Origin of the sequence: Limosilactobacillus rudii, from assembly GCF_014145455.1 — a bacterium.
Taxonomy (GTDB): domain Bacteria; phylum Bacillota; class Bacilli; order Lactobacillales; family Lactobacillaceae; genus Limosilactobacillus; species Limosilactobacillus rudii.
The window spans coordinates 1-57,671 of sequence record NZ_JACIVB010000054.1 but is presented as its reverse complement, the minus strand read 5'-3'; the positions used below and the strand labels follow the sequence as shown (position 1 = coordinate 57,671).

Annotated in this window: 59 protein-coding genes and 1 other annotated feature (1 of these 60 running past the window's edge); of the genes, 30 read left to right on the top strand and 29 right to left on the bottom strand. The window is 39.0% G+C overall.

Annotated elements, in window-relative coordinates; translation table 11 throughout:
• Positions 1-596 carry the 3' portion of a sugar MFS transporter gene (locus H5S39_RS05810; RefSeq protein ID WP_182596154.1) on the top strand. 1,348 nt of this gene lie to the left of the window's left edge, so only the last 596 of its 1,944 coding nucleotides appear in the window; its start codon lies off the left edge, out of view; it ends in the stop codon at positions 594-596.
• 133 nt (positions 597-729) lie between these two features.
• On the opposite strand, the gene H5S39_RS05805 is transcribed toward H5S39_RS05810, so the two are convergent.
• Positions 730-1,194, bottom strand: a complete 465-nt coding sequence (locus H5S39_RS05805) for a universal stress protein (protein WP_182596153.1) — start codon at positions 1,192-1,194, stop codon at positions 730-732.
• A gap of 216 nt (positions 1,195-1,410) precedes the next feature.
• On the opposite strand from H5S39_RS05805, the gene H5S39_RS05800 reads away from it, so the two are divergent.
• The gene (locus H5S39_RS05800; protein ID WP_182596152.1) at positions 1,411-1,887 is read left to right on the top strand and encodes an Lrp/AsnC family transcriptional regulator; all 477 of its coding nucleotides are present in this window, start codon (positions 1,411-1,413) and stop codon (positions 1,885-1,887) included.
• A 68-nt stretch (positions 1,888-1,955) separates the two neighbouring features.
• Here H5S39_RS05800 and H5S39_RS05795 read toward each other — a convergent pair whose 3' ends face one another.
• Positions 1,956-3,278 (bottom strand): cation:dicarboxylate symporter family transporter, encoded by a 1,323-nt coding sequence (locus H5S39_RS05795; RefSeq protein WP_182596151.1) that lies wholly within the window; start codon positions 3,276-3,278, stop codon positions 1,956-1,958.
• A 229-nt stretch (positions 3,279-3,507) separates the two neighbouring features.
• Between H5S39_RS05795 and H5S39_RS05790 the strand changes: the two genes are divergently transcribed.
• On the top strand, positions 3,508-4,119 hold the full coding sequence (locus H5S39_RS05790; protein WP_182596150.1) for a DedA family protein: 612 nt from the start codon (positions 3,508-3,510) through the stop codon (positions 4,117-4,119).
• 52 nt (positions 4,120-4,171) lie between these two features.
• Here the strand turns inward: H5S39_RS05790 and H5S39_RS05785 are convergent, their stop codons facing one another.
• Genes H5S39_RS05785 through H5S39_RS05775 form a run of 3 tightly spaced genes read right to left on the bottom strand, consistent with a single transcriptional unit; the run spans position 4,172 to position 7,879 of the window.
• Positions 4,172-5,164, bottom strand: coding sequence for a LacI family DNA-binding transcriptional regulator (locus H5S39_RS05785; RefSeq protein ID WP_182596149.1), 993 nt, complete (start codon positions 5,162-5,164; stop codon positions 4,172-4,174).
• 39 nt (positions 5,165-5,203) lie between these two features.
• Positions 5,204-6,655, bottom strand: coding sequence for a UDP-glucose--hexose-1-phosphate uridylyltransferase (locus tag H5S39_RS05780; protein ID WP_182596148.1), 1,452 nt, complete (start codon positions 6,653-6,655; stop codon positions 5,204-5,206).
• A 45-nt stretch (positions 6,656-6,700) separates the two neighbouring features.
• Positions 6,701-7,879 (bottom strand): galactokinase, encoded by a 1,179-nt coding sequence (locus tag H5S39_RS05775; protein ID WP_182596147.1) that lies wholly within the window; start codon positions 7,877-7,879, stop codon positions 6,701-6,703.
• A 184-nt stretch (positions 7,880-8,063) separates the two neighbouring features.
• Here H5S39_RS05775 and H5S39_RS05770 point away from each other — a divergent pair, with 184 nt between their 5' ends.
• The 4 genes from H5S39_RS05770 to H5S39_RS05755 are packed head-to-tail and all read left to right on the top strand — an operon-like array spanning position 8,064 to position 10,625.
• Positions 8,064-9,032, top strand: coding sequence for an SGNH/GDSL hydrolase family protein (locus tag H5S39_RS05770; RefSeq protein ID WP_182596146.1), 969 nt, complete (start codon positions 8,064-8,066; stop codon positions 9,030-9,032).
• Positions 9,033-9,061: 29 nt separating this feature from the next.
• On the top strand, positions 9,062-9,844 hold the full coding sequence (locus H5S39_RS05765; protein ID WP_182596145.1) for a tyrosine-protein phosphatase: 783 nt from the start codon (positions 9,062-9,064) through the stop codon (positions 9,842-9,844).
• Between the two features lie 35 nt (positions 9,845-9,879).
• Positions 9,880-10,386, top strand: a complete 507-nt coding sequence (locus H5S39_RS05760) for a YbhB/YbcL family Raf kinase inhibitor-like protein (RefSeq protein ID WP_182596144.1) — start codon at positions 9,880-9,882, stop codon at positions 10,384-10,386.
• A gap of 14 nt (positions 10,387-10,400) precedes the next feature.
• Positions 10,401-10,625, top strand: coding sequence for a hypothetical protein (locus H5S39_RS05755; RefSeq protein WP_182596143.1), 225 nt, complete (start codon positions 10,401-10,403; stop codon positions 10,623-10,625).
• Between the two features lie 46 nt (positions 10,626-10,671).
• Here H5S39_RS05755 and H5S39_RS05750 read toward each other — a convergent pair whose 3' ends face one another.
• Both H5S39_RS05750 and H5S39_RS05745 read right to left on the bottom strand, forming a co-directional pair.
• Positions 10,672-10,998, bottom strand: a complete 327-nt coding sequence (locus tag H5S39_RS05750; RefSeq protein ID WP_182596142.1) for a hypothetical protein — start codon at positions 10,996-10,998, stop codon at positions 10,672-10,674.
• A gap of 24 nt (positions 10,999-11,022) precedes the next feature.
• Positions 11,023-12,144, bottom strand: coding sequence for a hypothetical protein (locus H5S39_RS05745; RefSeq protein ID WP_182596141.1), 1,122 nt, complete (start codon positions 12,142-12,144; stop codon positions 11,023-11,025).
• A 112-nt stretch (positions 12,145-12,256) separates the two neighbouring features.
• Between H5S39_RS05745 and greA the strand changes: the two genes are divergently transcribed.
• From greA to H5S39_RS05700, 9 genes are all read left to right on the top strand, one after another.
• Positions 12,257-12,754 carry a transcription elongation factor GreA gene (gene greA / locus H5S39_RS05740; protein WP_182596140.1) on the top strand — a complete coding sequence of 166 codons (498 nt, stop codon included), beginning with the start codon at positions 12,257-12,259 and terminating at the stop codon, positions 12,752-12,754.
• A gap of 244 nt (positions 12,755-12,998) precedes the next feature.
• Positions 12,999-13,751 carry a nicotinamide riboside transporter PnuC gene (pnuC, locus tag H5S39_RS05735; protein ID WP_182596139.1) on the top strand — a complete coding sequence of 251 codons (753 nt, stop codon included), beginning with the start codon at positions 12,999-13,001 and terminating at the stop codon, positions 13,749-13,751.
• Positions 13,752-13,904: 153 nt separating this feature from the next.
• Positions 13,905-14,585 (top strand): response regulator transcription factor, encoded by a 681-nt coding sequence (locus tag H5S39_RS05730; protein WP_182596138.1) that lies wholly within the window; start codon positions 13,905-13,907, stop codon positions 14,583-14,585.
• Positions 14,578-15,549 carry a sensor histidine kinase gene (locus H5S39_RS05725; protein WP_182596137.1) on the top strand — a complete coding sequence of 324 codons (972 nt, stop codon included), beginning with the start codon at positions 14,578-14,580 and terminating at the stop codon, positions 15,547-15,549. The genes H5S39_RS05730 and H5S39_RS05725 overlap by 8 nt, the downstream gene beginning before the upstream one ends.
• 112 nt (positions 15,550-15,661) lie before the next feature.
• Positions 15,662-16,417 (top strand): ABC transporter ATP-binding protein, encoded by a 756-nt coding sequence (locus tag H5S39_RS05720; protein WP_182596136.1) that lies wholly within the window; start codon positions 15,662-15,664, stop codon positions 16,415-16,417.
• Positions 16,418-16,420: 3 nt separating this feature from the next.
• Positions 16,421-18,346 (top strand): ABC transporter permease, encoded by a 1,926-nt coding sequence (locus H5S39_RS05715; RefSeq protein ID WP_182596135.1) that lies wholly within the window; start codon positions 16,421-16,423, stop codon positions 18,344-18,346.
• 246 nt (positions 18,347-18,592) lie between these two features.
• A complete protein-coding gene (locus tag H5S39_RS05710; RefSeq protein WP_182596134.1) occupies positions 18,593-19,420 on the top strand; it encodes a homoserine O-acetyltransferase/O-succinyltransferase family protein in 828 nt (275 codons plus the stop codon).
• Between the two features lie 5 nt (positions 19,421-19,425).
• Positions 19,426-20,349 (top strand): cysteine synthase A, encoded by a 924-nt coding sequence (cysK, locus tag H5S39_RS05705; protein ID WP_182596133.1) that lies wholly within the window; start codon positions 19,426-19,428, stop codon positions 20,347-20,349.
• 102 nt (positions 20,350-20,451) lie between these two features.
• Complete coding sequence (locus H5S39_RS05700) at positions 20,452-21,156, top strand: MerR family transcriptional regulator (protein WP_182596132.1); 705 nt, start codon at positions 20,452-20,454, stop codon at positions 21,154-21,156.
• A gap of 45 nt (positions 21,157-21,201) precedes the next feature.
• Here the strand turns inward: H5S39_RS05700 and cls are convergent, their stop codons facing one another.
• From cls to H5S39_RS05655, 9 genes are all read right to left on the bottom strand, one after another.
• The gene (gene cls, locus H5S39_RS05695) at positions 21,202-22,695 is read right to left on the bottom strand and encodes a cardiolipin synthase (protein WP_182596131.1); all 1,494 of its coding nucleotides are present in this window, start codon (positions 22,693-22,695) and stop codon (positions 21,202-21,204) included.
• 65 nt (positions 22,696-22,760) lie between these two features.
• Complete coding sequence (locus H5S39_RS05690; RefSeq protein ID WP_182596130.1) at positions 22,761-23,921, bottom strand: MFS transporter; 1,161 nt, start codon at positions 23,919-23,921, stop codon at positions 22,761-22,763.
• A 106-nt stretch (positions 23,922-24,027) separates the two neighbouring features.
• Positions 24,028-24,531 carry an O-acetyl-ADP-ribose deacetylase gene (locus H5S39_RS05685; protein ID WP_182596129.1) on the bottom strand — a complete coding sequence of 168 codons (504 nt, stop codon included), beginning with the start codon at positions 24,529-24,531 and terminating at the stop codon, positions 24,028-24,030.
• A 6-nt stretch (positions 24,532-24,537) separates the two neighbouring features.
• Entirely contained in the window at positions 24,538-25,176 is a 639-nt protein-coding gene (locus tag H5S39_RS05680) for a helix-turn-helix transcriptional regulator (RefSeq protein WP_182596128.1), read from the bottom strand.
• 271 nt (positions 25,177-25,447) lie between these two features.
• A complete protein-coding gene (locus tag H5S39_RS05675) occupies positions 25,448-27,352 on the bottom strand; it encodes a M13 family metallopeptidase (RefSeq protein ID WP_182596127.1) in 1,905 nt (634 codons plus the stop codon).
• Between the two features lie 69 nt (positions 27,353-27,421).
• Entirely contained in the window at positions 27,422-27,715 is a 294-nt protein-coding gene (locus tag H5S39_RS05670; RefSeq protein WP_182596364.1) for a hypothetical protein, read from the bottom strand.
• Between the two features lie 4 nt (positions 27,716-27,719).
• Positions 27,720-29,003 (bottom strand): vWA domain-containing protein, encoded by a 1,284-nt coding sequence (locus tag H5S39_RS05665; protein ID WP_182596126.1) that lies wholly within the window; start codon positions 29,001-29,003, stop codon positions 27,720-27,722.
• Entirely contained in the window at positions 29,003-30,145 is a 1,143-nt protein-coding gene (locus H5S39_RS05660; RefSeq protein ID WP_182596125.1) for an ATP-binding protein, read from the bottom strand. The genes H5S39_RS05665 and H5S39_RS05660 overlap by 1 nt, the downstream gene beginning before the upstream one ends.
• A 3-nt stretch (positions 30,146-30,148) precedes the next feature.
• Complete coding sequence (locus tag H5S39_RS05655; protein WP_182596124.1) at positions 30,149-30,781, bottom strand: DNA-3-methyladenine glycosylase; 633 nt, start codon at positions 30,779-30,781, stop codon at positions 30,149-30,151.
• Positions 30,782-30,848: 67 nt separating this feature from the next.
• On the opposite strand from H5S39_RS05655, the gene H5S39_RS05650 reads away from it, so the two are divergent.
• A complete protein-coding gene (locus H5S39_RS05650; RefSeq protein WP_182596123.1) occupies positions 30,849-31,226 on the top strand; it encodes a DUF488 domain-containing protein in 378 nt (125 codons plus the stop codon).
• Positions 31,227-31,532: 306 nt separating this feature from the next.
• Here H5S39_RS05650 and H5S39_RS05645 read toward each other — a convergent pair whose 3' ends face one another.
• From H5S39_RS05645 to H5S39_RS05630, 4 genes are all read right to left on the bottom strand, one after another.
• The gene (locus H5S39_RS05645; protein WP_182596122.1) at positions 31,533-31,712 is read right to left on the bottom strand and encodes a hypothetical protein; all 180 of its coding nucleotides are present in this window, start codon (positions 31,710-31,712) and stop codon (positions 31,533-31,535) included.
• On the bottom strand, positions 31,713-32,396 hold the full coding sequence (locus tag H5S39_RS05640; protein ID WP_182596121.1) for an NAD(P)H-dependent oxidoreductase: 684 nt from the start codon (positions 32,394-32,396) through the stop codon (positions 31,713-31,715).
• On the bottom strand, positions 32,393-32,722 hold the full coding sequence (locus tag H5S39_RS05635) for a DUF7671 family protein (RefSeq protein WP_182596120.1): 330 nt from the start codon (positions 32,720-32,722) through the stop codon (positions 32,393-32,395). Before H5S39_RS05635 ends, H5S39_RS05640 begins: the two co-directional genes overlap by 4 nt.
• Positions 32,723-32,835: 113 nt before the next feature.
• Positions 32,836-33,915, bottom strand: a complete 1,080-nt coding sequence (locus H5S39_RS05630; RefSeq protein ID WP_182596119.1) for a DHHA1 domain-containing protein — start codon at positions 33,913-33,915, stop codon at positions 32,836-32,838.
• 136 nt (positions 33,916-34,051) lie between these two features.
• Here H5S39_RS05630 and H5S39_RS05625 point away from each other — a divergent pair, with 136 nt between their 5' ends.
• A complete protein-coding gene (locus H5S39_RS05625; protein WP_182596118.1) occupies positions 34,052-35,293 on the top strand; it encodes a DUF2325 domain-containing protein in 1,242 nt (413 codons plus the stop codon).
• Between the two features lie 64 nt (positions 35,294-35,357).
• Positions 35,358-35,598: a binding site (T-box leader), on the top strand.
• Positions 35,599-35,649: 51 nt separating this feature from the next.
• Complete coding sequence (gene brnQ, locus H5S39_RS05620; protein ID WP_182596117.1) at positions 35,650-37,035, top strand: branched-chain amino acid transport system II carrier protein; 1,386 nt, start codon at positions 35,650-35,652, stop codon at positions 37,033-37,035.
• A 71-nt stretch (positions 37,036-37,106) separates the two neighbouring features.
• On the opposite strand, the gene H5S39_RS05615 is transcribed toward brnQ, so the two are convergent.
• From H5S39_RS05615 to H5S39_RS05600, 4 genes are all read right to left on the bottom strand, one after another.
• Positions 37,107-38,255 (bottom strand): glycerate kinase family protein, encoded by a 1,149-nt coding sequence (locus H5S39_RS05615; RefSeq protein ID WP_182596116.1) that lies wholly within the window; start codon positions 38,253-38,255, stop codon positions 37,107-37,109.
• A 9-nt stretch (positions 38,256-38,264) separates the two neighbouring features.
• Positions 38,265-38,858: a glycoside hydrolase family 73 protein gene (locus H5S39_RS05610; RefSeq protein WP_182596115.1), complete on the bottom strand. Its 594-nt coding sequence runs from the start codon at positions 38,856-38,858 to the stop codon at positions 38,265-38,267.
• Positions 38,859-38,935: 77 nt separating this feature from the next.
• Positions 38,936-39,715 carry a putative ABC transporter permease gene (locus H5S39_RS05605; protein ID WP_182596114.1) on the bottom strand — a complete coding sequence of 260 codons (780 nt, stop codon included), beginning with the start codon at positions 39,713-39,715 and terminating at the stop codon, positions 38,936-38,938.
• Between the two features lie 50 nt (positions 39,716-39,765).
• Positions 39,766-41,307: an ABC-F family ATP-binding cassette domain-containing protein gene (locus tag H5S39_RS05600; RefSeq protein ID WP_182596113.1), complete on the bottom strand. Its 1,542-nt coding sequence runs from the start codon at positions 41,305-41,307 to the stop codon at positions 39,766-39,768.
• Positions 41,308-41,517: 210 nt separating this feature from the next.
• Between H5S39_RS05600 and H5S39_RS05595 the strand changes: the two genes are divergently transcribed.
• The 11 genes from H5S39_RS05595 (at position 41,518) to H5S39_RS05545 (ending at position 49,852) form a co-directional block, all read left to right on the top strand.
• Positions 41,518-42,138, top strand: a complete 621-nt coding sequence (locus H5S39_RS05595; RefSeq protein WP_182596112.1) for a helix-turn-helix domain-containing protein — start codon at positions 41,518-41,520, stop codon at positions 42,136-42,138.
• Between the two features lie 133 nt (positions 42,139-42,271).
• Positions 42,272-42,481, top strand: coding sequence for a helix-turn-helix transcriptional regulator (locus H5S39_RS05590; protein ID WP_182596111.1), 210 nt, complete (start codon positions 42,272-42,274; stop codon positions 42,479-42,481).
• Complete coding sequence (locus tag H5S39_RS05585; protein ID WP_182596110.1) at positions 42,465-42,620, top strand: DUF3278 domain-containing protein; 156 nt, start codon at positions 42,465-42,467, stop codon at positions 42,618-42,620. The genes H5S39_RS05590 and H5S39_RS05585 overlap by 17 nt, the downstream gene beginning before the upstream one ends.
• Before the next feature lie 72 nt (positions 42,621-42,692).
• On the top strand, positions 42,693-43,187 hold the full coding sequence (locus tag H5S39_RS05580; RefSeq protein WP_182596363.1) for a cysteine hydrolase family protein: 495 nt from the start codon (positions 42,693-42,695) through the stop codon (positions 43,185-43,187).
• 170 nt (positions 43,188-43,357) lie between these two features.
• A complete protein-coding gene (locus H5S39_RS05575) occupies positions 43,358-44,389 on the top strand; it encodes a C40 family peptidase (protein WP_182596109.1) in 1,032 nt (343 codons plus the stop codon).
• Between the two features lie 368 nt (positions 44,390-44,757).
• Positions 44,758-45,753, top strand: a complete 996-nt coding sequence (gene trpX, locus H5S39_RS05570; RefSeq protein WP_182596108.1) for a tryptophan ABC transporter substrate-binding protein — start codon at positions 44,758-44,760, stop codon at positions 45,751-45,753.
• Positions 45,750-46,649, top strand: a complete 900-nt coding sequence (locus H5S39_RS05565) for an ABC transporter permease (protein ID WP_182596107.1) — start codon at positions 45,750-45,752, stop codon at positions 46,647-46,649. The genes trpX and H5S39_RS05565 overlap by 4 nt, the downstream gene beginning before the upstream one ends.
• Positions 46,642-47,406 (top strand): ABC transporter ATP-binding protein, encoded by a 765-nt coding sequence (locus H5S39_RS05560; protein ID WP_182596106.1) that lies wholly within the window; start codon positions 46,642-46,644, stop codon positions 47,404-47,406. The genes H5S39_RS05565 and H5S39_RS05560 overlap by 8 nt, the downstream gene beginning before the upstream one ends.
• Positions 47,407-47,472: 66 nt before the next feature.
• The gene (locus H5S39_RS05555; RefSeq protein WP_182596362.1) at positions 47,473-48,036 is read left to right on the top strand and encodes a cadmium resistance transporter; all 564 of its coding nucleotides are present in this window, start codon (positions 47,473-47,475) and stop codon (positions 48,034-48,036) included.
• A gap of 32 nt (positions 48,037-48,068) precedes the next feature.
• On the top strand, positions 48,069-48,410 hold the full coding sequence (locus tag H5S39_RS05550) for an ArsR/SmtB family transcription factor (RefSeq protein WP_182596105.1): 342 nt from the start codon (positions 48,069-48,071) through the stop codon (positions 48,408-48,410).
• A gap of 107 nt (positions 48,411-48,517) precedes the next feature.
• Positions 48,518-49,852: an MATE family efflux transporter gene (locus H5S39_RS05545; protein WP_182596104.1), complete on the top strand. Its 1,335-nt coding sequence runs from the start codon at positions 48,518-48,520 to the stop codon at positions 49,850-49,852.
• 41 nt (positions 49,853-49,893) lie between these two features.
• Here H5S39_RS05545 and H5S39_RS05540 read toward each other — a convergent pair whose 3' ends face one another.
• From H5S39_RS05540 to H5S39_RS05520, 5 genes are all read right to left on the bottom strand, one after another.
• On the bottom strand, positions 49,894-55,044 hold the full coding sequence (locus tag H5S39_RS05540) for a mucin-binding protein (RefSeq protein ID WP_182596103.1): 5,151 nt from the start codon (positions 55,042-55,044) through the stop codon (positions 49,894-49,896).
• A gap of 73 nt (positions 55,045-55,117) precedes the next feature.
• Positions 55,118-55,465 (bottom strand): KxYKxGKxW signal peptide domain-containing protein, encoded by a 348-nt coding sequence (locus H5S39_RS05535; protein WP_182599958.1) that lies wholly within the window; start codon positions 55,463-55,465, stop codon positions 55,118-55,120.
• Positions 55,458-55,775, bottom strand: a complete 318-nt coding sequence (gene trxA, locus H5S39_RS05530) for a thioredoxin (protein WP_182596101.1) — start codon at positions 55,773-55,775, stop codon at positions 55,458-55,460. The genes H5S39_RS05535 and trxA overlap by 8 nt, the downstream gene beginning before the upstream one ends.
• Positions 55,765-56,532 carry a MeeY/MeeF family manganese export membrane protein gene (locus H5S39_RS05525; RefSeq protein WP_182596100.1) on the bottom strand — a complete coding sequence of 256 codons (768 nt, stop codon included), beginning with the start codon at positions 56,530-56,532 and terminating at the stop codon, positions 55,765-55,767. Before H5S39_RS05525 ends, trxA begins: the two co-directional genes overlap by 11 nt.
• 17 nt (positions 56,533-56,549) lie before the next feature.
• A complete protein-coding gene (locus H5S39_RS05520) occupies positions 56,550-57,470 on the bottom strand; it encodes an RluA family pseudouridine synthase (RefSeq protein ID WP_182596361.1) in 921 nt (306 codons plus the stop codon).
• Positions 57,471-57,671: the final 201 nt, after the last annotated feature.

Here is a 57,671-nt window from a genome sequence, read left to right as displayed (position 1 = left end):
TTATTATCTTCGTCCTTAAGGTTAAATTGGATGAAAAATCACATGCGAAGATTGTTGCTAAACTAGAACAGACTTGGGGAAATCAGTTTAACAAGGACAATGATGATACTGAATCTACCCCTACTCCACAACCTGGTGTTACCCAGATTACTTCTCCAGTTGCCGGTACCCTCGTTGACCTAAAGGATGTTAGTGATGAAAACTTCGCTGCTGGTAATATGGGAAAGGGATTTGCTATTACCCCTTCTGATGGTAAAGTTATTGCCCCATTCAGTGGTACAGTGCGTGCAACATTCTCTACTCGCCATGCGGTCGGTCTCGAATCCGATAATGGTATCATGCTATTAATCCACGTTGGTATTGATACGGTCAAACTTCGCGGTACTGGATTCATTAGTTACTTCGATAAAGACCAACACTTTAATAAGGGTGACGAATTAATGGAATTCTGGGATCCAGCAATTAAGAAAGCTGGCTTGGATGATACTGTAATGGTAACTGTCACTAACAGTAAAGATTTCGATATTAAGCTATTGAAGAATGCTGGCGATAAGGTAACCTCTAAAGATGTTGTTATGGAAGTTACTAAAAAGTAAATTAAATATTGTTCTCTAACGAACCTAAAAAGGAGTTGAGCGAAAATGATTTCACTCAGCTCTTTTTTCTATTACATGAATACTATTAAAAACAACAAAAAAGGAGCCAACTCAATAGCTCCCCTTATCTCAGTTATTTAACTACATCAACATCTGTCCGAACAACTAAAACATCAACAGGAGCATTACGCTTTACATATGACGTAACAGAACCCATCACTGCTCGTTGCATCCGTGATAAACCACTAGCACCAATAATAATCATATCGTTATGGTGGTCCCGAGGAAAGTCAAAGGAAATGATTGTCTTTGGATTTCCTAGACGAATATGGATGTCAAGGTTATCAAAATCATCCTTGTCTTTTGCATCCTTTAACAATTCATCAAGGTACTGCTTTGACTTGTCAACCAATTGATATGCGATACTTCCATCTGACATACCTGCAAAATTGTAGGCCATTGCCCGCGTATCGATAACATTTAAGATATCGACATGTGCGCCATTACGCTTTGCAATTGCAATAGCACGGTGTAGTGCGTATTCTGATTCTTTGGAACCATCGACAGGTACTAAGATATTTTGATATTCTTGATCCATAAGTTTGAACCTCCATTCAAACAGCAAGTATATATTTACTTAAATTATACCATTTTTTTATAGTAGGAAGTAAGCGAAACTATAATATTACACACTTTCACCAAGTTTTCATTAAATTGATGATTTTACAAAATTTATACTATACATTAATCTTTAATTAGAGTACCCTTAATATATCAAATATATCTTTAATTTTTGAAAGTGAGGCCGCATCATATGGATAAAATCGACCGGAAGATTATCAATCTTCTCCAAAAAAACGCTCGTGCTTCTTTAAAAGAACTATCTAAAGAATGCTTTATTTCGTCTCCAGCAATTGCGGCGCGAATTAACAAGCTCGAACGAAGCGGAATTATTACTGGCTACCATACAAGTGTTAATATGGAAAAAATCGACTTTCACGTTAAGGCTTTTATTCAGGTTCAGCTTGAACCACGGCAAAAGCAAGAGTTTTATCCTTACATCCAACAAATTCCAAATGTAATTGAGTGTAACTGTGTAACCGGTGATTATTCTGAAATTATGGAAGTTGTCTTTCCATCTACTACTGACTTAGATGACTTCATCAACATAATTCAACAGCGTTTCGGCAAAACTAGTACGCAAATTGTTTTTAGTACAAGCGTTGATCATCGCGGTGTCAAATTAGCTGCAGCTCAGGAAATAAGCAAACCATCAAAACAAAATAATTAAAAAAGAAGCTGAGACAAAGATCAACCTTACAAATTATTTGGCGAAATCTTTCTTAGCTTCTTTTTCTTTTATTCTGCTTCTGGCTTTGTACCAGGCGTTGTTGATGAATCATTTGTTTTACCATAGTTATCTAAGTATGCGTTGTATTTGTCACGGTCAAGTGCTCCCTCTGATTCACCAATAACAAGGGTCGCAATGGAGTTACCGACCACGTTTACAGCCGTTCGTCCCATATCGACAAACCGATCAATCCCCGCAATAAAGGTTAGCCCTGCCATTGGAACACCAATTGTAGAAACACTGGCTAGTAAAACCACAAATGAAGCTCCCGGAACACCAGCCATCCCCTTACTCGTAATCATCAATACAATTAGCAAGGTAATCTGATGGGCAATACTAAGATGTAGACCGTATGCCTGTGCTAAGAAGATAGCAGCTAATGATTGATAAATGGCTGATCCATCAAGGTTAAAGGTATAACCGGTCGGAATAACAAACGCAGTAATTCCCTTTTCTACACCCATATCATGAGTTTTCTTCATCAGCCGTGGCAAAGTAACCTCAGAACTAGCTGTCGTAAATGCTAGCATAATTTCATCAAGAATAGCCCGCATTGTCTTCCAATAACGTAAATGAAAAAGATGGGCCGTTATTCCTAAAACAACAATAATAAAAATAAGCATCGTTACATAAGCAATTAAGATAAATAATCCTAACGGTAATAAAGCACTGATTCCCATTTCAGCAATCGTCATTCCGATCAAGCCAAATACGCCAATTGGCGCAAACTTCATTACCCAGTTAGTAACCTTAAACATTACCTCTGAAACAGCATTTAAGACATCAATTAAAATCTTAGCTTTTTCACCAACAGCGGCAATACCTAGCCCAAATAGAACTGAGAATAGGATAACCGGCATCATATCGCCATCTGCCATTGACTTAAAAATATTTGTCGGAATAATTGATAAAATCAATGGCCAAAAGCCACTATCATGCTGTGCAGTCTTGGCGGTTGACATATATTGTGAAATATCTGTTGCATGTAATTTATGAATATCAATGAATGAACCTGGGTGGGTTACATTAGCCATTACAATTCCTAAAATTAGCGCAATGGTCGTCAACACCTCAAAGTAAATCAAGGTCTTTCCACCAATCCGACCAAGCTTTCGAATATCCCCAATATTGGCAATTCCAACAGTCAAACAAGAAACAACGATTGGCATTACGATCATCTGGATCAACCGAATAAAGATTGTCCCTAAGCTCTGCATAACTGTGATGGCGCTATTATTTTTGTAAAAAAGCATTCCGCAAATAATACCAAGAGCTAGTCCAATCATAATTTGCCAGCCCATGCTTAGGCGGCCAAAACGATATCGCTTCACTTCATATCAATCTCCCTTATGTAGTCTTATTATACTTTAGCACATTTTTAATCATTTTTTAGCAAATTTTAAGATTTTATTCAAGCAAAGCCGAACACTTTAGCCAGCAAGCGGTTATTTCATTCACTCTACTTTTGTAATTTTAACTAAAGAAAAAAGCGATTATCCCTACTGTCGATCCTAATATGATATCTTTAGTAAAGACTATTTTATTGAACAGGAGTAATATATGAACGCTTGGATAACAGATTTTATTAACCAATTTGGTTACCTTGCGATTGCATTTTTAATCGCCCTTGAAAATGTTTTTCCGCCACTGCCATCTGAAATTATCTTGACAATGAGCGGGTTTATGACAACAACAACCTCCCTTTCACTAATCGGCGTCATCATTGCTGCAACGATTGGTTCCCTAATCGGAGCCCTAATCTTATATGTAATCGGGCGACAATTAACTATCTCGCGACTAGAACGCCTACTTAGTCATCGGTTATTTAAGACGCTCGGCTTTCACCAAAGTGACGCCCAACATGCCGTAAATTGGTTTAACCGCCACGGGACAGGAGGAATTTTATATGGTCGTTGTATCCCCGTCATTCGGAGTTTAATTTCGATTCCCGCTGGAATTGCCCAAACGCCATTAGGGAAGTTTTGCCTCCTTACGACCATCGGAAGCGCCATCTGGAATACAATTTTAGTAATTCTAGGATCTATAGTTGGTAAGTCATGGAATAAGATTGTGATTATCTTTGACGAATACACGACTGTGGCGATTGTTATTATGGCAATTGCCTTCCTTTACCTAGCTTATCGTTGGTACCAAAAAAGAATCAAAAAATAAGAGAAGCATTCCAACTTGGTTTGTCATAAACCAGTGAAATGCTTCTCTTATTTTAACGCGTTGTTTGGCGCTTAATTAAGTGCGTTCCAACAACTGTTTTACAAGGGTCATTATTAGGATTTTGTAGTCGCTTAATCATCATATCAACCGCTGCATGAGCCATTTCATCTGTGGCAACATGGACCGCTGACATACTAGGATAGACGTACTTGACTATGGCCGTATCATTAAAACTAATTAATGCCACGCGGTGCGGCACACTAATTTTAGCTTCCTGAATTGCTTTCAATGCGCCTACCGCCATTGGATCATTAGCAATAAAGATGCCATGCGGTAAACGGTCCCCTAACGTCTCAATCGCCTTTTTCATTGCCGTATATCCCGACATCGAGGTGTAGTTGCCAGCGAATATAAACTCTGAATGATAAAGGTTTTGTTGACGTAAGGTACTCTCAAAATAAAAGCGGCGCAAATCAGGGACAATTTGTTGATCAGTCGTCTTCTCTGTTCCTGCAAGCATTCCGATATCATCAATTCCCTCATTCAAAAACTCAGAAATAACAGAACGAACTGCATTTTCAAAATCTGGAACCAAACAATCATATCCGGCCGCTAAACTATCATAGTCGACAAATACAATATTAGACGTTACTAGCTTTAAGGCTTGCACTTGGGAGTTGCTAAATTTCCCAATCGCGATGATCCCCGTAACATCACGGGGAATCTCCTCCATATTATTTTGATATATCGGAACCGTCTGAAGGCCACGTTGTTGAGCTGCACGCTCTATTCCCATCCGGATTGCCATGTAGTATAAATCGTCCAATTCTTGTGTAAGAGAATACCATTGAACGACTGCTACCCGTTGTACTTGATTGTTACGTGCCCGCTTATGCTTAGTATAGTTGAACTCTTCAGCAGTAGCCAGCACCCGTTGACGTGTCTTTTCATTTACAGAGAGCGTCACGTCATTATTTAAAATTCGCGATACAGTCGCAATCGAGACACCTGCTTTATCCGCGATATCATGTAATGTTACTGCCATCCTGCCTCCGCGCTCCTTTCTCGTTAAATCACGATAAACCTATTTTAAAGCATCAACAAACCGTTGCCAACCCTCATTTCCGGCGGCATCATCCTTAAATACTCCCGCATTTTCTAAAACGTTTGCAAATATATTAGCAACTTCTTGTTCTAATACTTCATCAACATTTTCTTCGGTAATATTCAATCTTGCTTGAACTTCTTTTGCCCACGGAAGATGACTATCAGCAATTTTATTTTCTTTTCCAAGCCAGAACTTCTTAACTTCATTTAGTTCATCCTTAAGGCGAGCTGGTAATATAGCTCGACCCATTACTTCAATCAAACCAATATTTTCCTTCTTGATGTGCCACAACTTTTCATGTGGGTGGAAAATGCCAAGTGGATATTTATCACTAGTATTATTATCTCGTAATACCAGATCAAGGACAAACTTGTCACCGTCACGATGCATAATCGGCGTAACAGTATGGTGCCGAGTATCACCGTCAAACGCTTTGATGTTTAGACTTTCATCGCTATATTGATCCCAAACCTTAATAATGTGGGTACCAAGATCAATTAGTTGGTCAGTATCTGTACTAGTTAGTCGAATATCACTCATTGGCCAATTTACTATTCCTGCTTCAACTGCTGGATAGGCAGAAAACGTAAGGGGTTCTTTAATTGAAGCTTTCATCATTGGGAAAATGTGTTTTCCACCTTGATAGTGTTCATGAGCCAGCATTGATCCACCAACAATCGGTAAATCAGCATTACTACCAACAAAATAAGCTGGTAGTTGTTTTTCAATTTCAACTAAATTAACCAAAGTCTGACGATTAATCTTCATTGGTTCATGCTTGCTATCAAGGAAAATGCAGTGTTCATGAAAATATGCGTATGGCGAATACTGGAATCCCCATTGCTGGCCGCCAACCGTCATCCGAATAATCCGGTGATTGCTTCGTGCTGCTTGACCTAAACGTCCCTTATATCCTTCATTTTCCATACATAAAGCACATTGTGGATATTTCTTTGCTGTATCATGGGCAGCTGCTGCAATTGCCTTTGGATCCTTTTCCGGCTTTGAAAGGTTAATTGTGATTTCAAGATTGCCGTATTTAGTTGGCTTATCAAAGACAACATTTTTCTTAATTGCTGCTACCTTGACATAGTCATTACTGGTACAAAGGTTGTAGAACCAATCTGTTGCACTTGCTGGCGATTGTTGATATTTTTCCCAGAACCGATGATTAACAACTGATGGCGTTGGTGTCATTAAATCATACAATTGGTCATTTAAGATTTCCCGCGCCGTCTGACCATCTTCAATCTTACCTCGTTTAACAGCAAGATCGACTAATTGGCTAACAACTGGTTCATCATCCTTAGCGATAACATCTTCATCACCAACGAAAGCACGGATTTTGTTTAAGACATAAATTCGGTCTAGTGGCTCATACGTACCGCTAGCAATTACTTGGTCAGCAAATTTCTCCATTAACTTCATTTTCTCATTCCCCCACTAACTTCAAATTAATGTTAGCTCGTCTGTTTATAGCTTATGTGGTCCGTCAACAACTTCGGCATCATAGAAGCTAGCATCATAGCCAATTTCATCACGGTAAATTTTACCAACATTCTTCTTAAATTCATCAGCAGCAGACTTCTTAACAATGGCAATTGCACTACCGGCAAAACCGCCACCAACCATCCGCGCACCGAGGCATCCTGGCTGGGTCCAAGCATTTTCTGCTAAGGTGTCAAGCTCTTTACCAGTAACTTCATAATCATACTTAAGTGATACGTGAGAAGCATTGATTAGTCGGCCCAATTCTTCTAGGTCACCCTTTTCCATCGCATCGATAGCCTTCTTTGTCCGTTCATTTTCACTTACCGCATGACGAGCACGGCGAATCAAAGTATCATCGTTAATAAGGTAAGTATATTGATCAAATGTATCAAGGTCTAATTCGCCAAGCTTATTGATATTGAGCTTCTGATTCAAACGTTTAACGGCTTCTTCACATTCTTGAACCCGCTCATTATATTTTGAACCTGCTAAAGAATGGTTCTTATTAGTACTCATAATCACGATTTCGTAATCGCCAAGTTCTAGTGGCAAGTACTTGTAATCTAAAGTATTGCAGTCAAGGTAAATTGCATTATTTTCTTTACCCATGCCGACCGCAAACTGGTCCATAATTCCTGAATTTAAGCCTACAAAGTCATTTTCAGTCTTTTGGCCGAGCTTAACTAATTCAATCTCATCAATATCAAGGTTAAACTCATCTTTTAATAGATTTCCCATTAACATTTCAATTGATGCCGATGATGAAAGTCCTGAACCATATGGAAGGAATCCGTGAATATAGAGGTTAAAACCATGGTCAATCTTAAAACCGCGTTGCTTTAAATAAACCAGCATCCCCTTGAAATAATTAACCCATTTTTCATCTTTTGCGCTTTGTGGTTCCTTATCGTTGATATCAAAGGTGATAATCTTACTGTCTTCTTCCTTAGCTGAATTAGCAGAATAGATTGCGACTGTGGTATCTTCGCGTGGACCATATACTCCATAAGTACCGATACTAATAGCACACGGGAATACATGCCCACCATTATAGTCAGTATGTTCACCAATTACGTTAATTCGACCAGGTGAGAAAAAGACATCTTTCCCCGGTTCTTTAAAAACATCTTGATATTCAGCTAAAAATTGTTGCTTATCCATCAGAATAACCTCCATACATCAAACAAACATTAGTAAACTTTTACTAAATATAATTTACTACTATTTATCTCATTCGTCAATAAGCGCTTACAAATTAATTACCACAGTAAAGAAAGCGTTTTCTAAAAATGCGGACTTAAAACAACTTAGTGATACACTATTTTATAAGAATTGGAGGCGTAAAATGAAACAGTATTTACCTAATGAATTAATCACGTTTGCTACACGGACTGGTCGCTGGAGAATTAAAGAAATTAACAACAGCGCTACTCTGTATACTACCAATCTAGGAAGTTATCTCCGTTTCCAAACTAATGAAACAACGCAATTAAATATTCATATGCTTGTAAATCATAATTTCCTATCACCTAGTCACGTGTTGGCAATAAGAATTGATAACCACCCCTGGCATCGTTACCCAGTCAGCAATAAATCAATTCAAGTTTCCCTAACCCCTTCATCACATATCGTTGAGATCATGGCCGCTGGTAACGCTGATACAGATCAAGTCTGGACAAGTAATGAAGGCTTCGCAATTACCGAAATTGATGTTGACAAGGGAAACTTAAAAAAGGCGACGAAGAGACCATTAATAAACTTTATCGGCGATTCTATTACCGCTGGCTGTTGGGTTGCTGGCAATACCCCGTCTTTTGATTATCGTCCTGAGGCCAATTATGCTGCTGTTTGCGCAGATATTTTAGGAGTCGATAGTGTCCGTATTGCCTATTCTGCTGGTGGCGTCCTGCGGTTAGCAACCGGCGGCGTCCCTACTGCTGATAAATTTTTGTCCCACATCGATGCTACAACAGACTGGTTACCTAACAGCCCTGACCTAGTAGTCATTAATCTGGGAGTCAATGATCGGCACTTTCCCACCAGCCAATTTATTGCAGCTTATGATTTATTTATCCAACAAGTCCAACTAACTTTTGCCAATACCCCGATTGCAATAATGATCCCGTTTAGTCAAACATTTGCTCCTGAGATTCGGCAAATTGCTAAGGAACGTGGTTGTTACCTAATTGAAACTGACGGATGGTGTCAAAGTTTTACTGATGGTCTGCACCCGGACCAAAACGGGGCTACCACAAGCGGGCACAAACTTGCTAAAGTTTTACGAACGCTTTTACCTCAATCCAGTGTACAATAAGATTAAAAGTAACGTGAGGAGGAGTCGTTATGGCTAACCAACGATTATTACCGATAAAAAACGGATATAATTTCCGTGACCTAGGTGGCTATCCAACAATAGATGGCCGCACGATAAAGTGGCGGCGAATTATTCGCACAGGGTCACTAGCACGACTGGATAAACACGACTTACAAGTTTTGACATCAATTCCGGTTACAATTGACGTTGACTTACGAGCACCGGATGAAATTAAAAAAGCCCCTGACCTCGTTCCAGCAAGCGCTACATACTATCACTTACCGGTCCTAGCATCAGATGAAACTGACGCCTCGCATAGTGACGAAGAGATTGCAGCGCAAATGCAACAGCCAAATAATGGTTACCACCACATGCTCAACGTATATCATCGAATGACAACTGTCGATTCTGCTAAACAGGCTTATCAAAAGTTATTCAAACTTCTTTTAAGTAATAATGATGGGGCATTACTATTTCACTGTACAGCTGGCAAAGATCGGACAGGAATGGCATCTTACCTAATTCTCAGTGCATTAGGGGTAAAAGAAAATATCATTATGGAAGACTACTTATTGACTAATATCGTTACCCAAGAATTTCGTAATCAGTGGTTGCAAGAGATGCGTAATAATGGTGCAAGTGAGGAACTAGTAAATAATCGTGCCGCCCTTGCTTCTGTTTCTCCTGACTATCTCAATACCGCTATTACTAATATCAAGAAAAATTACGGTAATATTAATCGTTACCTTACTGACTATCTTGAAATTACTCCAGCTGAAATTAAAAAGTTACAAGAATTGTATTTAGACTGAGCTAGATTATAATTGGTTTAAGAGGAGGGATTCTTATGCAAATCTCAGTACCATTAGTGGATGGAATGTTAGCAGATGAATATGGTAAATATGCGCCAGCATCAGATATGCTTGCCGACCACCCGATCAAATCATTCCCAATTAAAATTACAGACGCACCTGCCGAAACTAAAAGTTTTGCGCTTGTCTTTATTGACTATGATTCAACTCCCGTCTGTGGTTTCACATGGATCCATTGGCTGGCGGCAAATATTCCAGCATCATTAACTGATATTCCAGCAAATGCTAGCCGGCAATTGGCGGACAAATTTATTCAAGGTAACAATAGTAATGCCGGATCGCTGGTTAATGGTAATCCCCAAATCACTAGTGGTTATGTTGGTCCGCAACCACCTGATAAAACTCATGACTATACTTTGATGGTCTTTGCATTAGACACTTTGCTACCCTTAGAAAACGGGTATTGGCTCAATGATTTTATTCATGCTGCAAAGGGACATATTTTAGCTAAGGCACAGGTTAACTTACCCAGCCGAGCATAAGGAGAGTGTTAGATATGGAAACAAGAATTTTCTTTAATCCTGGCGATTCAGTTGCCAACATTCACGACTACAATGAAGCAGTACGAAAAGGGCAAATTTTTAAGCGTGCACGGCACAATGACGACCTTGTAATTGCAAAAGATCCAAATGATAAAGAATATGCCATCTTCTATGCTAAGGATGCTTTACCAGCCGAACATGCAAAATCAAAGCCCTATGAAGTTAAAAATCGCCTTTAAACTAAAAAAGATGAGGTTTCAGGAAATCATCCTGCCTCATCTTTTTTTAACGTCCACCAACAATTGCAGTCGTCTTATCCTCTAACCGCTCAATTAATGAATCAGCGTCAGTCTTGAAGTCATCAATAAATGTGTCTGATTGCGGGTGAATGCGTCCAACTTCTTTTCCCATAAAGTCAGTAATAACTAGGTCGTCTCCATCCCAATTAACATCATCATAATGGCCCTCAAGAGCTTCATCAAAGAATGATTGAAGAATATCGCGAACAGCATTTTGAATAATAGCCGTTTCATCGGTCTGTTCACCACGAACTTGATGCTGAGCAAGCTGCATTGCTACTTCTTCCATATTTTCTGGAATTTCAATACTCATTCATGGATTCCTCACTTTCAAATATTAGCGGTGACGAATTCTCCGCCGCGCCTTTTTACTAAATTTAATCCCTTGAAGTGACTTCTTCTTACGCTTTAGCTGCGGATCCATCTGGGGATGATTAGCCAACTGTTGTCTTTGCTGCATTTCGCGTTGACGCTTCAGCAACCGCTTCCGTTCATACTCACCCCACGGATTTAATAATCCCCGCATAAAATCTGCTACTTCTTGCTTGTGTTCACCCATCCATGCTTCAGCAACATCAGCATCATCAGTATCAATTCCATTGCTATTAATGAAAGATAGTACTAGCTGTGTTTCCCGTTCATCACGGTTTAATGATGCTAGCATATCCTCTGACGGCTGCATATTAGCAATTGCTTTCAAGCCCATCTTATATTGTTCCATATCAATATAATTATTTTGCTTCATATACTCAAATAGGGCTTGCGCACTTGGTACAATGTTATGAATCTGCTTGATCGAAATATGTGGATCTAATGGCATCATCATCCCTAGAACACGCTGCAAATTACTAAAAGTCCAGTGGCCAGGATATTCGCCACACTCTTGAACCATTAATTCTAAAAATTCTTGTAATACATACTGTAATTCAACATTATCTAGTTCTAAATTATTAAATTGTGGTGCATCTACAATTGCCTTTTGAATATTTGCCAATAAATCTTTGAATTTATCAGGATTCCAGTCGGCAACGACCTTTTTAGGTGTCGGCTTTTCTGCTGGCTTAACCGGTGCTGAATTCTTTGCTTCTTCTTCACCATGCAATTGTGCCCAGGTCTTGTGTGCCTTGCGACATTCATTCATGGTTGTCCGTTGTGCTTCCATTGCTTTGACAATTTCTGTTAAATTGTCAACTTTCAAAAACTCCTGGTAGGCACGTAAAACTGGCACTACCGCAATCCCAAATTGATTTGTCAATGCTGGATCAGCGATAAACTCCCCGACCATGACCGCTTTTACTGCTTCTGGCGTCCAAGTAGTATCGGTCAAATGCTGATCATTTGCCATCTGTTTGTTAAAACGAGTCAAAATATCTTGTGCATGTTTTTGCTGATTAGCAGATAACTGATGATAGTTGGACGAAGTGAGGAACTGGTCAATATGCTGTTCTTGTTCGTTCATTATCTATATATCCTCCGTCTCAAATTGAATTTTCTCTTCTATCATATCATAATTATCTCTAGTAATTATAACTAGATTGTTAATTGTTAATCTACGAGGAGCGATAATACAAATGCAACGGAAAAAGATCCAAGAAGCAATGAAAAATGTTTACTTTCAAAAAATGACTGCTAATGGCTATCACGAGATTGAGCAAGAGATTGCCGAATTACAAAAGCAACGTCCTGCAAAGATTGAACAACTAAAGGCAGCTCGTGCACTCGGTGACTTATCAGAAAACACAGAGTATAGCACTGCCAAACGTGAACTTCGGCATCTTGAGAGCCGACTACGCTATCTTAATAAGCAACTTCAGTATGCCCAAATCGTAACACCTAGCAGTGACAATACAGTTAGCCTCGGAACTACTGTTACCCTAAAATTTGAAGATGACAATGAGCAGGAAGTTTATCACATTGTTGGAAAGCAAGAGGCCGATCTGGCAAAACAAAAGATTTCTTTTGATTCGCCCCTTGGAAAAGCTCTTCTCCATCAGACTGTCGGTAGTATTGTTACGGTTAACGCGCCACAATCTTCGTATAAAGTTAAAATAATCAAAATAGAGTTGTGATTAATAAAATCAATAATCTTGATATTATAATTTAAATTTTTAGATTTATTATATTTAGTCCTAATGCTGTTTCTTTGCGAATCATTATCCCTAATCAGGCGATTAAGAACAAAATTAAGTATTGCATCCCTATATTCGAATCGCTATACTAATAAACGTTGCTTTTTCGTATCCACAACATATTGTGCTAGCTAGCTTGATAATTATTACCAGGATACAATATATAGTATAGGGAGATTTATTAATGATTAGCAATTATCTAAAGTTCCTCGCCCATCAATTAAAGGGCTGGCCTCAACAAAATTATTACTTATTTTTCTTCAGTCTTGGTTGCCAAGTAATGACATTAGTTAGTACCCCAATTACGTGGGTGACTGTTATTACCTTTATTGGGACTACCCTTGGTGTATTGTGCGTTCTGGCTATTAATGCCGCTAAGTCAGTTAATGGTTTTCTTGGCATTCTGTCGGCAATTTGTTTTATCATTGCCGGTTTCAGTGCTAAAAACTATTTAAGTATTGCTGAGCAGATTGCTTATGTAATTACTCTTGACTTACCAGTGCTTTTATCTGCTAACTGGAACGTTAACATGGCATCTAAAATCAGGAAGTTTAATGCTCGTTCGTGGTCGGTTGCTATCATTGCAACTATTCTTGTCTACTTTATTTCGGGCTATTTAATTGGAACATTAACAGACGACCCACGTCCATGGATTGACGCAATTAGCTTCTCAATCAGTTTAACCGCCGGTGTTATCTGCTTCCTGCGCTTTAACAACCAATACTTCTGGTGGCTTGCTTCTGGACTTGCCCAAATAGTATTATGGTTTGTTTCTTACCGCCAAGGTTCTGCAACACTTGCCATGGCTGTTAATAGTTCCATTTACTTAATTAATGATGTACTCGCCTTTACTATTTCACCATGGTACAACGAACGGGAACGTCAACGTCTTAGCAAGGAAGAATCTGCATACGCTAAAGAAATGGGCTTGGAATAAAAAATGCAGACAGGTAAATTTATCTGCTTTTCTGGGCAATTCAAAATTAATGATAGCATAACGAGGGCAAGGGAAACATTTACCCCTACCCTCGTTTTTATTTTAGCTTTAATTCATGTATTATGTGGTTAAACTAATTTTCGAGGAATTTTTATGGCAAAAGTATTTATCGTTGAAGACAATCCAGAAATTATTAAATCAATAAAAAGTGAATTAACAAAGTGGCAATATGAAATTGTAACAATCAATGATTGGCAAAATGTTGCCGGCGAAATATCCGCAACTCAACCAGACATTATCTTATTCGATATTACCCTCCCTAGTTTTGACGGGTTTTATTGGATTCAGGAAGTTCGCAAACACAATAAGGTACCGATCATCGTTATCTCAGCTGCAGACATTGATACTAATGTAATGCATGCAGTAGCTGCTGGTGCAGATGACTATCTAATGAAGCCTTTTTCAATGACCGTTATGTTGGCAAAAGTCCAGGCTCTTTTACGACGTAGTAAGCCCACTACCCAAAGTAACGAGATAAAGTGGAATGGGTGCGTTTTTAACTCATTGACAAATACGCTCACCAATAAAAACGGGACTACCCAATTAACGCCAACAGAGGGCGCCATGTTCCAAGTATTGCTTACCAATCACTCCCAAACAGTTACTAAGGAGAAATTGCTCGAGTGGCTGTGGCAAGGTGGTAAATACTTAAACGAAAACACCCTTAATGTTAACATTAGTCGTCTACGCACAAAGCTTGCTACTATCGGGTTAGAAAATTGTATTGTTACTGAACGAGGAATTGGCTATCGGTTGGTGAGTGAAAATGAATAAAAAACATTTTTATCTATTATTACGCTCCTCCCTACCAGTTATTGGTTGCTATTTAATTTTGTGTGGATTAGTTGATTTACTTATTGTGCTGTATAATCTTCCATCCATCCTCCTCGGTGACCTTTTTCGCTTTTCCTTGCCACTTTTAATTGTTTATTTAATCGCCAGTTGGAGCTTTTCAAGCTATAAAAGCTCGCGACTCAACTTAAACCGCATTGAAGACTTCACCCCTACAAATACGACAGAAGCAAAATTAAGTACACTATTGAAAGACAACCAACGCGATACTAACACCACTATTCACCAACTCCGACTTACCCAACAAAATCAATTTGACCATCTTGAATTGTTAGTTCACGAAATTAAAAATTATCTTACTAGTCTTAATGCAGCTGCTGAAAATGGTTCAACTGTTTCCAGCAAAGAAGTTAAAGCTAATGTCCATCAAGCCAATTATTATCTCAATTTATTACTATCAGACGAACGGTTGGCAATGGATAATAACGATTTTGCATTTCAATGGGTTAATCTAGAGCAACTAGTCAATGAGGTTATCCAGCAAAACTCCGCTATCTTTATTAACAAACAGCTTACGCCTATCCTTCATAATCTTAAAAATATTACGGTATTAACTGATCGTAAATGGTTACGATTTTGCATTGAACAACTACTTTCCAATGCGATAAAGTATTCTGCTACAAGTACAATCGATATTTCCTGGGAAATTAATTCGCTAAAAATTAAAGATTATGGAATTGGAATCTTAACTGATGATTTACCCCGAATCTTTGAGAATGGCTTTACTGGTCATAATGGTCACCAAACAACTCTTTCAACGGGAATGGGATTATACCTGGTCAAAAAAGTTACTGACCAATTAAACTTTACCATCAATGTCACATCAACAATTGGTGAAGGAACTACCGCTAGCTTGACCTTTAATTCTGATAACTATAAAGTTTAATATCTTACAAAATCGTAAGGTTCTACACACTTCTGTAAGTAGGAAGATGGGTAGAACCTTTTTATAATAAATACATAAATTAATTTAACAGCTAGCTCGAAAGGAATTTATTATGACATTATTAAAACTTCAGCACGTTCAGCGTGTATTTAATCAAAACTCAGCTAATCCTGTAATAGCCTTAAAAGATATTAATTTCAGCGTTGAGAAAGGAGAATACGTTGCAATTATGGGGGAATCTGGTGCGGGAAAAAGTACTCTCTTAAATATAATTGCTACTCTTGACCAGGCTACCAGTGGTCAGGCAGTTCTAAACGGTCAAAGCCTCAATAACTTGTCAAAAGATGATGCCGCTCGTTATCGCCGCCAACATCTTGGCTTTGTTTTTCAGCATTTTAATTTACTAGATAGTCTTTCAAATCGGGATAATATTTATCTCCCACTTGTTCTTGCAAAAACACCCGTTGACGTGATGGATAAGCGAATCAAACCACTCGTTAACCGGCTACGTATCGAAAAAATCATTAACCGTTTCCCAGGTGAAATCTCCGGTGGTCAACAACAACGAATCGCCATTGCTCGGGCATTGATTACTAATCCAGATCTTTTACTTGCTGATGAGCCAACCGGTGCGTTGGATTCTAACACTAGTAATGAAATCCTTGAACTTTTTGACGATGTTAATGCTAATGGGCAAACAATCATCATGGTTACTCACAGTGCCGCTGCTGCTAGCCATGCTAAGCGAACATTATTTATCAAGGATGGCCGAATCTACCACGAACTTTACCGTGGTGATTTACCACTAAAAGAATACCAGCAACAAATTAGTCAAGTAATGATGACTCTCACGAATGGTGGTGAATAATTAATGCTCTTTTTCAAATTAATTAATTCTAGTTTTAGGCGTAATTTAAGGATATATATCCCCTATCTCGTTTCTATGTCAATGTTAGTTGCCATTAATTATATTTTTAAAGCAGTCGCTATTAATGGCAGCATAAAAAAATTACCCAGTGCCGCTGTTACAAAGGTCTTAATGGAAACCGGATCAACGTTTATTATCCTCGTCACCCTTGCCTTTATGGTCTACGTTAATCGGTTCCTCTGGCAACAACGACAACAAGAAATGGGCCTATATAGTATGCTCGGAATGACTAGTCATAACCTGCAAATCTTGACAATTATTGAAAAATGTTACTTATTAGTAATCAGTTTAATCGTCGGTCTCTTCTTTGGTGTTATCTTTGACCGCCTTGCCTTCTTAGGTTTTGCTCGCCTACTAAAAATCGATCAACTATCACAGTCGTGGATCGAGTGGCCTGCTATTACATCGACAGTCTTTATCATCGGTAGTTTCTTTGTCCTATTAATAATCATTGATCTAATTAAATTACAAAAGATGAAGCCGACAGAACTATGGCATCCCCAAATTAGCAAAATTGCCCAGCATGGAAAATTCTTTACATTTGCCGGCATTCTCGGCGTAGGACTACTTGCATGGGCTTATTATCTAACCATTACTGTAAAGCCCAAAATATCAGCTCTTTCAACCTTCATGCTTGCCGTAATTCTTGTCGTTATCGGTACCTACCTTGTCTTTATCGCTGGAAGTATCATTGTGCTTAAACTTCTCCAGCGTAATAAGCACTTCTACTACCAGCCACGACATTTTATTGCTACTTCTGGCATGTTACAACGAATGGAACAAAATGGGGCTAGCCTTGCCACAATTTGTTTGCTTTGTAGTTCTATTTTAGTAACCCTCTTTACAGCACTAACCCTCTATGCCGGCATCAACGACACAGTAAATTCTTTTGCCCCGAAAGACATCAACATTATTACCAGCCAACCATTATCTAAAGCACAGAAAGCAACTATCTCAACAGTTGCTAAACAATATCATGCCCATTTAGCTAAACCAACATCATTTACTACTAGTGCTCCGCAATATGGTTACTGGAAAAATAACCGTTTTGTTAATGAAGGATCGCTTAACAATATGTCGAATAAGACTACTAGCTCCGTTATCACAATGACAACCAGTAATTATAATCGTCTCACTAATAACCATGTAAAACTAGCTAGTAATGAAGCCCTCGTCTATTCACCAGCTAAAAAGCGTAGCGGCAACCTTCAAATTGGTGCCCAAAAATATCACGCTAAAAGGCTAGCTCACTTTGATTATTACTTTAACCCTAGCCACTCAATCTACTCACCAATTTTTATAATAACTAATAAGCTCCCTAACAATAGCAGTACAATCAACATTACTGGGATTAACTACCAATTAAATGGCAATAAAAAAACACATATCAACTTTGAAAATACTCTTCAAGCTCGGCTAGGACTACAAAACTCTAATTACTCTTCACGGATAAATATCCAAAGCCTCCTTACCAGCTTATACGGCGGAATCGTCTTCCTCGGCATTCTAATTAGCTTAGCACTAGGAATTACAACAACTGTAGTAATCTACTTTAAGCAAATCACTGAAGGCTACGAAGATAAAAAACGTTTCCAGACAATGCAACAAGTTGGCTTAAGCGAACAGGAAACAACTAAAAGTATCCACAGTCAGGTATTAATGGTCTTTATGTTACCGGTTGGCGGTGCGATTATTAACCTTTGCTTTGCTATTCCTGCCATTCGCCAAATTCTGATTCAATTTAATTTTTATAACTTACACCTAATGGTCATTATCGCATTGACGATCACCCTCATTCTTCTTTGCCTTTACTTTATCATTTACGGGTTAACCACTAAAATGTACCGTAAAATTGTTAACCAAGCATAAGTATGACTAATAGATTGACATTTTCTACTTAACCGGTTACAATTTAGTTACTATTTATAAGTACGACCGAATTAAGAGGAGATGTCGTTCATGAATCTAAACCAATTTAATAACTACCAATTGCAAGAAAGCTGTTGTTAAGCATCTTTAAGGCGGGTCCTAGCCCGTCTGTTTCAGTGTGGGAAAATTCCCAGACAAAGTGCTTAATAACAGTTTTTTTAGTTATATCTAATCGAGGTGATTTCAATGAACTCTACCCCTTTAAACATCGGTATTCTCAATCTAATGCACGATAAGGTCGATACCCAGCGGCGCTTTTCTACGGTCCTTAAAGCTGGTTCTTTTAATGTAAATATCCAATACCTATATCCGCAAACCCATTACTCAACTCGACCAGTCCCTGAACTTGTTCAACAAATTTCTGCGCCCCTTAATCTTAGGAAAGTCCAAGATTTTGATGCATTTATCATAACCGGCGCCCCTGTTGAACAAATTCCATTTACCGAAATAACTTATATCAATGAAGTCCACCAATTAATTGATAAGCTAGTTAAGCTGGACATCCCCCAACTCTATATCTGCTGGGGAGCAATGGCTGCTGCGAATTACCTGTATGATATTCCAAAACACCAGTTATCAGAAAAAATCTTTGGTGTTTTCCATAATTATTTTGAACACAACGATCCGTTACTAGCAGGTTTACCCAATGGGTTTTTAGCACCACACGCACGCTATGCTGAACTCGACCTAGCAAAAATTACTAATGATCACCGGCTAATTGTTAATGCAGTTACAGAATCAAATCATTTATTTTCATTCCGTACTCGGGACGCAAAACAATATTTCTTATTCTCCCACCTCGAATATGGTCGTGATGCGCTATTAAAAGAATACCTTCGTGAACGGAATGCTCATCCAGGTGTTGAATATTTAAAACCGCAAAACTACTTTCGTGATCCGCTTCATATGAAAGATCCGAAATTCAGCTGGGAAGCTACCCAACGGATTTTCTTTGATAACTGGCTCCATACCGTTGCCAAAGATGTAGAAGAAAAACAATTGATAAAGGAGTAGATACTATGACAGAAATCACTAATTCAATCACAAATTTAATCGGTAATACCCCCATCGTAAAATTAAACCGGGTTGTTCCTGAAGACGCTGCCGATGTTTATGTCAAACTAGAATTCTTTAACCCAGCTGGTTCAATCAAAGACCGAATCGCCCTTGCAATGGTGGAGGCTGCGGAGAAAGCTGGCAAGCTTCAAGCTGGTGGCACAATCGTTGAACCAACCTCTGGAAACACCGGTGTTGGTCTTGCGATGGTGGCTGCTGCTAAAGGGTACCACCTTGTAATTACCATGCCTGAAACAATGAGTGTTGAGCGGCGCAAACTTATGCAGGGCTATGGTGCTGAATTAGTTCTGACACCCGGTGCTGATGGAATGAAGGGATCAATTGCTAAAGCAGAAGAACTAGTAAAGGAGAAGGGGTATTTCATGCCAATGCAATTTAATAACCCTGCTAACCCTGATATCCATGAAAAAACAACTGGAAAGGAAATTCTCGAAGCTTTTGGCAATGAAGTTCCAGATGCTTTCGTTGCCGGTGTCGGTACTGGTGGTACATTGACTGGTGTCGGTCGTGCATTGAAAAATGCCAATAGCGATGTTCAAGTATACGCCCTTGAGCCCGCAGAATCGCCAGTATTAAAAGAAGGCAAAGGCGGCAAGCACAAGATTCAAGGAATCAGTGCTGGTTTCGTACCCAAAGTATTAGACACTGATATTTATGACGGTATCCTCGAAGTTAAAAGTGATGATGCAATTGCCATGGCTCGCGAAGTCGGTCATAAAGAAGGTATCCTTGTAGGTATTTCTGCTGGTGCCAATATCAAAGGCGCAATTGAAATTGCTAAGAAGCTTGGCAAAGGTAAAAAAGTAATTACCGTTGCCCCTGATGGCGGTGACCGTTACCTTTCAACTGAATTATTTGACTATTAAATTTTTAGGCATGTAACGAAAAAATTTCTTTGTTACATGTCATTTTTATATTGACCGCTACCTTACGTTACCATTTACACTAAGATCAAAGGAGTGATGATAATGTATACCAGTGGTCAATTAGCAAAAAAAGCAAATGTTTCTATTAGAACAATCCAATATTATGACCGTCGTGGGCTTTTACACGCCCAACGTACTACAAACGGGCTTCGTAATTATAGCAACCAAGATCTTAGACAACTGCAAAAAATATTGATCTATAAAAAGCTAGGATTTACCCTTAATGATATTCAGAAGATTATTAATGATAACGATAACAATACCCTAAAATCATTAATTGCTCAACGGCAAAATGCTATTAGTTACCAAATTAAGGACTTATCAAACCAGCTTAAAGGCCTTAATTATCTCGAAAAGCATTTAGTAAAATTTGATGATTTCCCGGGGAATTTTAATCAAGATATTCTCAGTAAGGTGCGTCAGGTTAAAAAATTAAGGACCTTGCGAATTTTACTAATATTAGTTGGAATATTAATTGATTTGCTTATATTAGTAAGTATTTTTTACTTTTTCTTACGTCTAAGTAATAGCCTATTATTTATTATTGGTATAGTGATTTGTTTGATTTTGAGTTGGAGCATAACCTTGTTTTATTATCAACATACTCAATACTTGTGTCCTCAGTGTCACCATGAATTTACAGTGCCATTTAAGGAATGGTTCTTTGCTAAACACACACCCAGTACCCGTTATCTTTTTTGTGGCAATTGCCATAAGAAAAGTTATTGTATTGAAGAATATAGATAAAAAAGCTTTACTAGAGAGTACCCCGTAAAGCTTTTTGATGTTCTCTTATAGAATTGGTGATAACAATCGTGAGAAGTACTGCTTGAATTTGCGCCAATTTGATTGGTTGGCAAAATATTCAGGCGTCAATAACGTACTCTTCTTCATATCTTCTTCAAAAATTCTCTTCAATTCAGCAGTTAATTCTTTGTTATAAGCAAATGAATTAACCTCAAAATTCAACCGAAAACTACGATAATCCATATTAGCCGACCCAACTGAAGCAATATTACTCCCGCTTACCATCGTTTTAGAATGGATAAATCCATTGTCGTATTTATAAACCTTTACGCCATTATTTACTAGGTACTTAGCGTAATACTCCGTTGCTCGATAGACAAACGGATGATCAGGCATACAAGGAATCATAATTCGCACATCAATACCACTCCGCGCCGCAATCACAAGCGCCTCTAAAACAGAGTCTTCTGGAATTAGATACGGCGATTGAATATATACATATTTATGAGCAGAACTAATAATTGACTCATATCCCCGACGAATTGAATAATTTTCGTTATCTGGTCCTGATGAAACAATTTGCATCGGAACTTCCTCAGGATCATCCGTTGGCGCTGCTAATTCAAAGTGCTTAAATTCATTTTCAAGATCAATCTTGTTTTTATGAGTTTTACGACAAGTCGTATTCCAATCCATTGCAAAGCGGACCGTCATCATCATCGTTGCTTGCCCCACAACCCGCAGATGCGTATCTCGCCAGTAACCAAACTTAGGATCTTCACCCAAATACTGGTCACCAATATTAAAGCCACCAATATAACCAATTTTCCCATCAATAATCGCCAATTTCCGGTGTAAATGGTAATTTAATCGTGGTGTCTGAAAATGTGCTTTAGCAGCCGCGATAAATGCTTGCGCTTCGCCACCCAATTCTTCTAAATGTTCAAAAAACTTATAGGTTGTGCCATGTGATCCGCTCAAATCATAAAGGACCCGCACTGTTACGCCACGTTGTGCTGCCGCCTCTAGCGCTGCTAAGATCCGTTTACCTAAATTATCTGCATAAAAGGAATAATATTCAATATATACATGATCTTTAGCCTGGTTAATATCATCAATTAACTTATCAAACTTCTTCTTCCCATCGATATAGACATGGACCTTATTATTAAATGTCACAACAGAATCATTTAAACTCAAAAACAAATTAACTAATTGCCGGTCCCGCGATAGGCGACTCCCCTTAGGCAATAATTCATGCTCTTCGCTAAGTTCTTTCTGTTTTTCAAGGTATTTCGTTCGCAACTGCTTTTGTTCGTCTTGAATGCTGAAAATTTCATCATGCGAAAGCTGGCGGCCAACAAACAGATATAATAAAAAGCCAACAACTGGAAATACTGATAACACAAGCAACCATGCCCATGTTGATGCAATATCGCGCCGGCTCCGGAACACTGTCCAGATTGCAAAGGCAATATTGATCAGCCAAAGAACTTCAATAATACGACGGATAACGTCCCATGTCCATACGATATTCATAAGCTTTTAATCTCCCTATTAATACTACTGCACTATTATAGCCGTTATCGCTTTACATTTCAGCTCTATTTTACATAAAGACGCCGCAAAACAAAGGCTAATATAATTGCTAATCCCCCATAAATAGCTCCTACATATCCAAGGGTTGTAAGACTAGCAAATCCGACAGTGGTTGAAGCAGTAAACGAGCCTAATGAAATTCCGACATTTGCAAAGATGGACACAAGTGAAGTTGCTAGCGCTAATGATTGAGGATATTCCTGTTCAGCTACATTAATAAAAACTAGTTGAATCGTTGTTCCATAAATAATTACAACAACACATAATGCCGCCAAAGTTAACATTCCCGTTATCTTATTTCCTAACGCAACGCCTAAGATTAAACTAAGGACCGTCATAATGATAAAAACAACTGGTAATTTATTAACTCCCTGATGACTAGCAACTAAACCAGCAATTTCATTACCAATAATGCTCATCACGCCAAGAATAAGCAGCAGCCAATTCAAACTTGTCAAACTAAAGCCCATAACATTCGTAATTAACGGCCGGACGTAAGTATAGAATGTATACTGTAAGCTTAGTACAGCAACCGTGATACCTATTCCTAATAGTACTCGTCGATCTTTTAACAGTGCTAACTGCTCAATAATACTCCCTTTGACTTGTGGCGTCTTTCGCGGAGTTAGCCAAGCGAGAAGCGCAAAAACAACTAACGTTAAACCAGATATAATCCAAAAACTATCATGCCATGACAGCAAGGTCGCAATAGTTGTCCCCAGTGGCACCCCAATGACTGAAGCAATGCTAAAACCAGCACCAACCCATGCTAAGACCATTGGCCGCCTATCCATTGGCGTGATCAGACTGACGAGTAAATTAATCAGTGAAATAATCGTTCCGGCAACCGCAGCCGTAATTATCCGGGCAAATAAAAGCCAACCGAGCGATGGTGCAAGTGCCGTCAAAGTATTCCCAATAAAAAACACGGTCATTAAAGTCATTAGTAACTTATAGCGATTCCAATTGCTTGTTAGGGTCGTAATGATTGGCGTACTAATTGCATAAACACCCGCAAATGCTGTCACTAAGAATCCAACTGTTGATAGCGGAACATGGTAACTGCGAGCAATATCAGATAGTACACCAACGACCATAAACTCATTACACCCAAGCATAAAAGCAACAAGAATAAAGGTAAACGAACGTAACTTTTCGTGTTTCAAAGTTAATGCCTCCTTTAGTTTTAAAATAAAAAATTCTGGACGAAAAAGTCAATCCAGAAAATTATAAACGTTTAGCAATTTATTTCCAATAGTTTAGACCTATTTATTAATAAATTTGCTGCTGATAGGCCGCAAATGTTTTTTCATCAAAGCAAACCATCGTCACTTCATTAACTATCTGAGCTGTTAGAAGAAACTTCTTTATTGTTTTTATCGCGATTTCTGCTGCCCGCTCCAGCGGAAATGCATAAACACCCGTACTAATCGATGGAAAAGCAACAGTCTCACATAGGTGCTGGTCGGCAAGTGTCAGGCTATTGTGGTATGAATTAGCAAGCAACTGATCTTCATTACTATTTCCACCATGCCAAACCGGTCCCGGAGTATGAATGATAAATTTTGCTGGCAAATTAAAGCCACCCGTTATTCGCGCCTCACCTGTCGGACAACCATGAAATTTCTCACAAGCACCGTATAACGCAGGTCCAGCCGCCCGGTGAATTGCGCCATCAACACCGCCACCGCCCATTAAAGTCGTATTAGCAGCGTTAACAATTGCATCGGCCTTTACTTTCGTAATATCACCTTTAATTACTTTGATTTGTCCCACTAATAATTACTCCTTTCTTACTTTTTTAAATTGTGGATATAGCCAAATCAATTCTACAAATGCAATACTCTTGATTGAAGTTGCAAAACCAATTCCAAAATCACGTCCGTTATTGTAGCTATTTGAAATATCAAAGCGGTAATCATTTAGCTTCATTAGCAGAACGGTAATGACAATAATCGTTATTAATATGCCTACCTTCTCTGAACCACTAAATCTTTTCCAATTGCACTTTGATAATAAGTAGCAAGCATTTAAAAATCCAATTCCAACGATAACTCCTAAAATTAATCGCCACGTTGAACTAAGAGAAGCAACGCTCATCAAGCCAACCGTCTGAAATAAGAAATAAATACAAGTAACTACATTAATAAGATACGAGGTACTAAAAGCGTGATCTTTCTTAGTATTTAGCGCATGTTCTTCTTTATAATTGTTAATCATCTCATGATCCTCCCGTAATAAGTCGTCTAAACTAACATGGTAGAGATCACTTATTTGCACTAGCATAAAAATATCAGGATAACTACGTCCATTTTCCCAACTTGAGATCGTTTTACGTGAAATCATTAACTGATCAGCAACCGCCTGCTGGGTCAAATTATACTGGTGACGATAACTCTTAATTTTGTCAGCAAATTTCAATAAGTTCTCCTACCTTCATTTAAATTTTATTTCCCGGGAAATCAAACCTTGCTAACACTTTACAAGATGAGCCTTATTTTGTCACGCTAAGAACTACAGACGTAAGAAAAATGCGGGAACATAAGCCTTATTACTAAAAAAGCGGCGTCTAAAATCCAGTAAAGTCGAACTTAGATGCCGTTTTGTATTTGCTGATACGTAAAAATGTGGCAAGAAATTAATTCAATCTCACCACTATTTTAGAGAAGTAATAATACAGCGTTCTCTTAAACTACCAAATATGAACACGCTCTTCTGGTGCCCGGTACATCTTATCGCCAGGTTTTATCTCAAAGGCCGTATAAAAGTCATCGAGATTTTCTGCTTGAATATTTGCCCGTAATTTTTGTGGAGCATGAACATCGATTGAGAGCAGTAATTGCATATACTGTTCCGTAGCTTTCATCCGCCAAATTGTTGCCCAGTTAATAAAGAATTCTTGTGCATTGAAGTCAGCCTCAGTTTTTGCAGCTTCTAGTGCACAACTTAGTCCACCAGCATCAGCAATATTCTCTGAAACCGTGAGCTTACCATTTACCTTTTGCCCAGCAAATGGAATACCATCAAATTCTTTAATCATCTTTTGGGCCAATTGCTTAAAGTGTGCTGAATCTTCATCAGTCCACCAATTATTAAGGTTACCGAATTCATCGAAAAGTGAACCATTATTGTCAAAAGCATGTGAGATTTCGTGAGCAATAACTGCGCCAATTCCGCCATAATTCTGGCTACTACTTTGTTTCAATGAATAAAATGGCGCTTGCAAGATCGCTGCTGGGAAAACAATAATATTCTTAAATGGATGGTAGTAAGCATTGACTGTTGCCGCACTCATTTCCCACCGCATCCGATCAACAGGCTTATTCCAGCGACTAAATAGTTCTTTGTTAGCAATTACTGTTAGTTGATTTAAATTAGCAATTAGGGATTCTTCCTCATCAACTTTAAATTGATCATAAAGTGCAGGAATTTTATCAGGGTACCCAACTTGGATTCCTAATTTATCAAGCTTTAGGATCGCTTTATCACGAGTTGCCTTGCTCAGCCATGTGTTATTCGTTAGCCGACCCTTGTAGACCTTTATCATTTGTTCAACCATATAATGAACATCAGCTTTTGCTTGCGGCCCAAAGTATTTCTTACCATAGTAGTCCCCAGCAACTTGACTAAACATATCACGAGCAAGATAATAAGCAAATTTACGTTGACTAACTGGCTTCTTACTTCCAGATAAAGCCCGGTTGTACCGACCGTTAATTTCTCGCATCTCGTCATCAAGATAACTAGCATTTTCACGAACAACCCGAATTAATGCCCAACTCTTAAATAGTGCAAAATTATCTTTTAAAATGTCATTAAGTGCCTTAAAATACTCTGGCTCCATAACAATTACTTTTTCGGGTTCTTCACCAACTAATTGTTTAATAACAGCCGCAATATCCAGTTGATCAGTTGATCCAGCTAATTCAGCAACGCTTTGTGGATTATACATTTTGCTATAATCTGCCGCTTCTTCCGCACTCTTAACATGTGGTGCAAGTAAAGCATCAAACTTTTTAGCATCATCAATGAGCTTAGCAGCCTCTGTCTTACTGTAGCCCAGCTTATCCAATAAGGTTGCAACCATTGATGACCATAATTGGAGTAGTTGGTCGTGTTGCGCCTTTTTCCCTTCTGCATAATAACTCTTATCTGGAAGAATTAATGATGGTGATGATGCAAATAATGCATAGACAGTCGCGTTTTTCATATCAGCATCAATATCAAAACTAATCGGTGATGGCATCCCCGATAGTATCCAGTTTTTCCATTGTGTCTGATAGTCCGCATATGATTCTAGTTTTTCAACACTGGCAAGCATTCGCTTTAACGGCTGGGGACCAACTTTTTTACGCCAGTCGAATTTCTTAGCTATACGATAAAGCTTAATCATTTCATTAAAGCGTGAATCATCAGCTTTTTCTCGACCATCTGCATAAGTATCAAAATCATCCATTAACTGCTTATCAATCTCATCAACAAGGTCATTAAAGCCCCCCGTTGCCGGTTTATCATCAGGAATTTTGGCCGTCTTTAACCATTCACCATTTACTGCTTCATATAAGTCATCTTTTATTAATTCGTTATTTACTGCCATTTGCAGCACCTCCTTAAAAGGTTACATAACTATTATACTATGCTCAATCTACTTTCACGAAAATTTACTCTAATCCATAAATGGTGCTAGTAACGTTTTTCTAGCACTCTCGGAAAACCATGAATCATGCTGCATCAATAATTGATTAACTGCCTGATAGTTAGCAAGATCAACTTTCCCTTTAACTAATCCTGCTATTTGAAGCTGACGGGCAAATTGGACATCCGCGGACTGTAAGATATTACGGAAAACTGGCTGTTCATCTGGATCCCAGCGTTTATTAAGCAAACCAACTGCTCGTTGATATTCTTTGCTATGAGTAAGTACTTTTTGCATTGCTTGCGGATTAAGAATCGTTGTCATCATTTTATCCTTTCATTTCTAGTACTCTACCTGGCGGATTTTCTACTGATAGTTGACCAACCTTCGTCATCATTAACCAGTAAACATTTCGATAGTGGTAAGTATCTACTTTTTTCTCTCCCCACCCATCTGTAATGATGATTACGATATGTCCCTGCCGCGCAACTTGATGCTGCTGAAGATAGTCAAAGACACATTGAAAACTAGTCCCGCCACCACCATGACGGATCAGTTCAATCTTTTTGCCTGGTCGAATATATTCCTTAGAAGTTACCTTAGCATCAAAAGAATAAACTGTTGCTGCCAAATGTGACTGCTTAAGCATCTTCTGAATTATCACTAGTGTCTGGCCTAATTCTTCATCTCTTACCGATCCTGAATTATCAATAAAGATATCAACTGCTGGCGTTAATCTTGCTACCGTTCCTGGCAAATCCATCCGTAACGGTTGGCGACGATTAAATCGTGCATGTGAAGGCTGCTGTCCGCGTACAATCATTCCAAATTGCTGCCGTAAAATTTGCTGCCATTTAACAGTTTTAGTTACCGTAATAGCATCTAACTTCTCTTTGATACCTCCTGGCAAGAGGCCACGATCCCTTTGTGGAGTATGCTGATACGCCTGTTGTAAGATCTTCTTAATATTAGCTAGTCGTATTGTCTGATTATTTAATTGATGAGCGTTAGAATTGGTATTTTTCCAGCCAGCATGACTATCTAATGCAGGCCTTATTTCTCCAATAGCGTGGCCCTGCTGACCTGCTTTTAACTTTATGCCTTCTTGACGCAGTTTTTCTTGTTGTTCGACTGGCAGATTCTCTAATAAAGTGAGATAGTTCTGAGAATCTTGTTTTGGCATGATTCTACGGCGCAGAAGTCGTTGCAACTGTCCGAGCGTCATTGTTCCTTGTGGCGGTTCTGATAAAAATTGATTAACAGCGACATCTGTTGCAATTTGAACCAACCCCGGATGAGGAGGATTAGCATACCGCAACGGATGTTCCCAAATAATATGTAATGCTTCATGTTCAAGCAATTCTTTTAATTCATCACTCCGCAAGTGGACTAACCGTGAAGGATTAAACGCCAAAACCAATCTATCATTGTGCCACTCTAACCCCATAACTGCAGGTAGCTGTGACTTTTCCTCACGTGGTAATTGTAATAAGACTTCACCACTCATCCGATGATCTTGCAATACACTAACGATTGCTGCCGTGATTAATTGATCAGCATTATTATTTGTTTCTCGGTGGCGGAAGCGGTGGAACATTCGTGAAATATTCATCAGTTATCACCGCGCGTAGCAACCTTAGCAAACTCCTTATAAAGATCTGCTACGTTACCATGAGGATGCTTAATTGCTTGTTCATACATCGGCTGGAGAACAGCAGTTAATTGTTCACCAACAGATTGCGCTATTGCGTATTGCCCATCTGGACTAACAAGTTGAAAATATTCGTTAAACAACTGTGCATCTTTTTCCGTTGCTAAGTCTTCGTGCAACCACGACCTTAATAGCCGAATTTTAGTTGCATCATCGCATTCTGCAAATTGTTTTTTTCCATTTTTTGCTTCTTTAAGTACTTTTATCGTTAATTCATGTCCTTGAGCTAGAACAAATTGAGCAAACGAAACCCCAATCTCACTACCAAGATCGCCGCTAAATAGGTCCGCTGCCAATTGTTTTTGAACTTCATAATCTAGTGCCTGTAATTGGTCTAAGTTTTTAGCTACCCGTTCCCAAGCCCGTGGCGTCGGTGCTAAGTCTTCGTTATTAGAATCAATGATTAACAATCGCTCTGGATATTGTGTAAGGTACTTAACTACCAAATCATTTAAATTATTTGACCGTGCCCATTTTAACCATTCAGTAGTCGAATTTGTCATCACTAGGCGGATTGTCCGATCCTTAATCGCTGCGTCACCAATTGCTACGCCATAATCACGATCAGTAAATCCTGCCATCGTTGTATCCGGATTTTCTGCAATGATAATTTTGACCGTTGATGGCAATTTTAACGCGTTAATTTTTCGCTGAAGCACAAGGTTCATAAGTTCACTCTGAACTGCTTGCGTCCCACGGTTAAATTCATCTAAGAACCAAATAATCGGTTGCGATGGGTGATTTTCCGCATGTTTAATAATACTAATTAAGGTTTCCGAATAGCCGAATTGAACATTTGCAAGGCGACCATAATTCTGTGTCTCAACAAATGAATCACTAGTCAAGGGAGGTACTGGAATCGCTAAGTCCCCTTTCTCACTTAAACTAACAACCGTGGTAAACAATTCTGCCCCTAAATTAGTAGCTATTTCTTGGACTAACGCTGACTTCCCGATACCTGCATCCCCAACAATATTTGGAACATTACCGGCATCCAAAACTAGTGGCACCGCAGTTAAGAGTTGCTGATAAGTTAATGCCATTTCTCAGTCCTCCCAACCATGATTTTCGATATCCATATCTCTTTTCTTCATATTCGAAACATAAGGATTGCCCTTTACATAAAATCGTCGTGGACTAAGACCATTGGCTGCCTTTAAGTTAACACCAATCCGCGCAGTTGTTATAATTTCCCGGGGAATTTTAAAATCCTGTAAGTCCACCGTTAACGCACTTGTTTCCATTGGCTGACCATCCAAATCACGAGAATGAATTCCCAGTGCCTGAACCAATTTCCCCGGACCATTAGTAATATTTACCCCTGTCATTTTACGATTAGCCTTCATTTGTTCAATATTAAGCGTAGGTTCCATTCCCCGTAATAAAACTCCCTGCGGCTCTTCTACATCTTGAACAACAATATCAAAACAGTAATGTCCCCTAATTTGGTAAAGATAAATATTACCGGGCATTCCATAAAGTGATTCTGAATATCCGGTTCGGCGACCATTGAATGCATGAGATGCTGTATCGTGTTCTCCTAAGTATGCTTCAGTCTCAACAATATATCCGCCAACGATTCCCTCATCCGTTTTATACTTAACCATTTTGCCTAATAAGCTTTGAGCGATTTCTGTTGTTGGCCGACCAGTAAAAAATTGTTGATATTGCGTTAGCATCTTTATTTTCCTCCTCAAAAGAACTATTCTAAACATAACATACTAAGTATAAAGAGGATAAACACGTATGAAACTTAAGCTAGAACGAATTTACACCAAGCCTGCTGATCTAGATGGTTACCGGATCCTGGTTGACCGAATATGGCCACGAGGGATATCTAAGGTTAACGCTCACCTTAACAAATGGCTCAAAGAAGTTGGACCTAGTAATGATTTACGAAAATGGTATGGTCATGACGTAGCGCGCTATCCAGAGTTTAAGGAACGTTACTTAGCAGAACTAACTGCTAATCCCGTCTACTATAATTCACTAAAAGCGATTGTCCAAGAACAATTGCAATCGCAAAATGTAATCATCTTATATGGTGCCAAAGATGAAAAACATAATCAGGCGGTCATCCTAGTTGAAAAACTAACTCAGGATTTACATCTTAGTATCAAATAAATAGTTCAAATTACGAATTTAGTGTTTTTTAAAGATATTTTGTTATATAATGATAAATGAGAATTTGATTCATAATTCTCTAATACCCTAGAACAATCTATCTCTATAGTTCTATAATTCTTCCTTCGAAGTCATCATATTTACCCAGATGGTTTTTATGAACTACATTGATTTACTTATTCTCATCTTAATTGTGTATTAAGGCGAATGGGTATTAATAACCCCCTAGTTTCATTTTATGAAACAATTATCTGATATGGTGGAAGTCTGTTATTGAAGTGGTTAGCAGACTTCTGCTTTATATTTTTAAACCAACTTAGCAGCCCAACTGCGGCCATCTAGTTCACCCGCTACGTTTGCTAAGCGTTGAGATTGTTTAGTCATTAATTGATCTAATGCCCGATAAAATGCCTGATCTTCATAAGTCGGGCTTTTTTTAATTAAAGCCGCTAATTCTTTATGTGCCCACTGTTGATTTTCATTCATTTAATAATCCTCTTTTTCACGTAACCATTTAACTGACATATATAAATCATCTAATTCGTCTTGCTGATCATTTAATAGCAATAATAATTGCTCTATTTTAGCACGTTGGACTGGGTCATTTTCATTTGCAATCTTTTTCTCTAACCTATCAGCAAACCATTTTACTTCATCCTTAAAATGACATAATTTAGGAATTGCCAAATACTGCTGGTAGCAAATAAAAAGTAATTGTCGCTGTTCATCACTTTGTTGATCAAACTGGTATATCGGAAAGGCAGGAAGATACTGCAGGCCTAAATTATGAGCTAGTGCTTCATACGGGCGTAATAATTCTGCTATCGTATACTGCTGACTTGCGCCGGGCTGAAATGAAGAAGCAGCATGACCAACCGTGACAACGATTCCTAGTTCGCGACCAGTCACTAAATGGTTATTAACGAGATAATTATCCCATACCTTGTCTAACCATTCCTTTAAGATTGCTGGTGCACTATACCAATACATTGGAAACTGAAATATTATCCGGTCAGCAGCACTAAGTAAACTTTGTTCTCTTTTAATATCAAATGGAGTCGCAAGCTGATGCCACGTAACGTTCTCATCAAATGAAGCAGCCGTCTTTAAAAAGGCCTCTGTCGCCGAATTTTCTATTTGCGGATGGGCAACTACTACTAGTGTCTTCATTTACGCTGCTCCTTTAATATCGACATCCCCTGTTGCAATACATCATCTGTTACCTTAACTGTTAGAAAACGCTGCAAGGGTGTTTCACTATGGCGGTCCTTAAATGCCATTGGTTCAGCGGATAAGATAACAACCGTCAAGTTATTTTCCGTAAGCATCAACTGACCAGGAACTTTATATTTACCCTTAGTATGTTTACCTGTTCGCCATGTATGGAGCTTAGTTTTCCCCTGTTGGTCTGTTTTTAGTTGGTATTTACCGCTAGCATCTGGTTCAACTGGAATTCCTGTAAACTTTTGCACCTCATACTTATCCTTTTTCCCCATAAGCATCCCCCTTTATCTTTCCTTTTACAATGTACAATTATGCTGACAAAGGCTGCCAACTTATTCTCCCTTGTTAAAAAGGCTAGTCTTTTAGCAGTCCTGTTTATCACAAACTACTTTTTCCCAAATAACGCTGCCATTTTTGCAGCAACTTCGGGATCAAGATTATCTGCGAGAGTACTTTCAGTAGTTTCTTGTTCCTTCTGCTGGTTAGCAATCGTCTGCTTAAGGTCATCAATTATCGCTTGCTCACCAACTTCAATTGGATTAACTGTTAAGCGACCACCAGCTGCATCTGCATGGCCACCACCATTAAAGTATTTCTCTGCGAATTTAGCAACATCCAACTTGCCATTACTTCGAAGCGAAACACTAACGGGACTAACTACTAATGCGGCGTCGACTTCAGGATGCTGCTCCAATAATTCATGGGCAATTTCAGACTTGTAATCACTCGCATAGACAACCCCAAATTTATGCCCATCAAGTTCATCAACTAACACATCTTTCAAATGGCTTTTAAGATACTTTGCCCGTCGCTCGTTAAGTGTCCGAATTAATAAACGATTAGCATTTTGATATTGTTGCCAACCAGTATTAAAAACGTTTTGAACAAACTCTTCTGAATCTTGTAATGGATAAAACCAGAAAAGTTGGTCAAAGTCGTCAGCGTCAATCCGTTCCTGTTCAGTCATATCTGGATCATTTTGCCAATCCCACGTATCGTACGCCCGAATTAATTCTACAAGATATGCTATCTCTTCTTGGCGTTGTTTTTCGAGCTTTTCAAAATGTGGTTGTGTTTTTAGCCAATCCCAAACTAAGCTTGTTGCACTCGGATTAATTGTCGGATCAGCGGGCAAAATGCTATTGGCAGCGTACTTTTGGCGTAATTCAGCTTCACTCTCATGGTGGTCAAAAACAAGCCAGTGATTAGCGAACCGCTCATTAAGAAGCTTAAAGGAGTAGTCACTATCCGGCGTCATATCCATGATATAAACATCAGTAAAACGGCTTGCTTCCGCCGTCTGCATCCAGTGGCTTAATTCGCCATCGATCCGCCCTGCTCCACAATTAGTCATATCAAACTCAACATCTTCAAACATTACTGGCTGAAGTGTTTTAAGTAATAATGGTGCACCAAAACCATCCAAATCATTATGAGAAAATAATTTTATTAACCGTTGTGCCATTTTTTATCCTCGCAATACATATTTTGCTTTTTATTATACCGTAGAAAAATTGCTAAACTACACTTAATTACTGACACCAAGTTAACTTACTGCTATTATTGAAGCTAGTAACTTATTTTAAGAAAGGAAAATTGTCATGCAAATTTATGATTACCGGCAAGAACTAATCGATCTTTTAAATAATACCTCTGCCGATCCGCAAAGTTTATTGCAAACACAGCGTAGTCTAACAATGATTCTCAATATTCTAAATCATTACCAGGCCAGCACACTAGCTAAGGAACCCACGCCACGGTTTGTGCAACGAAAAGTACAAACACCTCAAAACGGCTTATCTCCTAATGCCCGTAAAGCCTTAAAATCTCTTCTCACCGGACCATCAATTGAAAAGGAAAAAGAGGCGGTACCACATAATACAACTACTGATCGGCCAATCGCCCCTACGCCAAAAGAAATTACAGAAGAAGAACGCCTAGCAGCAGATAATCGTTACATCGTTCATCGTAAGCTAAGCGGAGCAGAGATTAACCATCACTACTATCCAGAAGTACTGCTCCATTCTCTTCCATTCCCAGTTGAAGATGGTGATATTGCACAATTAGATTATGAGCAAAAAGTTCGTGGCTTACCAGCTATTCGTCGAATCACTGGTGACCATCTTCGTGAATATACTCCCGAAAAAATTAATGTAGTCGAATACGGCGAGTTAAAACAGGTTGCTGGTTCTGATGTTCTCCAAATCAGTAATACCATCAAGGGTAACTCAATTGTTGATGAAGCACCAGAAAATACAATTGTTATTGATCCTTTCAAATATCCAGGTCGTGACATTAAAGCAGGAATGGTAATTGACTATGCTTATTATGATCGTGGCAATGGACTCGCTGATGCCAAGAATGGTTCAATTCGCTGGATTCATGAAAAGAAAGATTACGACACGACCAAACAGCCAGCCAAGCCAAAAGTTATTAAAAAGGCTTCTAACCCCCGCCATGATTACGAAAAGAAACTTGATTATGACCTCCACCAGCGAAAGGTGCTGGTCATCACGGGAATCCGTAATAAAGTTAAGGGATTAAAACCAGTAATTGATAAACACCACGGTCTGTTCCGTGGCTTGGATGCTTCCGCGGAAGAAAAAGTCTCCAGTAGCAAATTAAAGCGGGAAATCCGGGATACGGACTTTGTAGTTGTCTGCATTGATGCCATTCACCACCGGATTAGCCAGCTTGCTAACCACCATGCTAAACGGTACGAAAAGCCGCTTGCCATTGCGAACGTGACATCTAATACTGCTGTTGAGCGAGCAATTGCCCGTGCTTTAAATGGTGACCCTGCATATGCCGAAAGTAGTGAAGATTTAAAAAATTATAAATAATTCCTAATTTTACTGTTGACTTTTATTAAAAATCAGTTAGTATTAGGTACAACAATTTAATTATTCGATCGCAATGAGAAAGAAGAGTAAATTAAACGATAGCTTCAGCGAGTCTCGGTTGGTGTGAGGAGACAGTTTTGACTTTAATTGAAAATCACTTTCGAGTCTATAGCTTAAATACCAGTAAGCTATAGTGGTTACACCCATTATCGTGTCAGCGTATCGCCATCAGTGGCCGTACGTGCGAGGTATTGTGAGTAATTGCAATACAAAGATAGGGTGGTACCACGCTCAGCGTCCCTTAGCCGGTTTGGCTAAGGGACTTTTTTGTTGGGATCAGATTAGGAGGAGAAAACATGCAAGATCTAACATCGCGCAAGTTAACTTTTAAGAATTATCTAGTTGTTGCGTCACTACTTTTCGGATTATTCTTCGGAGCTGGAAATTTAATTTTCCCATTACACCTTGGACAATTAGCTGGTAGTCATTGGGGACCAGCTGCTGTCGGTTTTCTAATCACCGGTGTTTTACTACCACTACTATCAGTATTGGCTGTTGCCGTTACTCGAGCAGAAGGGGTCTTCGATATTGGTCGACCACTCGGCGTTAGCTTCGCCCTTGTATTCATGGTCCTTATCCACGCAACCATTGGTCCACTATTTGGAACACCACGGACTGCTACAGTATCATTTACTGTTGGTCTGGCTCCGTTCGTTGACAAACAACACCAATCACTAGTATTGCTATTATTTTCTGCCTTATTTTTTGCGGCCGCATTCTTCTTTTCATACCGTGAAAACGACATCCTTGCTAACATCGGTAAGGTATTAAATCCTGTCTTCTTAGTTCTTTTGTTCCTCGTTTTCGTAGTCGGCTTCGCAAAACCTCTTGGTAACCCCGCAACAGCACCAACTACTAGTGCTTATGTTCACGGAGCATTAACTAATGGTTTCTTAGAAGGATACAATACCATGGATGCGCTTGCTGGGCTTGCATTTGGGGTTACGGTAGTCACTGCTGTTCGCTCAATGGGACAACATACCGAAAAAGCAGTTTCAAAAGTTGTTGCTAAAGCCGGACTACTTTCAATGGGCGCCGTTGCCTTTATCTACCTACTATTAATCCTACTTGGTGCAATGTCTCTTGGACGGTTTAAAGTTTCTCCTGATGGTGGAGTTGCTTTCAATCAATTAGTTAACGCTTATGCTGGTGCCTTTGGTCAAATCGTCCTTGCATTCTTACTAACAGTTACTTGCCTTACTACTGCCGTTGGTTTAGTCGCTGCTTTTGCCCAAGATTTTCACAAACACTTTCCAAAAGTTAGCTACCATGCATGGCTCGCGCTTAGCTGCCTCGCTTCATTTCTTACTGCTAACTTTGGATTAGACCAAATCATCGCTTGGTCAACCCCAATGTTGATGTTCCTCTATCCATTATCAATGGTCCTTATCCTTTTATCAGTTGCCTCGCCACTTTTCAATCGTGATGGTGTTGTTTACTTCTTCGTGGTTCTATTCACCGTTGTACCAGCTCTCGGTGATATGGTCGTTGCCTTTCCTGCTGTTGTAAGCCAAAGTGCATTTGGCCAATCAGTGGCATCACTGCGAAATACTTTACCACTTGCAAGTATGGGACTTTCCTGGCTAGTTCCAGCACTAGTTGGCTTAGTCCTCGGTCTCTTAGTTCATTGGTTTCGTCGCCAACGAGTTACTTCCACCGATGTTCAAAGTGAAGTAGATTAATAAGCGTTTCATGGATTATTAAAGGACGACAAAAATCGACTACTAGGCCGGTTTTTGTCGCCCTTTTTCTATTAATCTTTTTTAGTGAGTTTAATTAGCCGTGCGACATTTTCCGCTACAATTGCAATATCGTCGTTAGCATCGTTAATTGCCTGAGTAAGTGATTTAGCGCCATTTGGTGTTGAAAAAATGGCATCAATAATACCATCCTCATATAAGCTTTCCACTCCTGCGCCAATTTTACCAGTCAATGCGATCACATGTGCAGTCGGCGCAACTCGCTTAGCTACTTTTGCTACACCATAAGGAGTCTTTCCAAATTTAGTTTGAAAATCCATCCCTCCTTCACCGGTAAAAACATAATCACTATCAACTGCCTTCTCTGCAAGATGGCTATATTCAGTGACAATCTCAATTCCCTTACGCATCTCAGCATTCGTAAATGCTAACAAACCAAACCCGAGACCACCAGCTGCACCACCGCCCGCAGTATACTCTAAACTTTCACCAAGGTTACGAGTTACAATCATCGCAAAATGGTGTAGGTTTCGATCCAACTGCGATATCATTTTGTTTGTTGCACCCTTTTGCGGTCCAAAAACTACTGCTGCTCCATCTTTACCGGTCAATGGATTAGTTACATCCGAGGCAATAATTATTTTCGTTCGCTGAAGGCGTGAATCTAGGGCTGTTGTATCAACATGTTTAAGATCCGCAAGACCGCCACCGCCCAGTTGAATCTCCTGCCCATCGGAAGAAAGTAAACGAACTCCTAATGCTTGAGCCATGCCTGCACCGCCATCGATTGTCGCGCTTCCACCTAGGCCGATAATAATTTGATCAACATTTTGGTCTAACGCCGCACGAATTAATTCCCCAGTTCCATAAGTCGACGTAATCATTGGATTCTTCGTCTCTTTATTAAGATACTGGATTCCGCTGGCGGCTGCCATTTCTATTACAGCCGTCCTACTATTACCTAATAGCCCATACTTAGCACGCACTATTTTCCCAAGTGGGTTATGAACATTGGCCGTCATGATTTTACCACCAGTAGCATCAACCAGGGATTGGACAGTTCCTTCGCCACCATCAGCCATTGGGATAATCTCATAATCTGCCTGGGGGAAAATCCGCATTATTCCCATTGCTATTGCGTTCGCAGCTTCTTTAGCCGTTAAGCTTCCTTTAAATGAGTCTGGGGCAATTAAAAATTTCATCGTCTTCTCCTACTTCACCTTATCGTATTGGGCAAGATTAAACTTATGAATAGCATAAATTAATTTGCTAGCATAATCAGGATCAGTTGCATAACCGTTACGTTGCAATTCTAGTGCAGAACGACGGTAATCATTGCCAGTTTGGACACTCCGAAAACGCGTATGGTTATCGGCTGTTCCATTAACAATCAGTAATGTATGCGCCTTAATTGAATCTGCCCAACTATTATACACTGTGAAATATTGTTTTACCTGGACATCCCGGCCACGAATATGTTCAGTTGTGTACATTCGCACTTTTTGATCATCATGATTAGCCTTAATTCCAAACAAATTATTGTATTTATTAGCCAACTTACTTCGTCCCCAATTAGACTCAATTCCAGCTTGGGCAATGGTAATACTTGCTGGAATGTGATACTTTTTCTGTTCCTGTTGAGCGGCAGGAGCTACTTGACTAATAAATTCATTTACCGTGATATCTGTTGGATGAGTTTCCCGCTGTATCTGCGGTGACTGATGAATCACAATAGCGACAATGCCAAACAAAATGATTAAAAATGCCAACACACTAGCACTAATTATTGTTGTTTCCTTTTTCATTATTAAGCTTCCTTTATTCCTGATTTGTCGCTATTATAACCAGTTCACACCAAGAATGCGAGAATTTGGAATTCTGTTTATTTACTCTTAATATCTTTTTTATACTCGTTAAAATACTTACTATCAGTGACTTTCATCTTAGGGAAACTCTTCAACAAACGACGATGGTTCCAGCTTAACTGCTTATTAGCTCCCTCTTGATTTAAGCGATGAGCAAATTGGTGGTGCCAATCATGCAGATGTTGTTTGAGTACCGGACGGTCTTCTGGTACGGCATTTTTAAGCCGCTTTTCCAATTTCTTGCGATATTCCGCTGCCCGTTCATCCCACTGCTGGGTGGTTGTATGGAACTTTTTGACACTAATAATTGTTAAAATCGTATCCGTTCCCATCACTAAAACAATAATTAATGCTAACATTCCATGCGTCAATGATTCTTCCCAGTTAATCACGCGCTGAATAACCGGCTGAATAAATTTAACCAGTAGCACAACTCCAATTCCCCAAAAGAATGAAATTTGTGGAGCTACACGACCTTGAATGTTTCCTTTTAAATGGGAATAATCCCAAAGTTTCATGTGAAAAGCTTTTTCTAGAAACCAACTAGCAACATATTCAAAAACCGATGCAACGATAAGCCCGACTACAAATAGCAGAAAAATATTATGCTGGACCGGCTGGGTAGTAATTAGGATCGTTGTCACCGCAAAACCATATACCGGACAATACGGGCCAAATAAGAAGCCCCGATATGCAAAGTGGTGATCTTTAATCGAACAGTAACAAGTTTCCCATAACCAACCAATAACAGAGTAGGTAAAAAATAAGACAATGATTTCAGAAAGTGAATAGGGCATCGTTATTCCCTCCTTTTGAATTCATTGTCTCATAGATATTTAAAATAGTCTTACTTCAAACTAAGCTTCTCTACATTAAGGATCTTGTCGAGCCAACCTTCAAAAAAGCCTTGTTCATGACTAACCAAAATTAAATTTCCCGGGAAATCTTGAAGAGCTTTCTTCAACCCTTCCTTTGTCTCATCATCTAAGTGGTTAGTCGGTTCATCCATAATCAAGAAATTACATGGCGTTAATTCTAGAATCGCCAATTTAACCTTGGTCTGTTCTCCCCCTGACAAAAGATTCATCTCTTTCATCGTATTAGCAGCATTAATTCCTGCACGAGCTAATTTTGTCCGAATTGTTCGCGGCTGCATTGTTGGAAACATATTTTGGATTGTCTGTAAGGGGGTCAGACTCGGGTCATCCCATTCTAAATCTTGATCAAAATAGTTGATGCGGGCAGAAGGAGAAAATGTTGCTGTTCCGCTAAGTGCTGGGATCTTCTTTAAAATTGACTTAATTAAGGTTGATTTTCCAACCCCGTTAAAGCCAGTAAACAGTAATTTTTCACCCATCGTCATTGAAAAGGTAACTGGTGCTAGTAGTGGACGATTATATCCCACAGATAATTTTTCAACCCGCAAGGCATTTGCAGAGCCAGTATTTTCATACGGAAAATGGAACGTTGCTTTTAAGTTATCTTCTGGCGGATCAATCTTCTTCATCCGCGCAAGCATTTTTTCACGTGATTTAGCCATTGTCGATTTAGAACCCGCTTTATTTTTGCGAATAAAGCGTTGCGCCTTTTCAATGACAATCTGTTGCTTTTCATATTCGCGTTCTTGCGCTTCTTTTCGTTCCTCTTTTTGCCGCATTGCTTGCTGGAAACTTCCCCGGTACTTGGTAATCTTACCGAACGACACATCACAAATTGTATTGGTAACCTGTTCAAGGAAATCATAATCATGCGAAATAATCATCGCAGCACCATCAAAATCATTAAGGTAATCAATTAACCATTCAATATGCGCTGTATCAAGGTAGTTTGTCGGTTCATCCAGTAAGATAACATCTGGATTCTCTAGTAGCATCTTAGCAAGAATAATCTTAGAACGTTGCCCACCACTCATTTGGGAGACAATATGATCTTTGCCAATATCGGTTAGACCTAATCCATTCATTACTCGTTCTACTTGAGTTTCAATTTCATAAAAATTATTAGCATCGAGTTTTTCTTGAATTCGACCAGCCTTGGTAAGCATTTCATCATCCATCTTTTCCGCATAGTCTGAGTATAACTGATTCATCTGGTCATTAAGACGATACAATTCAGAAAATGCAGTGTGGAGGAAGTCAATCAGTGTCATTCCAGCTGGAATATCAACATACTGGTCCAAGTAACCAATTTTGACCCCCTTTTGCCACTTAATACTACCGTCTACCGGCAGCGTTTTACCAATGAGAATCTTGATTAAGGTACTCTTTCCCGCACCATTTTGACCAACAATCCCCATATGTTCATGCTTTTCTAGTTGAAAGCTGGCATCTTCATAGAGCTTTTTATCGGCGTAGCTCATCGTCAGGCCTTCAACATCTAATACTGCCATTTATATTCTCTCCTCTTTTTTCTTACTTATTACGAGCTAAAAACTGCTATCCATACTATCATATTTTGGGGTATAGCTTCAATTTATTGAAAAGATTCCGGCACATCAATTACCTCCCACAACTGCAGATATATCAAGGGCGCAATAAATCTTTGCTAGTTTTATATTGATAAATTTCATATACTTATCCAAAAACATAGGAGCACCATAATGGAATTCGGAAACTATATCAAGGAACAACGTAATAACTTAGGATTTACTCAAGCTGAAATTGCCAAGGAACTACATGTCACCCGGCAAACTATTTCCAACTGGGAACAAGGTAAAAGTTATCCCGACTTAGATACGCTTGTTAAGATTAGCGATATATACAAAGTCTCAATTGACTTCTTACTTAAGGGAGACAAAAATTTAAAAAAGGATTTGGACCAAGGAAAGGCTTATAACGCTTTTAGTATTTTTAGGGGACTATTCTTCATAATGTATGGATTGTTTTTCTTGCTGACAAATTATCTAGTAGATTATAATTCTCCGACCGTTAATTTTTGTATATTTTCTTTTGCGATTATTTTCGGAGTAGCTATCCTTTATGGCGAGCATGTAAAACCGTTCTTTTTAGGAATGAGCAAACAAGCATACAGACAAAAAGGAACCAATTTTTTTAATCAGAAATTTTCTTTAACCGGTAAAATAGTTTTAGGACTTTTATTGACCATTATTGCAATCATGGTAATCATTCGTAATGACGATCTTAACAACTACCTAGAATCTTTATTGTTCATATTGATTGGATTAATGGCTATTTTTCAGAAATATATGGTTAAAAAATAAATAATCTAATGTTTATAGTATACTTTAAGTTTTTCATTAATTATCTGTCATATATAATTGACATAGACCTTAGGCGATGGTAAAGTATCCAATATAAATATCAAATATATATGTCATTAGATGTGATTAATATTTGAACCGGGTTAAACAATTTCGCAAAAAGCAAGGATTATCACAGTTAGAACTAGCTCAGAAAATTAGCGTAGCTCGACAGACTATCAATCTAATTGAGAATGGTAAATATAATCCCTCATTAAATCTTTGCATTAATTTGGCTAAAGCATTAAATACGGACCTTAATTCCCTATTTTGGAAGGAGAACAAGGATGAACGAAACAATTAGCACCAAAATAATTAAATGGTTTTACAGTATTCATAAGCCATTAGATGAATATCGTCATAACGAACTCAATCGACTTGGCAATAATCTTGGGATGACTTTATACGCAATTAACTTACTTTACTTTTCTACATATGCATGATTCTAATGACGATCAATGCAGCTATATTAGTAACTTATACAATCAAAAATCGTTAGAAACTAAGGAGAATCAATCATGCAGTCAGCTCTTTTAGTAATAGATTTACAAAATGGTGTTTGCAAACCAAATCAAACCATCTTTAACTACCCAAACCTGATAGCAAAAACAAATAAACGCATTGATTATTATCGATTTCATAATCTGCCCATCATCTTTATTCAGCATGAAGATAATTCACTTCAAAAAAATTCTAAGGCTTGGAAACTTGTTCCATCCCTAAACTATAAGAAAACAGATATTTTAATTAGTAAAAGCCATCCCAATGCTTTTTACAAAACACCTTTACAAGAAACTTTAACAAATTTAGGTGTCAATAAATTAGAAATTTGCGGGGCTCAAACTGAATATTGTATAGACACCACTATTAAAATGGCTCATGGACTAGGCTATCGGTTAATAATGCAACACTATGCTAGTAGTACTTTTGATAATAAATACATGACAGCTAAAAATACTATTAATTTTTTCGAAAATATCTGGAATAAGAGATTTCTTTCATTTATTTAAATTCCTTCAAATGATTACAGCAACTTAACAATTTTGTAACATTATCTACCTTAAGGGATTTTTCATATCTTCTTCACAATATCATCATATAGTAAAAGAGTGCACAAAATGCATATAACATCAAAAACAAATAAATTCAGGAGTGAATAATTATCGCTAAGAAAAAAATTATGTCAAAAGTTCTTGTTGCTGCTTTAGGTGCTGCTGGTGCATTAGCCGTTGCTAACAATGCAAGTGCTGACACTCAAGTTCAAGTACAATCTGGAGACACTGTTTGGAATTTTGCTCAACAGTACTCAACTACTATTGACTCAATCTCAACAGCTAACCAATTGGCTGACCCAAACGTAATCTACGTTGGTCAACAATTAGTTATCCCAACTTCTGCTATTAGCACCGCTGCAGCTGTTGCTAATGTTGCAACACCAACTGCAGCTGATAACGCTACTGCTAGTCAGGCTGCGGTTCAAACTACCGAAACAACTGGTGCTTCTACTGCTCCCGTTGCTTCAATCACGAATGCAAGTAACATTGCTGACCAAGCACAACCAATGACTGCTGTTTCGGCTACATCTGCTAACAGCACCGTTGCCCAAAGTAATGTTGCTTCTCAAGCACCTGCTCAAGTAAGCACTGCTTCTGCTACTATTAATGTTGCTCAAACCAGTGCAAATGTTGCAAACAATAACAACAGTGTTACTACCGTGGCTGCCAACACTACTGCTACCCCTACGCAAACTACTTATGCTGCGGTTGAAGCTGTTGCAACACCACAAAGCAACACTACTGTTCAAAGTACTGCTGCTGTATCTGCAACCCCTGCTACTCAAGCAGCTGCAGGTCAAGGCAACGGTTCAACTTCATCAGCTGTTGCAACTGCCCAAGCACAACTTGGTACTCCATATGTTTGGGGCGGTAACCAACCTGACGGATTTGACTGCTCTGGTTTAGTACAATACTCATACGGTCTTGGTTCAAACTACCGGACTACTTACCAACAAACTAACCTTGGTACTCACAAGTATGATATTCAAAATGCCCAAAGCGGTGACCTTTACTTCTGGGGACCAGATAGTGCACCTTACCACGTTGCAATTGCTACCGGTAATGGCAGCTACATCCAAGCTCCAGCACCGGGACAAAACGTACAAAATGGTAACATTAACTACTACACTCCTAGTTTCTACATTAGCATGAACTAAGAGTATATGTTTATTCATTGAGTGAAATGGGGAAGTTTTCCCTGTCTCACTCTTTTTTCTTAGCAAATTTTAATAATTATATTGACAGCTTAATATTCATTCGCTATACTTAACAACAATTAATTGTGTAGGGAGTAAGTATAATGAACACATATCAAACTATTAACGTTAATACTCGTTGGCAAAGCCGGTGATTCAGGTTGTTTCGTCATAGATGCGACCTGAAAAGACAGATTGCATCTGTGCCGGCTGAGTTTGATGTTCATTTCAGTCCGCATGGATCCACATGCGGACTTTTATTTTGCCTTAAAAAACGAGGGTCCGTAGAGTGGGCTCTCTTTTTTTATTATTTTGTGAGGTGATATTTTATGAAAAGAATGTACGGTTTAATTGCAATTATTGTCGCCTTTCTTTGTTTTGCATTCTTCAAAGAAAATAATGGAATGGTAAGTAAACAAAAAGTTCCTAAAGTGGGCGTACTAACCTTAATGCACCATCCAGCATTAGATGAAATTTATAAAGGGTATATCGATGAGCTTGCCAATGAAGGTTACCATAATGGAAAAAATATCAAAATCGAATACCAAAATGCTAATGGTGATCAGAGTAATCTAAAGACGATGGCATCCAAATTAGTGAATGATGATTCTACGATTCTTTTCGGAATCACAACGCCAGCTGCCCAAGCACTAGCTAACTCTACATCAAAAACACCAATTGTCTTAGGTGCAGTTACTGATCCTAAAGCAGCAGGACTAGTTAAAAATAATCGCCATCCTGGAGGAAATATTACTGGTGTTTCTGACCAAGCTCCCATTCATGAACAGCTTGACCTAATCAAACAATTCATGCCACAAATGAAGACACTTGGCGTAATTTACACTTCAAGCGATGCCTCAGCTGTCGCCGGCTACCATCAGATCAAGCAAGAATGTCAAAAGATGCATATTGACTTAAAATCCTATTCTATTGCCAACAGTAACGACTTAAACCAAGTATCAGAACAAATGCTTAGTCAAGTTGATGCAGTGATCGTTCCTACTGATAATACAATTGCTGGAGCGATGCAAACCCTTGTTAAAAACGCTAATGCTGCCAATAAACCTGTCTTCCCCGCTACCGATACTATGGTTAAACAAGGCGGTGTCGCAACTTACAGTATTAACCAACGAGCACTTGGTGTGCAAGGTGCTAAAATGACTGTTGCTATCCTTAAAGGAAAGGATAAGCCCGCTGATACCCCTATTCAATATATGAAACATGGAACTCCCGTCCTTAACATCAAACAAGCAAGAAAGCTGGGTCTCCATATTCCATCGCAATTTGAAAAAGAAGCTGAAACGAAAGGAGAAGTATACAAATGAATTTAATCGTTTCCTCAATTGGTCAAGGACTATTATGGGCACTCCTTGGCCTTGGCCTTTACCTAACTTTTAGAATTCTCGACTTTGCTGATATGACGGTTGAAGGAACCTTTCCTCTTGGAGCTGCAAGTGCCGTTGCTGCGATTTCTCATGGTATTGATCCTTTCTTAGCGACCCTAATTGCCGTTGGCGCAGGGATGGTTGCCGGTTTAATCACCGGACTGCTTTATACAAAAGGAAAAATTCCAAGCTTATTAGCGGGAATTCTAACGATGACCGCTGCTTACTCCGTCAACTTACGAATTATGGGTAAATCGAATGTTTCTTTATTAGGTCAACAGACATTATTTAGTGGCTCCTTCATGCGTAGTCTCCCGCAATACTTCGATGGAATCTTTATCGGAATTGTTACGATTGCAATTGTAACAATTCTGCTCATTTTCTTTCTTGCAACCGACTATGGTCAGGCATTCATTGCAACTGGCGATAACCCAACAATGGCTAAATCGCTAGGTATCCACACTGATACAATGGTTATCATTGGTTTAATGGTTTCAAACGGAATGGTTGGGCTTTGCGGAGCATTAATTGCTCAGAATAATGGTTACGCTGATATTAATATGGGAATTGGAACGATCGTTATCGCCCTTGCCTCAATTATCATTGGCGAAGTTGCCTTTGGCGAATTAACATTGAACCAGCGACTAGTGGCAGTTACCCTCGGTAGTATTATTTACCGCATTATTCTCCTGGCGGTTCTCCAGCTTGGCTTCTCAGCTAACGACCTTAACCTCATCTCGTCAGTTGTCCTGGCAATCTGCATGATGCTACCACAATTAGAAGAACGTATTCATCTCAAAAAGCCAATTTTGAAGGGAGTCCGACCACATGAATAAACCAATCTTAGAACTTAAAAATATCAAGACTATTGTTAATAAAGGGACTTCCAACGAAACAACGATTCTCAAAGGTCTTAACCTTAAGATTAATGAAGGTGACTTTATCACTATCGTTGGGACAAATGGTGCCGGTAAATCTACTCTTTTCAATGTCATTGGCGGAAATCTCCATGCCGATAGTGGAACTATTTTGCATAATGGTCATGATATTACCAAAACAACCGAAGAACAGCGAACCGCTTTCCTAGCTCGTGTTTTTCAAGATCCTAAACTTGGAACAGCTGCCCGAATGACCGTCGCCGAAAATATGTTACTGGCTACAAAGCGTGGTGAACGGCGCTACCTTATTCCCCGTAAATTAAAGAGCAATATGGAACGCTTTACTAAGCTTGCTGCAACAATGAATAACGGTCTTGAAAACCGGATGAATACTGCTACCGGTGCATTATCTGGTGGGCAACGTCAGGCTTTAAGCTTTTTAATGGCGACCTTAAAACGTCCAGATGTATTACTACTAGATGAGCACACGGCTGCTCTAGATCCCCATACAAGCTTAAACCTTCTCCACGCAACTAATGAGCGAATCACTAGGGACCACCTAACCGCCCTCATGATCACCCACAACCTTGAAGATGCTTTGACTTACGGCAACCGGCTTATCGTGCTTAAAGATGGTGAAATCAAAGCAGACTTTAATACTGCTGAAAAGGAGCAACTCACCGCTGAGAAGCTTTACACTTATTTTGAAGGCTAGCTTGACTATATACCATTTTTGATATATTTTAAACATATCGAAAATGATATATAAGGAGCATTTATGATGAACTGGTGGATTATTTTTGTGACCTTTATTGCCGTTAACTTAGACTTTTTCTTTATCCTTTTGTGCCTACTCAACCGTTATAACGTTACGAGTATCATTACTGGCTACTTATGTGCACTACTGATACTCGTAACTATTAGCTTTTTATTAGGAAAGACGCTTGCACTATTCTTACCGGAATGGATCCTGGGCATGCTCGGAATTTTGCCAATATATATGGCCTTACACGATAATGATGAGCAACCTGGTCAAGGTCAAAAATATGGTCCAATCCTAACGACTTTTATTACTTACCTTGCTGTATGCGCTGGCTGCAACTTATCAATTTTTCTACCGATTCTAACTACCCTCACCTTTTATCAATTTATTCAGGCACTCATCTTCGTCGCTGGCCTGTCAATTATTAGTGTCCTAATAATTAATGCAATTGGTAATTTACCATTCGTTAAGCAACTAATGAAACGGTACAGCGAACACCTGATGAAGTTAATTTACATTGGCGTTGGCTTGTACGTTTTCTGGGATAGTGGGCTAATTTCTCACCTAATCAAAATGGTATAATAAACTTAAAAATAACCAAAGGATGACTATCAATGGCTTCAACACAGCAATTAATTGATGAAGCAGCAAAAATTTATAAGGTTTTAAGTAATAGTACCCGGATTAAGATTTTATATTATCTCCGCCACCAAGAACATGAAATTGACGTCAAATCAATGGTTAATGACCTTCAACTAGCCCAGCCAATTATTTCAAAACAACTAGGAATTCTCTACCGCTATCAGCTAGTCTGTCGACATAAAGAAGGTACCCGCGTCTTTTACTCGCTCGATGACCCCCACGTAGTTGAAATGATTGACGACATGTTAAATCATGTTAAACACGAAATTAAGGGTGAACCGCATCCCCAAAATTTATATACGCGAATAAGATAATACTGGCTCGTGATCTAATTAGGCACCACCAGTATTTTTTTCTGTTCTTACAAAGTCCTAATTAAGTAGTGTATAATAGGCAAGATTGTCAAAAGGAGCGTTAATCAATGAATGAGTTATTTGAACACACCTCAATAAAGCGGGCGTATTTTACCCTTGCATTACCAGTCGTCCTCAGTATGGCGGTAACTCTTATCTATAACATGGTCGATACATTTTTCGTTGCTAAAACAGGAAATCCTGACTTAGTCGCCGGAGTATCTCAAGGAGCACCTATTTTTACCCTGATGATTGCCCTCGGTGATATTTTTGGTCTCGGTGGTAGTTCTGTCATCTCACGGTTATTCGGGGAACAACGTGATAAATTAGCACGCCTTGTTAGCGGCTACTGTTTTTATGCCCCGATTATCTGCGGAGTAATCGTAACCGCAATTATGGTCATTTTTCAGAACCCAATCCTTCATTTACTCGGTGCTTCTCCTTCAACCTGGAAATATGCTCGTGAATACTACCTTGTAATTGCGTGGGGTGCTACCTTTGTTATTTTTGGCCTTTCCCCAACTAATATTTTGCGAACAGAAGGTCTGGCTGTACAGTCAATGATTGCAAGTATGGTCGGTACTGGCATTAACATTGTTTTAAATCCAATTTTCATTTTTACTTGTGGACTTGGCGCTGCCGGTTCGGCCCTTGCCACAGTCACAAGTACTGTAATTGGCGATATTTTAATGGTTTACTATCTTCGCACAAAGAGTCAGAAACTATCAACTTCAATTCATGAAACTAAAATTAGTTGGAAACTTCAATTTGAGATTTATGCAATTGGTATTCCTGCTTCGGTTACTAATATCATGGCAACATTTGCGGTGGCCATGACCAACCGTTACTTAATTGCTTATGGCGCAGACAGTGTCGCTGCGATGGGAATTGCAATGAAGGCAAACATGATTATTAATATGATTATGGTTGGTTTTGCCTTTGGCGCTCAACCACTAATTGGCTATGTCTACGGAGCTAAAGATGAACAGCGGTTTAATAAAGTAGTTAAGTTTGATATTCAAGTTGTTGCGAGTCTTGCAATTATCCTTACAATCATTCTTTTTATATTTGCTCCACATGTAATTCGCATCTTTATGAGTGATCCTAGAATTGTGACAGAAGGTGCATTAATGCTGCGGTGGCTATCTATCTCAACAACTCTTGCGGGAATAATTCTTGTCTTTACCACCATGTTCCAGTCAATGGGAAAGGCCACACCAGCATTTTGGCTATCATTCTGCCGCCAAGGCCTTATCTTTGGAGTAACTATCAGTATTCTTGCTAAACTATTTGGTTATACCGGAATCGTTGCTGCACAAGCGGTTGCGGACTGTCTTACATTTATTTTGGCTTTGATCTTTTACTGGCTATACCGACCACATTTCGATAAAAATAGACACTAACATCAAAAAAGCTGCACTCATTTTCGAATGCAGCTTTTTCTTTAATTCTTAGATTTGCGTTTGCCTAAGCCTAGTAATCCCATCCATCCTACAACTAATCCTAAACCGATAATCGCAGTTGTGTCCTTTTCACCAGTTTGCGGAAGTTCTTTATTCTCCGCTTGAGCTTTCTCTACTGGGGTTTCAACTAATTCGTTATTAGAATCAACATTAACTGTTATTGGCGCAACATCATTTTCATGGGTAGTAGCCATCAATGTTGCTGGCACAGCAGGTAATTCCTGGTCAACCACTTCTTTTGACTCTGAAATTTCTGGAACAGGTGCTACTGGGTGTACCGATTGTTCAGGATTTACTGGCTGTTCTGGCGTAATCGGTGTTGTTGGTTTTTCTAAATCAGTGTCATCAGGTTCTGGGTGTACTGGTACTTCATCCTTGATATATTTCACAACATAATCAATGTCTTTACTAGTGTGTGAAATTGTAATCTCTGGAATACTGTCTTGATCAGGGTGGAATCCTTCAATTTCCGGACTCTTGATTTTGTCAATCGTCTTATCAGGGCTCCACTTATCCTCAATAACTTCACCAGTCCATGGATTTGTTACCACGGTATGAGTAAAGTCGACTGTAATTGTATTATCCTTTGGCAACTCTGGTCGACCATCTGTAACGCCATCATCATATTCATACTTAATATTTTGCGTTACCTTTTCAGTCTCTGTTGTTACCTTTGGTGCAGCATATTTTACAACGTAATCAATATTATCACTGTCATGAGTGATTGCCACTGTACTGCCGGCTTGTGCTTGGTCATAGTAATAACCATCTAATTTGGGCGTATTTACTATTTCAAAGTTTTGCGCTGGACTCCACGTACTCGAAAGTACTTCACCAGTAAATGGGTTAACTAACGTTGTCTGCGTAAATGTCAATGTTTGAACATTATTCACTGGTAAGGTTGGCCGACCACTTGTCACACCATCCGCGTATTCATAACGGATTGTCTGATTTATCTTTTTATCTTCTGTTACTACTTTTGCCGGAGCGTATTTGACTACGTACTCTATATTCCCATTATCGTGGTTTACTAAGTCCAGACTACCAGCTTGTGCTTGATCGTAGTAGTAACCTGCTAATGTTGGTGTATTTACCATATCAAATCTTTGTGCTGGACTCCACGTACTCGAAAGCACTTCGCCTGTGAACGGGTTAGTTAGCGTCGTCTGCGTGAACGTCAATGTTTGGACATTATTCGCTGGTAAGGTTGGCCGACCACTTGTCACACCATCTGCATACTCATATTTAACGGTCTGTGTTACCGTCTTATTATCTGTTGCTACACTAGCTGGCGCGTATTTTACGATATATTCTGTATTTCCACTTTCATGGGTTATCATCACTGTACTACCGGCCTGTGCTTGGTCATAGTAATAACCATCTAATTTTGGCGTGTTTACCATATCAAATCTTTGTGCTGGACTCCATGTACTTGAAAGCACTTCACCTGTGAACGGGTTGGTTAGCGTTGTCTGTGTGAATGTCAGCGTTTGAACATTATTCGCTGGCAAGGTTGGCCGACCACTCGTCACACCATCTGCATACTCATATTTAACAACCTGGGTAACTTTCTTATCTTCAGTACTCGACTGGGCTGGCGCATATTTTACGACATACTCTGTATTAGCATTCTCATGTGTTACCGCTTGATTACTACCAGCTTGTGCCAAGTCAAAGTAGTAATTATCAATAACTGGAGTGCTAACGATACTGAAACTTTGAGCTGGTGTCCATGTACTTGAAACTATTTCGCCAGTAACCGGATTTCGTACAATTGTTTGCGTAAATGTCAGTGTTTGAACATTATTTGCCGGTAAGGTTGGGCGGCCACTCGTCACGCCGTCCGCATATTCATAACGAATAGTTTGTGAAATATTTTTAGTTTCAGTTGTCGTATCAGGTGCGAGGTAATATACGTCATAGACTTGGTCTGGACTATCATGAGTTACCGCTGCCGTATTACCAGCCTGCGCTTGATCGTAGTAGTAACCATCAATTGTTGGTGTACTTACTTGACTAAATTTCTGTGCTGGACTCCAAGTATCTGATATTACCTCATTTGTAAATGGGTTGGTTAAAATTGTTCTGATAAACTCTAACCGTTGTACGTTATCTGATGGTAATAATGTGGGATCCCCATTTACTCCATTTGCGTAATGATAACGAATCACCTGAGTAACATACTTACTTTCATTCGTCACTTTTGCAGACGCATATTTAACAACATATTCAATGTCTCCACTTTCATGAGTTATCATCACTGTACTGCCGACTTGTGCCTGGTCATAATAATAACCATCAATTGTTGGTGTACTTACTTGACTAAATTTCTGCGCCGGACTCCAAGTATCTGATATTACCTCATTCGTAAATGGATTAATAGTGATCGTGTTAGTAAATGTCAATGTTTGGACATTATTCGCTGGCAAGGTTGGCCGGCCGCTTGTCACACCATCTGCATACTCATATTTAACGGTCTGTGTTACCGTCTTATTTTCCGTTGCTACACTAGCTGGAGCGTATTTTACAGTATATTCCGTATCAGCACTTTCATGGGTTACCGCGTCATTACTACCAGCTAGCGCTAAGTTATAGTAATAGCCATTAATTTCTGGAGTAGCTAATGCCGTAAAGTTTTGCGCTGGACTCCAAGTATCTGATATCACTTCCTTCGTAAATGGATTAGTAACGATTATCCGGTTAAATACTAACTTTTGCGTATCAGTCTGTGGAAGCGTTGGCCGACCAGCTGTTTGCCCATCTACGTATTCGTAGTGAATCGTCTGAGTAACATCCTTGCTTTCGACTATTTGGCTAACTGGTGCAGCATAGTTCACAACATAGTAGGTATCAGCATCATTCGGTAACATTAAATCTGCACTACCAGCAACAGAAAGGTCAGCAAAGAAGCCGTCAATCTTTGGTGTCTGGACTACTGTAAACTGGCTATTAGTCGGTGTCCAATTGAATCCTACTACGTCACCAGTAAATGGATTAATAAAAGTGGTCTGGGTAAACGTAATGTATTGGACATTGTCTTTTGGCAATTCTGGCCGTCCCTGCAGATTTCCGTCTGCATATTGGTAATGGATAGTTTGCGTGATGACCTTATTTTCCGTAACTGATTCAGGAGCTGCATATTTAACTACATATTCCGTATTACCACTTTCATGAGTAACTAAACTAGTGCTACCTGCGCTAGCGGCACTAGAGTAGTATCCCTTAATTGATGGCGTACCAACTAACGTAAAGTTTTGTCCTGGCGACCAAGTAGTACTAATGATTTCGCCAGTCTCTGGATTCCGCTGGATGTTTGCCGTAAACGTTAATGTCTGGACGTTTGCTTGCGGTAATTCTGGACGACCCTCTGTTACCCCATCTTCATATTCGTAACGAACAGTTTGGGTAACAGTCTTATTCTCGGTACTCTCTTGTGGTCCAATATACGATACAACATAATTTATACTTGGCGTATCTTGTGTAACGTTTGTATTACCACCCACCACCTTAGCATCAGCCCAAAAGCCTGCAATTTCTGGTGAAGAAACTGCTGAAAACTGCTTAGCTGGTGTCCAAGTATCAGAAATAACATCTCCTGTTACTGGGTTTGTAATGACTGTATTCACGAATTCTACTGACTGCACATTATCCTTTGGTAGTTCTGGACGACCTTCTGTTTTTCCATCTGCATATTGATATTGAACCGTCTGAGTCACTGTTTGTGTTGTCGTATTAATGACTACTCTTCGGTACTGAACCTTAGTATCGCTTCCCGGATTTACTGGGTTGATAGTCGCCTGATTTGGATCTACTAATACCCACCCTAAAGCTGTTAAATCAGGGGCTTTAGTTGCTCCTGCCTTATGTGGATCATTAGGGTCATTATTGTAGGTTGGCTGATCAGCACCTGCAATTGGATTACCGTTTTGATCTACTGGGATTATCTTTCCTAAGTCCGCATAAATTAATTGAACCGAATTAGCACCCGGAACAAATGGATTACGTGCTAATGTTCCATTGCTAAATGTTTTTACTTCATTAACCGGTACAGTCACTGTCTCTGCCTTTTTGCCCGGGCGTAAAAGTGAAATATTCATTGTTCCTTGGGGATCAATCAACTCATATATTAACGTTTGTGAAACCGTCCGATCCCAATTGTAAAGTGTCTTTTGGTAGTATTGACCAATTTGGAACTGCGAAATTGAACCTTGGTAAGATCCATTAGCAGTATTAGCTAAACTTCCTTGATTATTAGTAAGGTAATAGCCATCAACAACCTGTTTATAATTATCTACATTTGTTATTACAAAGCCTTGACCTGTAATTCCATTAACCGGTACATTGGCTGGTAACTTAGAACTAGTAATGTAGTTGCCATCTTTGTCAAGATAAATGTATTCAATTGCTGGTGCATTATTTTCGGGGGAAATATCAACTTTATCAGTGTATTTAGTAACATTCTGGTTTCCCAAACCATAGACCGGACTTACCCGTAGTGTTGACCCCGCAGCTTTATCAACCTTGATTGATACTGACGCAGGGACAGTAATCTTCTTGCCATTAAATTCTAATGTGTATGCGGCAGTGTTGGATACCCGATAAATTTGCGTAGACTTTGGATTCTTAATTGCAGAACCATTGCTGCTAACTGTTACATCGACATATTCATTTGGCTTCACGACATACTTTTGGTAGTACCTCTCATAGGAAGTATCTGTTACGTAAAGGTAATTTGCCCCCTGAGGATCAGCAGTATCAACGGATAAAATCAGGTGTGCATCTTTACCGTTAATTTTTGTCCCGTCTAATTTAACAATTTGATAAATGTAATACGGCTGTCCCTGTGCATTTTTATCAACTAATTTTGCAGCCTCGGTTGGATAATTAGCTGGATTACTCACCGTAATTGTTGAGTCGACCTGAGGCTGCGTAAATGTCGCTACCGCAGCTGGTGCATTGGTTGTACTTTCTTGTGATGCCGTACTTGTAACTGCTGGTTCAGCAGACTGACTTACGGCTGAATCATTAGTAGCTGTTACACTTTGTACAGCACTACTTTCAGCGACTCCCTGACTAGTCAATTGTGCTGATTGTACATTTGCTTCATTTTCCGCTTGTGAATTTTCACTCAATTGATTCTCAGGATTTACTGCAACACCATTTTGTGTCGCGGTGGATGAAATAGTTACTTCTGTGTCACTCAGACTACTCGCCTGGGAAGTGACTACCCCCCCCCACATTATTTTCGTTATTTACTGTAGTATCAGCATGGATGGCCTGTTGGCTGCCCCATAAAACACCAGCAGAAATTAATGCTGTCATCCAAAGTTTCCCCGACTTGTATAGCTTGTAGTGTTGTTTTCTTTCCATTTGTCGTCTCCTTTTTGTATGGTTTTTAACTATTTCAATTATAGATGAAAGCGGAAACACAATGGTGATAAAAATAGGGAGTTTATTTAAACTATTTCTAAATTTTATAAGCAAATTATTAATATATTTAAGAAATAAAAAAGCTGCACTCATTTCGAATGCAGCTTTAACATAATTATTCATTTATTTTTCGTTCAAAATAGTGTGCCAACTTTGCTTCTGGATAATAGCCGGTCACCTTTTCTTTTGCCACGCCATCACGGAATAGGACAAGGCTTGGCACACTCATTACTTTATATTGTTGAGCAATTTCTTGGTTGCCATCAACATTCATTTTGACAAATTTTATCTTATCACCAAATCGTTGTTCGAGCTTTTCCATCGCTGGTTCCATCATTTTACATGGTCCACACCATGGTGCCCAAAAATCAACAATCGTTAACGGTCCTTGTATAACATCATCAAAGCTCGCAGGTGTTGCGTCAATTGCCATCTCTATCTACCCTCTTTTTTCGTGATCTCCGCATAAAGTGTATGATAATCGTTACCGCAAAAACAAGCAAGATAAAGCTACCGAAAATCCCTGATGGAATCTCAATATCAATTGCCGGAATCGTTAAGAACAGCTTAATGGCGATTACAAAAATCAGAATATACGCCATTGGCTCCAACTCTGGAACTTTGCGCATCAGCTTCATAATAACCTCTGCAATTCCGCGCATACATGCAATCCCAATTAAACCACCAATTAATACAATCACCGGATTTTCAGAAACTGCTAAAGATGCTAAAACGGAGTCAATTGAAAAGATAATATCCATAAATTCAATTTGTAAGACAACCATCCAAAACAATTTCCGCCCGGTCAGTTTTGTCTTACCAGCCCGCGTTTTACGCATCGCTCGTTTGCCAAAGAATTTATTATGAAAGTAACGGTAGACAAGGTAAATTAAGTAAGCAGCCCCAACGACTTTGATTTCCCAAAAATTGATTAGGTAAACACCGACACCAATAATTAAAAACCGAAACAAGTACGAACCCCAGATCCCATAGAAGAGTGATTCCTCTTGTTCCTTTAAGGTCGGTAAAACTCGTGTCTGAGCTGCTAAAACAACAGCATTATCAACCGAAAGTAAACATTCAATCATTACTAACGAAAGAATGATCAACCAATCCTGTCCTGACGTAATAACTGTTGCCCAGTTATGTGGATCAAAAAACGGTCCATACAACTTTTCTAAAAGTGACAATTAATGTCCTCCCTTATTTAAGATTGCTTCTTAGCTAAATTATATTTTACCAAATAATCTTTAAAATAGGACGGTAACGGCGCAGTAATATTTAAAGATTTCATTACAAATGGCAATACCAACTTTTGCGCTACCCCATGTAAGAGCATTTTTTCTTGGGACGCTGGGTTGTAGAGCGGGTCCCCGACAATCGGATGCCCGCTATAAGCTAAATGAACTCGTAATTGATGAGTTCTCCCCGTTGCTAGTTGCAAGCTTAATAATGAATAGCGACCATTACTAGCCAAACTTTGGTAGTAAGTTAATGCTGGTTGGGCATTAAGGCCATTAACCTGATGAAGATGCGAGTTCAATGGATCTTTACCAATTGGCCAATTCATCTGTCCTTTACCTGTAACTTTTCCTTCGACCACTGCAAGATAACTGCGATGAATTTTGCCATCACTAATTAGACGATTGAGAATTGGCACAACAATCGGATTTTTGGCAACGATAACTGCCCCGCTCGTTTGAAGATCAATTCGGTGAACCATATAGGCACCACCACTAGAGCCAGCTAAATAACCTGCAACATCATTCATTAATGTTCCTTTTTCTCCGTGATAGTTAGGATGTGTTTTCTGCCCCTGTGGCTTATTCACCACCAATAAATCCCGATTTTCATATAAGATTTCTAGGTGCGGCTTAGCAGTTGGAATGTAATCATTAGCATCGGGAGTTCGAATCTCATCGCCTATAAAGCCAAATTTAATACTATCTCCTTTGCAAACTAACCGATTCATAGAGTAATACTGACCATTAACTTCGATATTTTGTCGTATTCTTAGGTAATGAATTAATCGATTGGGAAGCAACCATTGTTCATGCAAAAGCGACCGTAATGAAACTTCTTGTTGTCCCTTGCCCAAAACTTCTTCAAATTGCCAGCGAAACGGCATTTTTTCACCTTCATTCATTACATTATTGCTAATAGATTTTATTTTACGTTATTTCTCAGGAAATATTCAGTTATTTTTTTATTGTTAGTGTAAGATTTTCATAGGTTGGATGAATAATTCATCTGGTCATGAAGATCTTTTTTTGTAGACCAATTTTACTTATTTACAAAAAAAGAAAAGACCAGTAGCCTTTAGTGTGTC

What these genes read in the sequence shown, in the direction of transcription:
- H5S39_RS05805 (WP_182596153.1), bottom strand. Translation starts at nt 1,194, where the DNA reads ATGGATCAAGAATATCAAAATATCTTAGTACCTGTCGATGGTTCCAAA.
- H5S39_RS05800 (WP_182596152.1), top strand. Translation starts at nt 1,411, where the DNA reads ATGGATAAAATCGACCGGAAGATTATCAATCTTCTCCAAAAAAACGCT.
- H5S39_RS05790 (WP_182596150.1), top strand. Translation starts at nt 3,508, where the DNA reads ATGAACGCTTGGATAACAGATTTTATTAACCAATTTGGTTACCTTGCG.
- H5S39_RS05785 (WP_182596149.1), bottom strand. Translation starts at nt 5,164, where the DNA reads ATGGCAGTAACATTACATGATATCGCGGATAAAGCAGGTGTCTCGATT.
- H5S39_RS05780 (WP_182596148.1), bottom strand. Translation starts at nt 6,655, where the DNA reads ATGAAGTTAATGGAGAAATTTGCTGACCAAGTAATTGCTAGCGGTACG.
- H5S39_RS05775 (WP_182596147.1), bottom strand. Translation starts at nt 7,879, where the DNA reads ATGGATAAGCAACAATTTTTAGCTGAATATCAAGATGTTTTTAAAGAA.
- H5S39_RS05770 (WP_182596146.1), top strand. Translation starts at nt 8,064, where the DNA reads ATGAAACAGTATTTACCTAATGAATTAATCACGTTTGCTACACGGACT.
- H5S39_RS05765 (WP_182596145.1), top strand. Translation starts at nt 9,062, where the DNA reads ATGGCTAACCAACGATTATTACCGATAAAAAACGGATATAATTTCCGT.
- H5S39_RS05760 (WP_182596144.1), top strand. Translation starts at nt 9,880, where the DNA reads ATGCAAATCTCAGTACCATTAGTGGATGGAATGTTAGCAGATGAATAT.
- H5S39_RS05755 (WP_182596143.1), top strand. Translation starts at nt 10,401, where the DNA reads ATGGAAACAAGAATTTTCTTTAATCCTGGCGATTCAGTTGCCAACATT.
- H5S39_RS05750 (WP_182596142.1), bottom strand. Translation starts at nt 10,998, where the DNA reads ATGAGTATTGAAATTCCAGAAAATATGGAAGAAGTAGCAATGCAGCTT.
- H5S39_RS05745 (WP_182596141.1), bottom strand. Translation starts at nt 12,144, where the DNA reads ATGAACGAACAAGAACAGCATATTGACCAGTTCCTCACTTCGTCCAAC.
- greA (WP_182596140.1), top strand. Translation starts at nt 12,257, where the DNA reads ATGCAACGGAAAAAGATCCAAGAAGCAATGAAAAATGTTTACTTTCAA.
- pnuC (WP_182596139.1), top strand. Translation starts at nt 12,999, where the DNA reads ATGATTAGCAATTATCTAAAGTTCCTCGCCCATCAATTAAAGGGCTGG.
- H5S39_RS05730 (WP_182596138.1), top strand. Translation starts at nt 13,905, where the DNA reads ATGGCAAAAGTATTTATCGTTGAAGACAATCCAGAAATTATTAAATCA.
- H5S39_RS05725 (WP_182596137.1), top strand. Translation starts at nt 14,578, where the DNA reads ATGAATAAAAAACATTTTTATCTATTATTACGCTCCTCCCTACCAGTT.
- H5S39_RS05720 (WP_182596136.1), top strand. Translation starts at nt 15,662, where the DNA reads ATGACATTATTAAAACTTCAGCACGTTCAGCGTGTATTTAATCAAAAC.
- H5S39_RS05715 (WP_182596135.1), top strand. Translation starts at nt 16,421, where the DNA reads ATGCTCTTTTTCAAATTAATTAATTCTAGTTTTAGGCGTAATTTAAGG.
- H5S39_RS05710 (WP_182596134.1), top strand. Translation starts at nt 18,593, where the DNA reads ATGAACTCTACCCCTTTAAACATCGGTATTCTCAATCTAATGCACGAT.
- cysK (WP_182596133.1), top strand. Translation starts at nt 19,426, where the DNA reads ATGACAGAAATCACTAATTCAATCACAAATTTAATCGGTAATACCCCC.
- H5S39_RS05700 (WP_182596132.1), top strand. Translation starts at nt 20,452, where the DNA reads ATGTATACCAGTGGTCAATTAGCAAAAAAAGCAAATGTTTCTATTAGA.
- cls (WP_182596131.1), bottom strand. Translation starts at nt 22,695, where the DNA reads ATGAATATCGTATGGACATGGGACGTTATCCGTCGTATTATTGAAGTT.
- H5S39_RS05675 (WP_182596127.1), bottom strand. Translation starts at nt 27,352, where the DNA reads ATGGCAGTAAATAACGAATTAATAAAAGATGACTTATATGAAGCAGTA.
- H5S39_RS05670 (WP_182596364.1), bottom strand. Translation starts at nt 27,715, where the DNA reads ATGACAACGATTCTTAATCCGCAAGCAATGCAAAAAGTACTTACTCAT.
- H5S39_RS05665 (WP_182596126.1), bottom strand. Translation starts at nt 29,003, where the DNA reads ATGAATATTTCACGAATGTTCCACCGCTTCCGCCACCGAGAAACAAAT.
- H5S39_RS05660 (WP_182596125.1), bottom strand. Translation starts at nt 30,145, where the DNA reads ATGGCATTAACTTATCAGCAACTCTTAACTGCGGTGCCACTAGTTTTG.
- H5S39_RS05655 (WP_182596124.1), bottom strand. Translation starts at nt 30,781, where the DNA reads ATGCTAACGCAATATCAACAATTTTTTACTGGTCGGCCAACAACAGAA.
- H5S39_RS05650 (WP_182596123.1), top strand. Translation starts at nt 30,849, where the DNA reads ATGAAACTTAAGCTAGAACGAATTTACACCAAGCCTGCTGATCTAGAT.
- H5S39_RS05645 (WP_182596122.1), bottom strand. Translation starts at nt 31,712, where the DNA reads ATGAATGAAAATCAACAGTGGGCACATAAAGAATTAGCGGCTTTAATT.
- H5S39_RS05640 (WP_182596121.1), bottom strand. Translation starts at nt 32,396, where the DNA reads ATGAAGACACTAGTAGTAGTTGCCCATCCGCAAATAGAAAATTCGGCG.
- H5S39_RS05635 (WP_182596120.1), bottom strand. Translation starts at nt 32,722, where the DNA reads ATGGGGAAAAAGGATAAGTATGAGGTGCAAAAGTTTACAGGAATTCCA.
- H5S39_RS05630 (WP_182596119.1), bottom strand. Translation starts at nt 33,915, where the DNA reads ATGGCACAACGGTTAATAAAATTATTTTCTCATAATGATTTGGATGGT.
- H5S39_RS05625 (WP_182596118.1), top strand. Translation starts at nt 34,052, where the DNA reads ATGCAAATTTATGATTACCGGCAAGAACTAATCGATCTTTTAAATAAT.
- brnQ (WP_182596117.1), top strand. Translation starts at nt 35,650, where the DNA reads ATGCAAGATCTAACATCGCGCAAGTTAACTTTTAAGAATTATCTAGTT.
- H5S39_RS05615 (WP_182596116.1), bottom strand. Translation starts at nt 38,255, where the DNA reads ATGAAATTTTTAATTGCCCCAGACTCATTTAAAGGAAGCTTAACGGCT.
- H5S39_RS05610 (WP_182596115.1), bottom strand. Translation starts at nt 38,858, where the DNA reads ATGAAAAAGGAAACAACAATAATTAGTGCTAGTGTGTTGGCATTTTTA.
- H5S39_RS05605 (WP_182596114.1), bottom strand. Translation starts at nt 39,715, where the DNA reads ATGCCCTATTCACTTTCTGAAATCATTGTCTTATTTTTTACCTACTCT.
- H5S39_RS05600 (WP_182596113.1), bottom strand. Translation starts at nt 41,307, where the DNA reads ATGGCAGTATTAGATGTTGAAGGCCTGACGATGAGCTACGCCGATAAA.
- H5S39_RS05595 (WP_182596112.1), top strand. Translation starts at nt 41,518, where the DNA reads ATGGAATTCGGAAACTATATCAAGGAACAACGTAATAACTTAGGATTT.
- H5S39_RS05585 (WP_182596110.1), top strand. Translation starts at nt 42,465, where the DNA reads ATGAACGAAACAATTAGCACCAAAATAATTAAATGGTTTTACAGTATT.
- H5S39_RS05575 (WP_182596109.1), top strand. Translation starts at nt 43,358, where the DNA reads ATGTCAAAAGTTCTTGTTGCTGCTTTAGGTGCTGCTGGTGCATTAGCC.
- trpX (WP_182596108.1), top strand. Translation starts at nt 44,758, where the DNA reads ATGAAAAGAATGTACGGTTTAATTGCAATTATTGTCGCCTTTCTTTGT.
- H5S39_RS05565 (WP_182596107.1), top strand. Translation starts at nt 45,750, where the DNA reads ATGAATTTAATCGTTTCCTCAATTGGTCAAGGACTATTATGGGCACTC.
- H5S39_RS05560 (WP_182596106.1), top strand. Translation starts at nt 46,642, where the DNA reads ATGAATAAACCAATCTTAGAACTTAAAAATATCAAGACTATTGTTAAT.
- H5S39_RS05555 (WP_182596362.1), top strand. Translation starts at nt 47,473, where the DNA reads ATGAACTGGTGGATTATTTTTGTGACCTTTATTGCCGTTAACTTAGAC.
- H5S39_RS05550 (WP_182596105.1), top strand. Translation starts at nt 48,069, where the DNA reads ATGGCTTCAACACAGCAATTAATTGATGAAGCAGCAAAAATTTATAAG.
- H5S39_RS05545 (WP_182596104.1), top strand. Translation starts at nt 48,518, where the DNA reads ATGAATGAGTTATTTGAACACACCTCAATAAAGCGGGCGTATTTTACC.
- H5S39_RS05535 (WP_182599958.1), bottom strand. Translation starts at nt 55,465, where the DNA reads ATGAATAATTATGTTAAAGCTGCATTCGAAATGAGTGCAGCTTTTTTA.
- trxA (WP_182596101.1), bottom strand. Translation starts at nt 55,775, where the DNA reads ATGGCAATTGACGCAACACCTGCGAGCTTTGATGATGTTATACAAGGA.
- H5S39_RS05520 (WP_182596361.1), bottom strand. Translation starts at nt 57,470, where the DNA reads ATGCCGTTTCGCTGGCAATTTGAAGAAGTTTTGGGCAAGGGACAACAA.